Annotated in this window: 52 protein-coding genes; 32 read left to right on the forward strand and 20 right to left on the reverse strand. The window is 45.7% G+C overall.

Features of this window, described 5'->3' with window-relative positions; genetic code table 11:
* Positions 1-356: 356 nt before the first annotated feature.
* Positions 357-1,493: a multidrug effflux MFS transporter gene (locus R7Q09_RS18000; protein WP_318071065.1), complete on the reverse strand. Its 1,137-nt coding sequence runs from the start codon at positions 1,491-1,493 to the stop codon at positions 357-359.
* 99 nt (positions 1,494-1,592) lie between these two features.
* Here R7Q09_RS18000 and R7Q09_RS18005 point away from each other — a divergent pair, with 99 nt between their 5' ends.
* A complete protein-coding gene (locus tag R7Q09_RS18005; RefSeq protein WP_064376645.1) occupies positions 1,593-2,366 on the forward strand; it encodes an AraC family transcriptional regulator in 774 nt (257 codons plus the stop codon).
* Between the two features lie 90 nt (positions 2,367-2,456).
* On the opposite strand, the gene R7Q09_RS18010 is transcribed toward R7Q09_RS18005, so the two are convergent.
* Entirely contained in the window at positions 2,457-3,365 is a 909-nt protein-coding gene (locus R7Q09_RS18010; RefSeq protein WP_005373334.1) for a LysR family transcriptional regulator, read from the reverse strand.
* Between the two features lie 135 nt (positions 3,366-3,500).
* Between R7Q09_RS18010 and R7Q09_RS18015 the strand changes: the two genes are divergently transcribed.
* The 9 genes from R7Q09_RS18015 to mnhG all read left to right on the forward strand — a co-directional run bounded on the left by R7Q09_RS18015 (position 3,501) and on the right by mnhG (position 11,567).
* Complete coding sequence (locus R7Q09_RS18015) at positions 3,501-4,220, forward strand: SDR family oxidoreductase (RefSeq protein ID WP_318071066.1); 720 nt, start codon at positions 3,501-3,503, stop codon at positions 4,218-4,220.
* Between the two features lie 393 nt (positions 4,221-4,613).
* Positions 4,614-5,549, forward strand: coding sequence for a universal stress protein (locus tag R7Q09_RS18020; protein WP_318071067.1), 936 nt, complete (start codon positions 4,614-4,616; stop codon positions 5,547-5,549).
* Between the two features lie 109 nt (positions 5,550-5,658).
* A complete protein-coding gene (locus R7Q09_RS18025) occupies positions 5,659-5,850 on the forward strand; it encodes a hypothetical protein (RefSeq protein ID WP_005373328.1) in 192 nt (63 codons plus the stop codon).
* A 164-nt stretch (positions 5,851-6,014) separates the two neighbouring features.
* Entirely contained in the window at positions 6,015-8,684 is a 2,670-nt protein-coding gene (gene mbhE, locus R7Q09_RS18030; protein ID WP_318071068.1) for a hydrogen gas-evolving membrane-bound hydrogenase subunit E, read from the forward strand.
* Entirely contained in the window at positions 8,684-9,037 is a 354-nt protein-coding gene (locus R7Q09_RS18035; RefSeq protein ID WP_017633704.1) for a Na+/H+ antiporter subunit C, read from the forward strand. Before mbhE ends, R7Q09_RS18035 begins: the two co-directional genes overlap by 1 nt.
* Complete coding sequence (locus tag R7Q09_RS18040; RefSeq protein ID WP_005373322.1) at positions 9,034-10,530, forward strand: Na+/H+ antiporter subunit D; 1,497 nt, start codon at positions 9,034-9,036, stop codon at positions 10,528-10,530. Before R7Q09_RS18035 ends, R7Q09_RS18040 begins: the two co-directional genes overlap by 4 nt.
* The gene (locus tag R7Q09_RS18045; RefSeq protein WP_104976188.1) at positions 10,527-11,003 is read left to right on the forward strand and encodes a Na+/H+ antiporter subunit E; all 477 of its coding nucleotides are present in this window, start codon (positions 10,527-10,529) and stop codon (positions 11,001-11,003) included. Before R7Q09_RS18040 ends, R7Q09_RS18045 begins: the two co-directional genes overlap by 4 nt.
* The gene (locus R7Q09_RS18050; RefSeq protein WP_005373317.1) at positions 10,996-11,274 is read left to right on the forward strand and encodes a cation:proton antiporter; all 279 of its coding nucleotides are present in this window, start codon (positions 10,996-10,998) and stop codon (positions 11,272-11,274) included. The genes R7Q09_RS18045 and R7Q09_RS18050 overlap by 8 nt, the downstream gene beginning before the upstream one ends.
* On the forward strand, positions 11,274-11,567 hold the full coding sequence (mnhG, locus tag R7Q09_RS18055; RefSeq protein ID WP_005373314.1) for a monovalent cation/H(+) antiporter subunit G: 294 nt from the start codon (positions 11,274-11,276) through the stop codon (positions 11,565-11,567). Before R7Q09_RS18050 ends, mnhG begins: the two co-directional genes overlap by 1 nt.
* 19 nt (positions 11,568-11,586) lie before the next feature.
* Here the strand turns inward: mnhG and R7Q09_RS18060 are convergent, their stop codons facing one another.
* Complete coding sequence (locus tag R7Q09_RS18060; RefSeq protein ID WP_005373312.1) at positions 11,587-12,294, reverse strand: GntR family transcriptional regulator; 708 nt, start codon at positions 12,292-12,294, stop codon at positions 11,587-11,589.
* A 180-nt stretch (positions 12,295-12,474) separates the two neighbouring features.
* On the opposite strand from R7Q09_RS18060, the gene R7Q09_RS18065 reads away from it, so the two are divergent.
* The gene (locus tag R7Q09_RS18065; RefSeq protein WP_151515680.1) at positions 12,475-13,803 is read left to right on the forward strand and encodes a 6-phospho-alpha-glucosidase; all 1,329 of its coding nucleotides are present in this window, start codon (positions 12,475-12,477) and stop codon (positions 13,801-13,803) included.
* Between the two features lie 55 nt (positions 13,804-13,858).
* The gene (locus R7Q09_RS18070; protein ID WP_258664940.1) at positions 13,859-15,409 is read left to right on the forward strand and encodes an alpha-glucoside-specific PTS transporter subunit IIBC; all 1,551 of its coding nucleotides are present in this window, start codon (positions 13,859-13,861) and stop codon (positions 15,407-15,409) included.
* Between the two features lie 177 nt (positions 15,410-15,586).
* On the opposite strand, the gene R7Q09_RS18075 is transcribed toward R7Q09_RS18070, so the two are convergent.
* The 3 genes from R7Q09_RS18075 to R7Q09_RS18085 form a co-directional block, all read right to left on the reverse strand.
* A complete protein-coding gene (locus R7Q09_RS18075) occupies positions 15,587-17,614 on the reverse strand; it encodes an acetoacetate--CoA ligase (protein ID WP_262595981.1) in 2,028 nt (675 codons plus the stop codon).
* A gap of 86 nt (positions 17,615-17,700) precedes the next feature.
* Positions 17,701-18,627, reverse strand: coding sequence for an electron transfer flavoprotein subunit alpha/FixB family protein (locus R7Q09_RS18080; RefSeq protein ID WP_054574671.1), 927 nt, complete (start codon positions 18,625-18,627; stop codon positions 17,701-17,703).
* Positions 18,624-19,376, reverse strand: coding sequence for an electron transfer flavoprotein subunit beta/FixA family protein (locus R7Q09_RS18085; RefSeq protein ID WP_262595984.1), 753 nt, complete (start codon positions 19,374-19,376; stop codon positions 18,624-18,626). Before R7Q09_RS18085 ends, R7Q09_RS18080 begins: the two co-directional genes overlap by 4 nt.
* A gap of 156 nt (positions 19,377-19,532) precedes the next feature.
* On the opposite strand from R7Q09_RS18085, the gene R7Q09_RS18090 reads away from it, so the two are divergent.
* The 9 genes from R7Q09_RS18090 to R7Q09_RS18130 all read left to right on the forward strand — a co-directional run bounded on the left by R7Q09_RS18090 (position 19,533) and on the right by R7Q09_RS18130 (position 30,274).
* The gene (locus R7Q09_RS18090) at positions 19,533-21,170 is read left to right on the forward strand and encodes an electron transfer flavoprotein-ubiquinone oxidoreductase (RefSeq protein WP_318071070.1); all 1,638 of its coding nucleotides are present in this window, start codon (positions 19,533-19,535) and stop codon (positions 21,168-21,170) included.
* Between the two features lie 242 nt (positions 21,171-21,412).
* Entirely contained in the window at positions 21,413-22,213 is an 801-nt protein-coding gene (locus R7Q09_RS18095) for an ABC transporter ATP-binding protein (RefSeq protein WP_005373297.1), read from the forward strand.
* The gene (locus R7Q09_RS18100; RefSeq protein WP_005382741.1) at positions 22,213-24,165 is read left to right on the forward strand and encodes a long-chain fatty acid--CoA ligase; all 1,953 of its coding nucleotides are present in this window, start codon (positions 22,213-22,215) and stop codon (positions 24,163-24,165) included. Before R7Q09_RS18095 ends, R7Q09_RS18100 begins: the two co-directional genes overlap by 1 nt.
* Complete coding sequence (locus R7Q09_RS18105; protein ID WP_005373295.1) at positions 24,165-25,058, forward strand: branched-chain amino acid ABC transporter permease; 894 nt, start codon at positions 24,165-24,167, stop codon at positions 25,056-25,058. Before R7Q09_RS18100 ends, R7Q09_RS18105 begins: the two co-directional genes overlap by 1 nt.
* Before the next feature lie 11 nt (positions 25,059-25,069).
* Positions 25,070-26,137: a branched-chain amino acid ABC transporter permease gene (locus tag R7Q09_RS18110; RefSeq protein WP_005382737.1), complete on the forward strand. Its 1,068-nt coding sequence runs from the start codon at positions 25,070-25,072 to the stop codon at positions 26,135-26,137.
* Positions 26,138-26,182: 45 nt separating this feature from the next.
* On the forward strand, positions 26,183-27,427 hold the full coding sequence (locus R7Q09_RS18115) for an ABC transporter substrate-binding protein (RefSeq protein ID WP_033906430.1): 1,245 nt from the start codon (positions 26,183-26,185) through the stop codon (positions 27,425-27,427).
* An 80-nt stretch (positions 27,428-27,507) separates the two neighbouring features.
* On the forward strand, positions 27,508-28,329 hold the full coding sequence (locus R7Q09_RS18120) for an ABC transporter ATP-binding protein (protein ID WP_005373283.1): 822 nt from the start codon (positions 27,508-27,510) through the stop codon (positions 28,327-28,329).
* 9 nt (positions 28,330-28,338) lie between these two features.
* A complete protein-coding gene (locus R7Q09_RS18125) occupies positions 28,339-29,541 on the forward strand; it encodes a phenylacetate--CoA ligase family protein (RefSeq protein ID WP_033906431.1) in 1,203 nt (400 codons plus the stop codon).
* A 136-nt stretch (positions 29,542-29,677) separates the two neighbouring features.
* Positions 29,678-30,274 carry a methyltransferase domain-containing protein gene (locus R7Q09_RS18130; protein ID WP_318071071.1) on the forward strand — a complete coding sequence of 199 codons (597 nt, stop codon included), beginning with the start codon at positions 29,678-29,680 and terminating at the stop codon, positions 30,272-30,274.
* Positions 30,275-30,562: 288 nt separating this feature from the next.
* On the opposite strand, the gene R7Q09_RS18135 is transcribed toward R7Q09_RS18130, so the two are convergent.
* From R7Q09_RS18135 to budA, 3 genes are read right to left on the reverse strand one after another with little or no spacing between them, the layout of a single operon-like run.
* Positions 30,563-31,321 (reverse strand): SDR family NAD(P)-dependent oxidoreductase, encoded by a 759-nt coding sequence (locus R7Q09_RS18135; RefSeq protein ID WP_258663506.1) that lies wholly within the window; start codon positions 31,319-31,321, stop codon positions 30,563-30,565.
* Positions 31,318-33,021, reverse strand: coding sequence for an acetolactate synthase AlsS (alsS, locus tag R7Q09_RS18140; RefSeq protein WP_158173444.1), 1,704 nt, complete (start codon positions 33,019-33,021; stop codon positions 31,318-31,320). Before alsS ends, R7Q09_RS18135 begins: the two co-directional genes overlap by 4 nt.
* 29 nt (positions 33,022-33,050) lie before the next feature.
* Positions 33,051-33,836, reverse strand: a complete 786-nt coding sequence (gene budA / locus R7Q09_RS18145; RefSeq protein ID WP_053304714.1) for an acetolactate decarboxylase — start codon at positions 33,834-33,836, stop codon at positions 33,051-33,053.
* A 97-nt stretch (positions 33,837-33,933) separates the two neighbouring features.
* Here budA and R7Q09_RS18150 point away from each other — a divergent pair, with 97 nt between their 5' ends.
* On the forward strand, positions 33,934-34,815 hold the full coding sequence (locus R7Q09_RS18150) for a LysR family transcriptional regulator (protein WP_054702326.1): 882 nt from the start codon (positions 33,934-33,936) through the stop codon (positions 34,813-34,815).
* Between the two features lie 178 nt (positions 34,816-34,993).
* Positions 34,994-35,749, forward strand: coding sequence for a PhzF family phenazine biosynthesis protein (locus R7Q09_RS18155; protein ID WP_318071072.1), 756 nt, complete (start codon positions 34,994-34,996; stop codon positions 35,747-35,749).
* A 70-nt stretch (positions 35,750-35,819) separates the two neighbouring features.
* On the opposite strand, the gene R7Q09_RS18160 is transcribed toward R7Q09_RS18155, so the two are convergent.
* The 3 genes from R7Q09_RS18160 to R7Q09_RS18170 are packed head-to-tail and all read right to left on the reverse strand — an operon-like array spanning position 35,820 to position 38,369.
* Positions 35,820-35,948 (reverse strand): DUF2474 domain-containing protein, encoded by a 129-nt coding sequence (locus tag R7Q09_RS18160; protein WP_074190543.1) that lies wholly within the window; start codon positions 35,946-35,948, stop codon positions 35,820-35,822.
* A gap of 20 nt (positions 35,949-35,968) precedes the next feature.
* On the reverse strand, positions 35,969-36,976 hold the full coding sequence (cydB, locus tag R7Q09_RS18165) for a cytochrome d ubiquinol oxidase subunit II (RefSeq protein WP_005382693.1): 1,008 nt from the start codon (positions 36,974-36,976) through the stop codon (positions 35,969-35,971).
* A gap of 28 nt (positions 36,977-37,004) precedes the next feature.
* Positions 37,005-38,369 carry a cytochrome ubiquinol oxidase subunit I gene (locus R7Q09_RS18170; protein ID WP_005382691.1) on the reverse strand — a complete coding sequence of 455 codons (1,365 nt, stop codon included), beginning with the start codon at positions 38,367-38,369 and terminating at the stop codon, positions 37,005-37,007.
* 136 nt (positions 38,370-38,505) lie between these two features.
* Here R7Q09_RS18170 and R7Q09_RS18175 point away from each other — a divergent pair, with 136 nt between their 5' ends.
* Entirely contained in the window at positions 38,506-39,939 is a 1,434-nt protein-coding gene (locus tag R7Q09_RS18175) for a PLP-dependent aminotransferase family protein (RefSeq protein ID WP_081008266.1), read from the forward strand.
* A 9-nt stretch (positions 39,940-39,948) separates the two neighbouring features.
* Here the strand turns inward: R7Q09_RS18175 and R7Q09_RS18180 are convergent, their stop codons facing one another.
* Positions 39,949-40,497: a sugar O-acetyltransferase gene (locus R7Q09_RS18180; protein WP_025767897.1), complete on the reverse strand. Its 549-nt coding sequence runs from the start codon at positions 40,495-40,497 to the stop codon at positions 39,949-39,951.
* A gap of 333 nt (positions 40,498-40,830) precedes the next feature.
* Here R7Q09_RS18180 and R7Q09_RS18185 point away from each other — a divergent pair, with 333 nt between their 5' ends.
* Complete coding sequence (locus R7Q09_RS18185) at positions 40,831-41,697, forward strand: mechanosensitive ion channel family protein (RefSeq protein WP_318071073.1); 867 nt, start codon at positions 40,831-40,833, stop codon at positions 41,695-41,697.
* A 98-nt stretch (positions 41,698-41,795) separates the two neighbouring features.
* On the opposite strand, the gene R7Q09_RS18190 is transcribed toward R7Q09_RS18185, so the two are convergent.
* The 7 genes from R7Q09_RS18190 to R7Q09_RS18220 form a co-directional block, all read right to left on the reverse strand.
* Positions 41,796-42,116: a DUF1840 domain-containing protein gene (locus R7Q09_RS18190; RefSeq protein WP_005373256.1), complete on the reverse strand. Its 321-nt coding sequence runs from the start codon at positions 42,114-42,116 to the stop codon at positions 41,796-41,798.
* 173 nt (positions 42,117-42,289) lie between these two features.
* Complete coding sequence (locus R7Q09_RS18195; RefSeq protein WP_062731026.1) at positions 42,290-43,192, reverse strand: hydroxymethylglutaryl-CoA lyase; 903 nt, start codon at positions 43,190-43,192, stop codon at positions 42,290-42,292.
* Positions 43,173-45,221 (reverse strand): acetyl/propionyl/methylcrotonyl-CoA carboxylase subunit alpha, encoded by a 2,049-nt coding sequence (locus R7Q09_RS18200; RefSeq protein ID WP_053304723.1) that lies wholly within the window; start codon positions 45,219-45,221, stop codon positions 43,173-43,175. Before R7Q09_RS18200 ends, R7Q09_RS18195 begins: the two co-directional genes overlap by 20 nt.
* The gene (locus tag R7Q09_RS18205; protein ID WP_262592124.1) at positions 45,214-45,996 is read right to left on the reverse strand and encodes an enoyl-CoA hydratase/isomerase family protein; all 783 of its coding nucleotides are present in this window, start codon (positions 45,994-45,996) and stop codon (positions 45,214-45,216) included. The genes R7Q09_RS18200 and R7Q09_RS18205 overlap by 8 nt, the downstream gene beginning before the upstream one ends.
* Before the next feature lie 104 nt (positions 45,997-46,100).
* A complete protein-coding gene (locus tag R7Q09_RS18210; protein ID WP_262592125.1) occupies positions 46,101-47,708 on the reverse strand; it encodes a carboxyl transferase domain-containing protein in 1,608 nt (535 codons plus the stop codon).
* A 114-nt stretch (positions 47,709-47,822) separates the two neighbouring features.
* On the reverse strand, positions 47,823-48,992 hold the full coding sequence (locus R7Q09_RS18215; RefSeq protein ID WP_213967560.1) for an isovaleryl-CoA dehydrogenase: 1,170 nt from the start codon (positions 48,990-48,992) through the stop codon (positions 47,823-47,825).
* 45 nt (positions 48,993-49,037) lie between these two features.
* Positions 49,038-49,424, reverse strand: coding sequence for a MerR family transcriptional regulator (locus R7Q09_RS18220; protein WP_005373242.1), 387 nt, complete (start codon positions 49,422-49,424; stop codon positions 49,038-49,040).
* A 209-nt stretch (positions 49,425-49,633) separates the two neighbouring features.
* Here R7Q09_RS18220 and R7Q09_RS18225 point away from each other — a divergent pair, with 209 nt between their 5' ends.
* The 7 genes from R7Q09_RS18225 to R7Q09_RS18255 all read left to right on the forward strand — a co-directional run bounded on the left by R7Q09_RS18225 (position 49,634) and on the right by R7Q09_RS18255 (position 57,277).
* Entirely contained in the window at positions 49,634-50,812 is a 1,179-nt protein-coding gene (locus tag R7Q09_RS18225; protein ID WP_005382666.1) for a thiolase family protein, read from the forward strand.
* 70 nt (positions 50,813-50,882) lie between these two features.
* Positions 50,883-52,376 carry a CoA-acylating methylmalonate-semialdehyde dehydrogenase gene (locus R7Q09_RS18230; protein WP_005382664.1) on the forward strand — a complete coding sequence of 498 codons (1,494 nt, stop codon included), beginning with the start codon at positions 50,883-50,885 and terminating at the stop codon, positions 52,374-52,376.
* Positions 52,377-52,471: 95 nt separating this feature from the next.
* Positions 52,472-53,626: an acyl-CoA dehydrogenase family protein gene (locus R7Q09_RS18235; RefSeq protein WP_136977192.1), complete on the forward strand. Its 1,155-nt coding sequence runs from the start codon at positions 52,472-52,474 to the stop codon at positions 53,624-53,626.
* 49 nt (positions 53,627-53,675) lie between these two features.
* Positions 53,676-54,452, forward strand: coding sequence for an enoyl-CoA hydratase (locus R7Q09_RS18240; RefSeq protein ID WP_064354701.1), 777 nt, complete (start codon positions 53,676-53,678; stop codon positions 54,450-54,452).
* 10 nt (positions 54,453-54,462) lie between these two features.
* Positions 54,463-55,593 (forward strand): enoyl-CoA hydratase/isomerase family protein, encoded by a 1,131-nt coding sequence (locus R7Q09_RS18245; RefSeq protein WP_318071074.1) that lies wholly within the window; start codon positions 54,463-54,465, stop codon positions 55,591-55,593.
* A gap of 19 nt (positions 55,594-55,612) precedes the next feature.
* Positions 55,613-56,509 carry a 3-hydroxyisobutyrate dehydrogenase gene (gene mmsB / locus R7Q09_RS18250; protein WP_151515662.1) on the forward strand — a complete coding sequence of 299 codons (897 nt, stop codon included), beginning with the start codon at positions 55,613-55,615 and terminating at the stop codon, positions 56,507-56,509.
* Positions 56,510-56,518: 9 nt separating this feature from the next.
* Complete coding sequence (locus R7Q09_RS18255) at positions 56,519-57,277, forward strand: SDR family oxidoreductase (protein ID WP_151515661.1); 759 nt, start codon at positions 56,519-56,521, stop codon at positions 57,275-57,277.
* Positions 57,278-57,671 lie beyond the last annotated feature (394 nt).

Raw genomic sequence — 57,671 nt, forward strand, 5'->3', positions numbered from 1 at the left:
TTGCTCGTTCAATCATTGATATGAGATCAGATCGCAACTACCTAGAAAGGTTCAATTCGATTTGAGCAACAACGCCACCAATTGTTATACGCGATACTAGTTTTCGTGTTTCTTGCGATTATTTCAGTGAATATGTTGAAGCTGGAATGGTTGTTCAGGTTCAGTTTGTAGGTAAACGCGGGCGCATTGAAAATTACGACAAGCAACGTTGTGAAGAGTACGGTGAGCCAACATGGCAATAAGATCTATGGATAATTAAAGCGCCGACAGGCGCTTTTTATTTACGTTTTAGTTAACCGTTAGAAAAGATGTAGACCAATCTTCGGAAGATTAGGCAAGCAATGCGTAGTATCTGGTCACAAGTTGGTATGAACTTGCCTTTTAGAAAACGCTAATAAAATCGCTAAACAGCTACATGATAATAGAACGACACCTAAGTTTTGTACTGTTCCAGCCATCGCTAATCCCGTCCCGATCATGATGTAGTACATGAGCCCAAATAAAGCGCCTGCGCTGCCAACCTGTTGTTTATAATTAACGAGTGCATCACTGAGTATGTTGGGTATCGCAATCCCGTAAGACATGACGACTAACACCATTGGAGCAACAAACCAGATTGATTGGTTCAGAATCAACACACCGACTGATCCAACGCTAATCAATATTGCTGAGAACCAAAGTAGCTGGCTTTTTTGAACATTTTTGGACACTAGGGATTTGTTTAAATAACTCCCAAGCAGAGTGCCTAACCCCAGTACCATGCCACTGTATCCAAATTGTTCGGAGTTATACCCAAGTGCTGAGAAAGTAAATGCGCCAAGCTGGTAATAAGAAAATAGAGCAATGTTATACAAAGCAACCAATAATCCTGAGCGCCAAATTCGCGCGTCTCTTACCATTTCCCAGCTAAGTTGATGCAACCGTACTGGTGTCTGTTCCTTCTGTGTTTCAGGAAGCTTAATAACGTTATAAGCGAGCAATACTAACGCGATTAAAAACAAGGCAAAAAACACGTAACGGTATCCACCAAGCGCTGTAAGCTGCCCGCCTAATAGCATGCCAACTACCGGGCTGATTGATATACCCATCCCCATTAAGCTAAAGACTTTACTCAGTTCTTGACCGTCAAACGCGTCACGAAGCATGGTCTGTGTGACAACGGATCCTACCGCGATACCAAATGCGCTTAGGGCTCGCGCGGCCATGACAACAGCAAAGCTTTCGGTTTGAGTTGCGAGTAAAGATGCGCAGCCATAGATAAAGAGCCCAATAAGCATGGTGGGCCTTCTTCCCAGTTTATCTGCGAGAACTCCCCAAACTACAACGCCAATGGCAAAAGCTAGGAAGTAAATCGACAATGTTTGGGCTGCTTGTGCGTGGTTTACATCAAATGATAGAGCGATTGAGCTCAACGCTGGGCTATAGATGGTTTCTACAATTTGCGGAAACATCAACATAACCAGCATGAGCCATAAAGAGGGCTTAGTATTCATATTGTTACCCATCGTTAATGAAGTTGGCGGGCAGTATAAATGAAGCTATGATTGATCTAATAACAACATAAAAACCAAATACATCAACATTCGGACAAAATGGCGCTTATTAACGAAAAAACACAATTTGATGCAGACAAAATTTCTAATTGTGTAGTGGGAATTGCTGCGGATATTGGCAAGCACGACTCAGGTATGCATCAGCACAAAAAAGGGCAGTTATTGTACGCACCTCAAGGTTGTATGAGTTTTGCTCTGGAAGACTCGATTTGTATTTTGCCACCGACAAAGGCGGTTTGGATCCCACCTAATACGCCGCATCGCGCACTAATGACGAATGTGGTGGCGTATCGATCTTTGTATTTTGATTGTGAGGAGTTTGCCTGTCCGAGTAAGATCACGATGATAGAAGTGAATAATTTACTCCAAGCTCTTATTGATAAAATGTCATTTTGGGAGTGGGATAAGCCTAGCAGCGAGATGGTAAATACGACGGCGCTTTTTTGGGAGGAGTTTTATGCTGCGAAACGTTATTCGTTTCAGTTGCCTTTGCCATCGCATCGGCGCTTAACAACGTTTCGTCGAGAGTTGGTTGAACCTTCATTTCTAGCTCCTTCGCTTACTACTCTTGCAAGCAAAGTTGGGGCAAGCACCAAGACGGTAACACGATTATTTAAGTCGGAAACGGGTATGAATTATCAAGATTGGCGGCAACAGTGGAGGCTTTTAAAAGCAGTTGAATTGTTATCAACGGGCATGCCAGTCAGCGCAGTTGCCGATTGGCTGGAGTTTTCGTCTGACAGTGCTTTTATTGCTTTTTTCAAAAAGCAAACTGGACAAACACCTCTGACGTTTATGAAAACCAAGCCTTAAGCGTCAAAATGCTCACACTCTTTCTAGAACAACCCCCAGGTTCACAGGCTCAGCCTATAAAGCATACATAGACAGGTACCAACGTGCAGGTTACTTGTCTTTACTCTGCAGTTTGCGAAAGTATTGCGTGGTAAAATCAACAAAGGCTCGGATGCGTTTTGGTTGATGTCGGTCGTGATGATAAAGGAGTGAAAATTCCACACTCGGAATGCTCCAATTGGTAAACACTTCTTTTAGCTTGCCTGTCTGGAGTTCTTGTTGACAATAAAGTGCTGGCACACGGATGATGCCATTTCCCGCCAAGGCTGCTTTTATCATTACTCTGCCACTCTTACATCGTAACTGTCCACGTATCTGGTGTTCCGTTGACTGCTTTGTATTCGTGTTCTCAAATGCCCACCGTGTCACACTACCTGTCAAACAAACGTGTTTTTCTAAGTCCTTTGGATGCGAAGGATAGCCATATGTTTCTAAATAGTTTGGGCTTGCGTATGTCCCCATTTCCACATCGATCAGTTTGCGAGCGATAAAGTTGGAGTCGTCTAACTTTCCCATTCGAAAAGCGATATCGAATTCATCCGCGATTAAATCGACACGATGGCTACTAAAATCTAAGTTAATGCTCACTTGTGGGTGTTGGATTAGAAACTGAGCAACGATATCTGCGACAACGTCTTCTCCTAAATAGCCCCCCACACAGTTGATACGAATGTCACCTCTTAAGTCTTCTACATCATCAACCACTGCCATAACAGCTTGATCAATATTGTGAAGGGCAGTTTCACACTGTTTATACAGAACCTTGCCTGCTTCGGTGAGGTTCAGTGTTCGAGTGGTCCTTTGTAGCAAAGTGACACCAATCTGTTGCTCCAGATTTGTTATTTGACGTGAAACGTGTGAGCGAGAAACGCCAAGTTGCTCTGCTGCTTTCGTGAAGTTTCCTAGTTGAGCGATTAGGACGAAAGAGCGAATATCCGCAAGGTTGATGTGTGTTTGCATGATGATTTCTTCATAATTCAAAAAAGTATTGTTGCAGTATAACAACAGTGTTTCAACTAGGTCGGTATATATCAACAAACAAAGTTTTCTTAAACTTACCGCCACTGATGTAAACCGTTCGATTAAGGATTCAAAATGAAAAAGTTAATTGTTATTACAGGCGCTAGTTCAGGCATTGGTGAAGCGATTGCACGTCACTTCAGTGAACAGGGCCATGCTCTTCTTTTGTTAGCAAGACGTGTAGAACGTTTGGAAGCATTAAACTTACCAAATACGCTTTTTGAAAAGGTAGATGTGACCGACAAAGCTTCTTTTGAGGCTGCAATTGAGAAAGCTGAAGCGTTGTATGGTCCGGTAGATGCACTTGTAAATAACGCAGGCGTTATGCTTCTAGGTCAGATAGATACTCAGGAAGCATCGGAGTGGAAGCGCATGTTTGATGTGAACGTAATTGGTTTGCTCAATGGCATGCAGTCCGTCCTAGCACCTATGAAAGCACGTAACAGTGGTACGATCATTAACATCAGCTCTATCGCGGGCAAGAAAACATTCCCTGATCATGCTGCTTATTGCGGTACCAAATTTGCGGTTCATGCTATTTCTGAAAACGTACGTGAAGAAGTTGCGTCATCGAATGTTCGCGTTACGACGATTGCACCTGGTGCAGTGGAAACGGAATTACTTTCACATACAACGTCTCAAGATATTAAAGATGGTTATGACGCCTGGAAGGTGGATATGGGCGGCGTGTTGGCAGCAGACGACATTGCACGAGCAGTGCTGTTTGCTTATCAGCAACCGCAAGGTGTATGTGTTCGTGAAATTGCTTTGGCACCGACAAAACAACAACCTTAACATTGAGTTACGGCGATTTTAGGTCACTAAAGCCGTAAAACTTTGCATATCGATTCGTGATTGAGATGGCATCTTTAAACTAAGTTGCGTGAAAATTTAGGTCATCCATTTAAATCCGGACACTAAGTGTGTTATTGCTTATACCCAAGTTACTCAAGGTGAGAAAAAACTTTGAGTAATTTGGGTTTTTATTTGGTCTCAATTTTAGGTAGCGGAATTTATTTAGGTCGAAGGCGATAGTTGTGAAGAAAGGAGAGTGTGACGTAAAACAAAATGAAGCAATATCCGTCTCTTAATGAGAATTGATTTCATCAACGTCACAAGCCGTTACAATTATCCGTTAGGTATTATACTTTGTGGATGGTTAATATTTAACCAAACAAGGAGGTGTGTATGAAACGATTCGCAAACATACTTTTTGCAACACAAGGATTGCCAGGCCATAGTGACGCCCTCGAACAAGCGATGAGGATTGCATCTAGCAACAAAGTGCCTGTCTCAGGGCTAATAGCGTGTCCTGATTTCCCAACAGACATGATCCAGTATCAGCAAAGTTATGAGCAATCGCTGCAAGACTCCCTCAAACAAAGTATTCACGAATACAGACAGAAGCTGGGACTCTCTGAAGAGGATCTCGCATTTCCTCTTACTGTGAAAAGCAGTGAAAAGCCCGCTGTCTGTATTATTAAAGAAGCATTAGCTGATAACAAAGATCTCATCATCAAAGAAGCTGAACCGCTCGGTGAAGGTGCTGAGGGTTTCAAAGCTATTGATATGACTCTGTTACGAAAATGCCCTTGTCCGCTTTGGTTGCACCGACCAATTGATAAGCCAAGAGATAAGCGCCGTGTTGCTGTGGCTATCGACCCATTAACGGCAAGCGATGAACAGCACTCATTAGCCGTGCGTTTACTCGAATTATCGCGTTCGATTGCCGACACCTGCGATAGTCGTTTACACGTGATTTCTTGCTGGGAGTATTACTTAGAAAACTACCTAAATGGTAACGCTTGGATTCAAGTCGATGATGCTGAGTTGAAACATGAACTCGACAAAGCAAAAGCCGATCATAAACAAGCTCTGCAAAAGCTGTTGGAGGAGTCTGGGATTACAGGTGAAATTGTGATTCACCACCTGCATGGAAAACCCGACGAAAAGATTCCAGATTACGTAGAGAGTATTGAGGTAGACGTGCTGGTAATGGGAACCTTAGCGAGAACTGGTATATCTGGCTATGTCATTGGTAATACGGCTGAAAATATTTTGCAATCGATTAACTGTAGTTTGGTCGCTCTTAAGCCCGATGGTTTTGTCTCACCGATTCAGTAATTGGGGTGTAACAAAGTTGGGTTTAAGTGATGTTTTAGGTAAAGGAGGGAGATGGATCTCTAGAACATGGAATTATCAATGTATCAATAAGTTATCAGAGGAGAGTGACATGAAAAACCTATGCCCGAAATGCCACACAGAAATGATAGAACGTTCGAATGTTTATGTTTGTCCGAGAAATGATATCGGTGACTGCACCTACGATGCATTCGAGTTAGCTGATGACGATAATCCATATACATTCAGCCAAGAACACGTAAGTAGTGACCTACGTTCTTATGCCGTAGCAGACAGCAAATAGCGGTTTGTATCGGCGTTCCTCTAAGTAGCACTCAGTGATTACTGTTTGCTACTTTTCCCTTGGTTTCATGATCGTTTTTGAAGCGCTTGGGCTAAAACAATACAGTGGAGTTTGTCATTTACGCCGGATAGGGCGTATCTTCTTATAATAACGAATGGGCTGCGATGTTGAATAACATAACGGGTAAAGAAAACCTGCCGAAAAACCTAGATAATCAGTTGGTCTTACTGATTTTCCCTGCGCTGCCAGTTTTAATCTTCTCTTTTCTCTTCTATATCTATACTCCTGTAGGCGTGAGCTGGAATGCGGAATGGATACCAAGCCTCGATATCAACCTTAGCTTTAGATTAGATGGTCTTTCATTTCTTTTTGCGGGACTGATCAGTGGGATTGGCGCACTGATTCAAATCTACGCTTTGGCTTATTTACGAGAAAGTGATAGCCGGTTTTCCTTTCATTTGTATCTAACCCTATTCATGCTTGCCATGCTAGGGATTGTGATGAGCGATAACATTCTGTTGTTATTTGTTTTCTGGGAACTCACCACCATCACTTCTTACTTACTGATCGGGTTTAATCACGAAAATAAAACGTCTCGGAAAAACGCCTTGCAGTCGCTGATTGTTACCGGTGCTGGTGGACTAGCGTTGCTAGCTGGTCTTATCTTGCTGGGAGCAATGGCTGGGAGTTATGAGCTAAATACCATTATCGAGCAGGCAGACACTATTGCGCAGCATGAATGGTTTATCCCATCTCTAGTGCTCATACTACTCGGTGCATTTACTAAATCTGCGCAATTCCCGTTTCATTTTTGGCTACCTAACGCGATGGCAGCTCCCACTCCGGTCAGTGCGTATTTACACTCGGCAACAATGGTAAAGGCAGGCATTTACCTATTAGCACGTTTATCGCCAGTTTATGCCCACAGCGAGATCTGGTTTTATGCTTTAGTCATCACTGGGAGTATCACGGCCATTTGGTGCACATTTGTCGCATTAAAACAAACTGACTTGAAGCTGATGCTAGCCTACAGCACGAATGTTGCTTTGGGTAAATTAACATTATTACTAGGTATGGGCACAGATTTGGCCGTTAGTGCAGTATTGATGTTTATTCTCGCTCACTCTTTCTATAAAGCTGCGCTGTTTATGGTGGTGGGTAATATCGACAAAGCGACAGGAACACGAGATATTGATCAATTGTACGGCCTGAAGTCAGTTCTCGTCATCAGCATGGTTGCGGGGAGTTTGGCTGCATTGTCTAAAGCGGGGTTCCCGCCGTTGTTAGGCTTTTTGAGCAAAGAATACATGTATAAGTCCGCAGTAGAGCTCAATAATTGGATCGCCTTTGTACTATTAATCGTGAATATACTGATGGTCGCGTTAACCATTATGCTTATTGCGAGACCATTCTTTGCTCGCCGTGATCTCGTGCCGATTGAAACTAAGCCAGTTGAGACAAAAAAAGCCATGTGGATCTCGCCTTTGCTCCTGGCACTTGGCAGTCTCCTGGTCCCGTTATTCGGTTTAAATTGGTTAGATCGCAATATTATTTTTCCGGGCTCTGCTGACATTCTGCCCACAGCAGCTCTTAAAGAGACATCACTATGGCATGGCGTGAATGTACCGTTAGTGTTAAGCGTTATTACGTTAGCGTTGGGGTATGTGGTGTACCGTGTTTATCCTACTGTGTCTGCATTTTTTCAGCGGTTACATCTATTCGTCCCCAAAGCGGAGAATATTTTTGAACGACTATTAGATGGCATGATGACAGTGGCGAAGTGGCAAACGGCGCGGTTACAGCAAAAGAAATTGAGTCGCTATGTCCTATTATTTTTCACGGTACTTGCCGTTGCGTTACTGAGTCAGGTAGCGCTTATTCCTCTGCCTTTGGTTGGCGAACTTTCAAGTGTCACTTTCTATGAGATTGGTATTGCCTTATTGTTGATTGGTGCTGCGCTCGTATGTACTTTGTCCCACGCAAGACTTCTTGCGATTTCTGCGCTTGGTATGATTGGCTTCATGACCACGCTTGTTTTTATGATTTATAGCGCCCCGGACGTTGCGAAGACTTTACTGTTAGTGGAAACATTAATGGTGGTCTTTCTTGCATTGTTAATGCGTCATATGCCACGTCTAACCACCGTGCCCAAGCATTCAATAAAACGTAAAGTAGCGAATATTTGCATAGCAGGTGTGATAGGTGTTTCGGTTACTTTACTTTTGTTAGGAATCACGTCTCAGCCGATGGACTCTTCGGTGTCAGATTTCTTTGCAGAAAACAGTGTCCCGGGTGGACATGGGCGAAACATTGTTAACGTTATTCTGGTCGACTTTCGCGCATTTGATACATTGGGAGAAGTTGTCGTCGTTGTTATTGCTGGGATTGCGGCAGTGAGTTTGCTTAAGACAAGAGCGAAAAAGCAAAATCGTATCCAATCATTAATTTTTGCAACCACGGCACACATCGTTTCGGCACTCATGCTCGTATTTTCAGTGTATCTGTTGTTACGTGGTCATAACGAACCGGGTGGTGGCTTTATTGGTGCGTTGATTGCCGTTATTGGTTTATCACTTCTCATGTTCGCGGAATCACCGAAATACGTTCGTTCTAGGTTGTATTTCAAACCGTTTCTCATTGCGTTATCTGGCATCGCATTGAGCTTAGTTTCTGGTGCTTTGAGCTTTGCGTTTGATAAACCGTTTTTGACCGGACTGTGGTGGAAAGACGTGATACCACTAGGGACGCCATTGGTTTTTGATGTTGGTGTTTACCTTGCCGTTATAGGTGGCGTGATGGGTATGCTGCTTCGTATTAATGAGGAGCTAGAGTGATGGAAATAGTCTGGAGTGTTGTCGTTGGAGTATTTGTCGCAGCAGGTGTTTATTTAATGCTTGAAAAGCATATCTTGCGCCTTTTGTTCGGCATCATGTTACTCAGTAGTGCGGTTAACCTTGCTATTTTTACCGCTGGAAGGCTGACGCCCGGAGAGCCGCCATTGATTGGCGATAATGCTCTTTTACCACCAGATAGCGCGGCAAATCCTTTACCTCAAGCGCTTATCTTAACTGCGATAGTCATCGGTTTTGGACTACTTATTTTTGCTTTAATGCTGTTCTATCGAGCTTATAAAGACACTGGAACTGCAAACGTCGATGAAATGCAACGTTCTGAGGAGGGTCAATGAGTTCGATTTTGCTTACGTTACCGGTTGTTCTCTCGCTGAGTACGGCGTTGACTATCTTCTTCGTCCGTCGCTCAACAAAAAGTGTTGAGTGGTTGAGCGGTGTAAGTGCGATTTCGAACCTTTTCGTTGCGGGCTTTCTCACAGAAAACATCATAAGTAATGGTATTCAAGCCGTTGCTTTTGGTCAGTGGAGTGCGCCATTTGGTATCGTGTTTGTCGCAGATTACCTCAGCGTTGCTATGGTGATGATAACGGCGGTGATTGGTGCGATATGTGTTTTCTACGCGATGGCGGACCTTCACCGAAAGCCCTCCTATAGCAATTACCATGCGTTAATGCACATGTTGCTTGCTGGCGTTTATGGCGCTTTCCTGACTGGAGATATTTTTAATCTGTACGTTTGGTTTGAGGTCATGCTCATTTCATCATTTGGTTTAATGGTGTTAGATGCAACGAAAACTCAAGTTGATGGTGCAGTAAAGTACGTCATGTTGAACCTGATTTCGACGCTGGTATTTTTGCTTGCTATCGGCTTGTTGTATGGCGCAACGGGCACCTTGAACCTGGCCGATCTCTACACCAAAGTAGGGGAAAATGAATTGAGCATCAACATGATGCTGTCCGCGCTGTTTTTGTTTGCCTTCTCTATTAAAGCGGCACTCTTTCCTTTATTTGCTTGGTTGCCCGCTTCTTATCACACGTTGCCAAGCGGTGTGGTGGCACTGTTTGCCGCGTTGCTTACTAAAGTCGGTGTATACGCGTTGATAAGAGTCTTCACCTTAGTATTTCCGCTCGCCGAGAGTGGCTGGCAACCGACGTTAATTTGGGTCGCAGGGCTAACCATGTTAACGGGCGTTTTAGGAGCGGCTAGCCAATTCGACATTAAGAAAATTCTTTCTTTTCATATTATTAGCCAAATAGGCTATATGATCATGGGGTTGGCTATTTACACTCCCTTAGCTTTAGCCGGTGCCATTTTCTACATTGTTCATCACATCATTGTAAAAGCGAATTTGTTCTTAATAGGTGGATTCATCGAGCGCAAATATGGCTCTAGTCAACTTGAACATTTGGGTGGGGTATATAAAGCTATGCCTTGGTTGGCGTTCTTGTTTCTTGTGCCTGCGTTTTCTCTGGCCGGTTTTCCACCGCTATCGGGTTTCTGGGGAAAGCTATTGGTCATCAAGTCGAGCATACAGGCTGAATATTACTGGTTAGCAGGTACCGCGTTATTGGTGGGGTTGCTTACTGTCTACTCGATGACGAAAATTTGGAGTGAGGCATTTTGGAAAAAGCCATTTAGAGAGAAGCCAGAACAGACTCTGCAGGCCAAAGTACATTGGTTGTACTGCGTTCCAATTATTGTATTGACGACGTTGACGCTAATCATTGGCTTAGTGGCGGAGCCTTTTTATCAATTTTCCGTTCAAGCTGCAGAACAACTGTTAAATCCGACTGAATACATCAGAGTGGTGTTAGGAGGAAATACATGATCTATCTATTCCTCAATTTTTTCTTAGCGTTAGCGTGGATGATGCTTAATGGCAGCTATTCGAGTCTGAATTTTGTTGTCGGATTTACGGTCGGTTTTTTTGCTTTAAGGTTGAGTCAACCATTTGGATTGAAAACGAGCTATTTTCAACGTTTTGCATCTGCATTGAAGTTATTGATGTACTTCGCTTATGAAATGGTTATATCGGTTGCGAAAGTGGTGTGGGACGTCGTGACACCTACTCATTTGAGTCAGCCTGATATCGTTTATGTCCCTCTGGAGGTCGATTCTGATCTAGAAATCACATTACTGGCGAACATGGTTTCTTTAACACCGGGCACGCTTAGTTTGGATGTTACGGCTGATAAAAAGTATCTTATCGTTCATGCCATGTTTGCACCTGAACATGAAGAGGTTATTCGCGGAATTAAAGATGGGTTAGAGCATCGAATTTTGGAGGTGACGCGTGGATAGTTGGCTGCAAATAACGGTCACTTTTGCCTATTCTGGGCTACTACTCAGCTTTGTTATGGCTTTTGCTCGTTTAATTCTAGGACCAACGCTAGCTGATCGAGTTGTGGCGTTAGATCTGATTTCATTTATCACTATCGGATTTATTACGGTTTACACCTTAGACAGCGGTGAGGACGCTCTGTTAGACATCGCCATTACATTAGGTTTGGTCGCATTTCTCGGCACGATCGCATTTGCACGTTTGATCGTTAAAAGAAAGGAGAAAGAATAATGGACGTGTTGATTGGACTATTTTTATGCTTAGGAACATTGTTGACCTTGGTTGCAAGTCTAGGTGTCCTGAGGCTTCCTGATTTGTATACCCGAATGCATGCAGCGACCAAAGCTGGAACTGTCGGAGTGAGCTGCTTGTTATTAGCGGTCGCTTTCTCACTCCCTGAAGTTACCGTGATCTCTCGGGTTATCGGTACGATGTTGTTTATCGTTCTCACTGCGCCAGTCGCCTCCCACCTGCTCGGCAGAGCAATGCGAGAGGTCGGATATAAGATTTGGCGCAATGATTAACCATTAGCGTCGAATAGTACTACGTCCTAGTTGAAATAAACTCGAAGCTGTATTGATGAAGTCGGAAGTAATTGACGGTATATTCAAATGCACGACCATCTTCTAGGTAGCCAGTGGACTCAACTTTTAGAATAGGGGAAGCTTCTGATTCATTCAGGTATGAGGCCGTCTCTGCATCTAACAAATACGGTTTGACAGACTGACTGCTTTTCGCAATTTTCAATCCTTTGCTATTTTCAATGTACTCATATTTAGAACCATTCATTATGGCTATGCTCAAGTCTGGAAATAACACTGCTGGCATATGAGTGACTTCGTAAATTTCAGGCTCATCATTAATACATCTGAGTCTATGTATTTCATATGTATCATCATTGGGCGAGAGATTTAACTGCTTAGCAACCTGTTCATTCGGTTTTTTAAGTTCGAACTTTATGACTTGAGAGCTAGGCGTTTTCCCCTGTTTACTGACTTCCTCGATAAAACCCAGCAAATGTAAGGCATCATGTTGGGCTTTTAGATCGTTTACATAAGTTCCACTACCTCTTGTCCGACTAATTAAATTATTGTCGACCAGAATTTGTAAGCTTTTTCTGATGGTTACGCGGCTTACGGAAAACTCTTCTTGCAAATCACTCTCTTTTGGAAGCATCGATTTCGGTTGTAGTTCCCCATCTTTGATCTTTTTTTCTAATCGTTCCGCAATGTCTATGTATTTGGGTTTCATAATACCTCGCTAAGTCTTGGATCATGATAGCAAGAATGTGATCTGAGATGTAGTTAATACTTTTCCTTAGGATCTTTGTGTGATTTTTATCTCGTATCTTTGTGCTTATACTTTAAATGTATCATAAAAGTATTAATACTTATTTTATACATTTTCAGGATAAACATTTGAGGTAGCGAAATGAAACGTCAAAAATTAACGATTGTTGGTGCTGGCAGTACATACACACTTGGTATGATGAACAGCCTTATTGCCGAAAAAGATAACTTTCCACTCGCAAAAGTCGTGTTTTACGACATAGATGAGAAACGCCAAGAGTCGAATGCATTAGCTACTGAAATTCTATTGCGAGAACACTATCCAGAAGTTGAAGAGTTTGTTTATACAACGGATAAATCTGTCGCATTCGCAGATTCGGACTTTTTCTTTATCCAGATCCGCACTGGTGGGTTGGCCATGCGCGAGCGCGATGAACAAATCCCGCTATCCAACTCTTGTGTTGGGCAAGAGACATGTGGCGCGGGAGGAATGGCATATGGACTTCGCTCTATCGGCGACATGATCCAGCTAGTGAACGAGATCCGACAAACGTGTCCAGATGCGTGGATTCTTAATTACACCAACCCGGCGGCAATTGTCGCTGAAGCTTTAAATCGTGAATTTCCGCATGATAAGCGAATTCTAAATATTTGTGATATGCCAGCAGCGATTATGGTCAGCTATGCGCAATTGTTAGGATGTGAAATTTGGGACTTTGTTCCTGAATATTTTGGGCTTAATCACTATGGCTGGTTTACCAAAATTCGTAACAAACAGGGTGAAGACTTAACGGATAAAATTAAAAATATCATCCTAAAAGAAGGGATCAGTGCGGTTGATGCGGAAATAGCGGATGACCCATCGTGGCAAGCCACATTCAAAAACATGAGAACAATGCTTGCTGATAATCCAGAGTTTTTGCCGAATACGTATCTTCAATACTATTTGTACCCTGAAAAAATGGTGGTGAAAGAGGATATCAATAATACTCGCGCAAGGCAGGTAATTAACGGCCGTGAGAAACGAGTGTTCGAATTGAACGCAAGAATAATTGAAGCGGGCACCACGAAGCACGAAACACTGCATGCCGATATCCATGGTCGATACATGGTGAGAGTCGCGGCTTCGCTAGCCTACAACTTGAGCGATGTGTATCTCGTCATCGTACCGAATAATGGTGCTATTACAAATTTACAAAATGACGCCATGGTAGAAGTTCCAGCTGCGCTAACTAGTGATGGACCGAAAGCTTTTACTGTAGGAAAAATCCCAACCTTCCAAAAAGCCATGATTGAAAGCCAACTTGGTTACGAGAAATTAGTCGTGGATGCTTGGTACGAAGGAAGTCAGCAAAAGCTGATTAATGCACTCACACTTAACCGTACCGTGGTTAATGTGCCAAAAGCTAAAGAAATAACAAAACAATTACTAGAAGAAAATAAAGCCTACCTTCCTCAATTTTTTCAATAACAACTGGACGTTCGGGGCCTACTTGTAGGCTCCGTGAATGAAACAAGAGGTTTATATGAAAGACATTATTCAAAGGTTCGGGGCCGCGATGTTTGTTCCCGTTCTATTATTTCCAGCAGCGGGCATGTTATTAGGTTTCTCTGTTGTGCTGTTAAATCAAGAAGTGTTTCCTTGGGCACTAGAGGGGAGTGCTTGGGTTAAAGTCTCGACGATCATTTTACAGGCATCACTCGCTGTATTTAAAAATATGGCACTTATTTTTGCCGTTGGGTTACCTATCGCTTTAGCTAAAAAAGCATCTGGTCGCGCTGTACTTGCAACACTTGTTTCCTACATTACGTTTAACTACGTTATTGGTGGAATCCTTCAATTTTGGGGACCAGAACTGGGCGTGAACTATACGGAAGGTGAGCGAGGTTTGACTGAAGTTGGTGGCATTCTAACGCTTGATACCAACTTGCTAGGTGCGATTTTAATTGCAAGTCTCTCTGTTTGGGTTCACAACCGGTTCTTTGATAAAAAGCTACCGGATTGGGCGGCTGTATTTGGCGGAACGCCATTGGTTGTGATCATTAGCTTCCCAATTATGGTCGTGATGGCAATTCTAACTTGTTTGACTTGGCCAAGTATTCAGCATGGTATTAACAATCTGCAATCATTTTTGGTTTCTGCTGGATCGTTAGGGGTATGGCTATTTACGTTTTTAGAGCGAATAATGATACCAACGGGGTTGCATCATTTCGTATATGGTCCCGTTTTTTATGGGCCTGTTGCAGTCGATGGCGGAACGGTTTCCTATTGGATTCAAAATATACAGACATTCGCCCAGAGCTCGGAAAGTTTAACGACACAATTTCCTCAGGGTGGTTTGATGTTGACGGGAATGGGTAAAGTGTTTGGTTGTACGGGTATCGCACTAGCACTCTATTCAGTTGCGAAAAAAGAAAATAAAAAGATGGTGATGGGGTTAGTGCTCGGAGCCGCAATCACAGCAATTCTTACAGGGATCACCGAACCAATAGAGTTTACATTCTTATTTATCGCACCTGCGCTGTTTGCTTTGCATGCGTTGTTATCTGCGACAATGGCAACGATCGCCTTTATGTTTGGTGTTTCCGGTAACTTTCAGACTGGCTTGATAGACTTCATTTTCCAAAACTGGTTGCCTTTGGCTGGTAACCATGCAGGAACATACGTGATTCAGATTATTATTGGTCTCATGTTTACTGGTGTCTACTTTGTTACGTTTCGCGCGCTTATTTTAAAATACAACATACTTACTCCGGGACGTGAAGGTGCAGATAGTAAGTTGTATTCCAAAGCTGACTACAAAGAAGCGAAAGCGGTCCATAACAGTAGCGCAAGTCCGTCACAAGCTAGTGCCTTTATTGAAGGTTTGGGTGGAAAAGAAAACATTGAATTGTTAACTAATTGCGCGACGCGTCTGCGTGTTAAAGTTAAAGATGTCTCTCTGGTAAAGGAGAACGCATTTTTCACACAGCACGGAGCGGTGAATATTGTTAGAAATCAAGAGAGCCTTCAAATCATCGTTGGTTTAACGGTGCCACAAGTTCGCGAAGATATGAGCCAACTGATAAAAGCTTAACCCCCAAACTAATGCTCCAGCTCATATGGCTCAAAGGTGAGATAGAATTATCTCACCTTTTTTGTGTACATGAAGCATATTTCGCTCAGTTTCCACGAAAGTGGGGAGGAGTTATCGAGCGAGCTAAAATATAGTTAGGTTATACCCGTCTGTATTGTGGGAAGACTTGTTGGGTCTCTAAGTGACGGTGGCGCCTTCTATGTTGAAAAGCGTTTTAATTTCTTCCAGCACTTCTGGGTTAGCAATAGCACCAATGTTTTTTACAGCTTGTCCGTTTACCAATTGTTTCACTGCTAGCTCAACCAATTTGCCTGAGCGCGTTTTAGGAATATCACTGATAGCAAAAATTTGTCGTGGGACATGGCGCGGTGAACATTTTGTTTTCAATGTTTGGCGAATTGAATCGGTGAGTTGTTGGGTTAACTCGACGTTGTGAGCGAGTTTTACTAGTAACCAGATTTCTTCAGACTGCTGGTTTAACTTGCCGACAGCGATGGAGTCTTCAACCTCGGGTAACGCGTTCACTTGCTGATAGATTTCAGCGGTACCGATGCGTACGCCGCCTGGATTTAAGGTTGCGTCACTACGGCCATAAAAAATAAAGCCGCCATGTTCGGTTTGCATCACATCGTCGCCATGGTGCCAGATATCGGTAAACTTGCTCCAATAAGCGTTGTGATAACGTTCGCCGTTGTCGTGCCAGAAGCCAATAGGGAAGTTAGGTAGCGAGTTATTACAAGTCAGTTCGCCGCGTTTTTGCGTAATAGTATGTCCATCATCCTCTAGAACACGTGCGTCGATTCCCAGCCCTGAGCCTTGGCATTCACCTTTGTAAACTGGTGAAATAGGGTTTCCAAGTACAAAGCATCCGCAAATATCTGTGCCGCCAGCGATAGAAGCGAGATGCAAGTCCTGCTTGATGTGCTGATAGACATAATTAAATTGTTCTGGGTAAAGCACCGAACCAGTTGAGCACAGAGTTTTGAGTGACTTCAGGTTATGTTCTAGTTTTGGAGAGCAGTTTGCCTGCTCCAGTGCCTCTAAGTATTTCGCTGAAGTACCAAACAGCGACACGTTATGTTCTTCAGCTAATCGCCATAAGACGGAGTGATCAGGGTAAACCGGACTACCGTCGTAAATCACTAAGGCTGCACCACTCGCAAGAGCGGAAACATGCCAGTTCCACATCATCCAACCACATGTTGTGTAGTAGAAAACCTTGTCTTGCGATTTGATGTCGCAATGCAGTTGATGTTCTTTGAGGTGATTGAGCAAGGTACCGCCTGCGGAATGAACAATACACTTAGGTTGACCTGTTGTACCAGAAGAATACAAAATGAATAATGGGTCATTAAACAGCGTTGGTTGATATTGAATTGATTGTGGAGAAAAGTGGTGAGTAATATCGGACCAAGAGACAAAGTCAGAAGTGGTAGCTCTCTTAGCGTTTTGTAAATATTCGATTTGGCATACGCTAATAGTAGTCTCTTCGGAGGCACTGCTTAACTTACTACTAAGAGTGGTGTTCTTGTCCGTCATATCGAAAGCTTTGCCTCCGAACTGGTAGCCATCACAGCAAAAAAGAACTTTCGGCTTAACCTGACCAAAACGCTCTACGACGCTATCGATACCAAAATCAGGAGAGGTTGAAGTCCAAATAGCGCCAAGGCTTGTAGTAGCCAACATGGCTATAACGGTTTCAGGAAGGTAGGGCAAATAACCCGCAACGACATCGCCTTTACCGACACCACAATTGAGTAGCCATTGTTGAATGGCAGAAACTTGTTCAAGCAACTGTTTACCGGTGAGTTGTCGGTGTTCACCGCTTTCATTGCTAAAAACAATAAACTCACGCTCTGGTGATTGCTCAGCCTGAGATAGGAGGTTCTCTGCGTAGTTCAGCGTGGCGTCAGCAAACCATACTGTGTCTCTATTTACATGGTGATGATTAGAACCTGTTTGTGTCCATTTGGGACTGCCAAGGCTCTTGATTTGCGAACCTATATCTCCGATTACGTTGCAAAACTGCCAAGTATGTCGCCAAAATTCATCATTGTGCTCAATGGACCACTGGTGTAGAGACGTGTAATTGTTGAGTACGGCACCTTCGGCTTTGTCTTTATTAACCTTTTCAATGAACCGTAATAAGTTGCTATTGCTGACGCGCTCAGCAGATGGTGACCAAATAGGTGCAGAATTTGGCATAGGTCCCTCTAATTTCAATTCTTTTGAATATGACCAAAACAAAATAAAGGGGCGAACATAGCAGTGTTCGCCCCTTATCTGATCGTTTAAAGTTGTTCGGCAAGCTGAGGTAGTACCTCAAATAAATCACCAACCAATCCATAGTCAGCAACTTCAAAGATAGGAGATTCTGGATCTTTGTTGATCGCGACAATCACTTTGGATTCCTTCATTCCTGCAAGATGCTGGATGGCACCGGAAATCCCAACCGCTATATAAAGCTTAGGTGCAACGATTTTACCGGTTTGACCCACTTGTAAGTCGTTGGCAACAAACCCGGCATCAACTGCCGCACGAGAAGCGCCAATGGCAGCACCTAGTTTATCGGCAACTTGTTCGATCAACGCGAAGTTCTCTTTGCTACCGACTCCGCGTCCACCTGACACAACCACCTCTGCCGCGCTTAATTCAGGGCGCTCTGACACGGTTTTATCGGCAGAAACCAATTCAACCATTGGAGCTGAGATAGTGACCTGCTGATGCTTAATATCAGCTTGGTTGTGACAAGTAACCGGCTCAAACGCAGACGCGCGCACGGTGATGACGCGAACCTTGTCGCTGGTGGTCACTTTGGCAAATGCGTTTCCTGCATAAATAGGGCGGATAAAAGTGTTTTCATCGATAACTTGGACAATATCGGAAATTTGCCCAACGCCGAACTTCGCTGCTACTCGCGGTGCAAGGTCTTTCCCTTTTGATGATGAGCTAGCCCAGATTGCGTCAAAGCCTTCAGCAATACTCACTACAATAGGTGCGATACTCTCGGCAAATTGATGCTTAAGTTGTTCATAATCGACACAAATTACGTTTGATATACCATCAACGCGACAAGCTTGCTGAGCGACTTCTTCACACTGGTGGCCCACTACGATCAAAACATTGTCTTGGCTGACTTGTTTTGCTGCATTAACCACTTTGAGTGTGTCCGCATGCAATTGGTTATTGTCATGTTCTGCTATGATTAAGTTCTTCATGAAATCACCTTCGCTTCGTTACGCAGCTTATCGAGAAGCTCTGAGACAGATTCAACCTTGATGCCACCTTTTCTTTGCGCTGGCGGTGTGACTTCTTGAATGGTTTGGCTAAATACCACTTCAACACCCAGACTGTCAGGTGTGATGGTATCTAACGGCTTGCGCTTAGCTTTCATGATATTAGGCAAAGAGGCAAAACGCGGTTCATTCAGGCGTAAGTCAGTACTGATCACCGCAGGTAAGTTCATCGCGACCGTCATCAAGCCGCCGTCCACTTCTCTCACGACCTGAACTTTTGGATCTTCAATCTTCACGTCGGAAGCGAAAGTTGCTTGAGGCCAGTCAAGTAGGGCGGCCAGCATCTGAGCCACTTGGTTGTTGTCCGTATCAATGGATTGTTTACCCGTAATCACAAGCTGTGCTTGTTCTTGCTCAACTAGAGCTTTGAGCAGCTTAGCAACAACTAATGGCTCTATTTTGTCTTCAGTATCGACATGAATAGCGCGATCGGCGCCTAATGCAAGCGCGGTACGTAGTTGCTCCTGACACTGGCTACCGCCGGCACTGACAACGATGACTTCATCTGCAATACCTTGCTCCTTTAGTCGTACGGCTTCTTCAACGGCTATTTCGCAAAATGGATTAATCGTCATCTTGACGTTATTGGTTTCAACATCGCTATGGTCCGCTTTCACGCGAACTTTAACGTAGGGATCAATGACCCTTTTGATTGGCACTAGTATTTTCACGTTAGATTCCTTTTTACAGTGAAGACTATGTGTTTACAGTGAAGACGATGTGATGACGTCTTTAAAATGATGTTAATTTACCTTTACGTTTGCGTCAACTTTAAATATATTGTCGCTTAACAAGTTGGCAACATGCAAAGAAAAAGGAATGCAATCATGGAAAGAGACTGCATGGAATTTGATGTTCTGATTGTAGGCGCTGGTCCCGCAGGTTTGTCTGCGGCATGCCGAATCAAACAATTAGCAGCAGAAAAAAAACAAGACCTCTCTGTTTGCGTGGTAGAAAAAGGTTCTGAAGTTGGAGCGCATATTTTATCGGGTGCGGTGTTTGAAACGCGGAGTTTGGATGAGCTTTTTCCCGACTGGGAAGAGAAAGGCGCTCCGCTCAATACCAAAGTAAACCAAGATAAAACCTACTATCTAGGCAATGAAATCAATGGTCATGAACTGCCTTCTTGGGCGGTGCCTAATACGTTACATAACAAAGGTAATTACATCATAAGTTTGGGCAGTCTATGCCGATGGATGGCGTTGCAGGCTGAGAACTTGGGGGTGGAGGTCTACCCAGGTTTTACCGCCAGTCAAGCGATCATCGATGAAGATAGTCGTGTTTGTGGCGTGATCACGGGCGATATGGGATTAGATAAAAATGGTGAACAAAAAGGAAATTTCGAACCTGGTATTGAACTGCGAGCGAAGTTTACTTTATTTGCTGAAGGCGCACGGGGGCATATTGGTAAGCAGTTGATTAACCGATTTAATCTTGCTGAAGAGAAAACGCCTCAACACTACGCTATCGGTTTTAAAGAGCTGTGGGAAATCCCATCAGAGCAGCATCAGCAAGGTTTAGTAGTGCACGGATTAGGTTGGCCGTTATCAAATGAAGCTACAGGTGGCAGTTATCTCTACCATTTAGAGGGAAACCAAGTTGCCGTCGGGTTGATTGTTGACTTGAATTATAAGAATCCGCACTTGAGTCCATTTGATGAGTTTCAACGTTTTAAACACCACCCGTTGATTGAGCAATACCTCAAAAATGGGAAGCGTATTAGCTATGGCGCGAGAGCGATTACCAAGGGCGGCTTTCATTCGCTTCCCACGCAGCAGTTTGCTGGTGGCTTGTTAATTGGCTGTGATGCAGGAACACTTAACGGCGCTAAAATCAAAGGCACACACACCGCAATAAAATCTGGCATGCTTGCCGCTGAAGCAGTATGTGAAGCCCTTGAGAGTCAGTCAGTTACTGCTGATTATCAAAAGCATTTCAAACATTCTTGGCTGTATGAAGAGCTTTATCAAGCACGTAACTTCTCAAGTGGCATTCACCGCTTTGGATCGTGGCTGGGCGGTGGTTTAGCGCTGCTGGAACATAACGTATTAAAAGGCAAAGCTAAGTGGCATATCCGCTGTGATAAGCCTGATCATCAGTCTCTGTTATTGGCGGAAAGCAGCAATGAAATTGTCTATCCGAAGCCTGATGGCGTGTTAAGTTTCGATCGCCTCTCTTCTGTTTATCTATCCAATATCTTCCATGAGGAAGATCAACCATGCCACTTACGTTTGGCGAACCAGCGGATCCCTATTGAGCAGAACCTTGAATTATATGCAGAGCCAGCACAGCGCTATTGTCCGGCTGGCGTGTATGAAATTGTACAGGGGGAGCAGCAGCCAGAGCTGCAAATAAATGCGGCCAACTGTATCCACTGTAAGACCTGCGACATCAAAGATCCAAGTCAAAATATTACCTGGACTCCGCCAGAAGGTGGTGGTGGTCCGAACTATCCAAATATGTAAGCGTTTGAGAATAATTTTTATTAACAATTTATTTACTTAAAGTTTGCGTTAGTTCAAATCTTTCTCGATGAACTCGATTGCAACTTAATCTTTCAGGCACTATTCTGATTTTAAATTGACGTTTACGTAAACTGAATACAAAGTTGATGCATAGGTGTAAAAGCGGTTACCAGTATCAAAGTTAGGTTTGATCAAATAGTGCTCAATGGAACGCACTTAAAATAACGAAAGGGAGATCAACTATGGTATCGGAATCGCCTCTGTTGCAGGTAAACGATATTTCATTGGCTTTTGGTGGGGTGAAAGCTTTGACTGACGTGAGCTTCCATGTGAATGAAAAGGAAATCTTTTCAATCATTGGTCCAAACGGTGCAGGTAAAACCTCAATGCTCAATTGCATCTCTGGTCGATACACACCAAACAAAGGCTCTGTAATCTTCGCTGGAGATGATGTAACTAAACGGACACCTAGTCAACGAGCTGAGCTAGGGTTGGGAAGAACCTTCCAAAACTTAGCGCTCTTTTCTCATATGTCGGTACTGGACAACATCATGGTTGGCCGACACCACCTACTGAAAAATAACTTCGTCACGGGGCCACTCTATTGGTTCTCCAATGCGCAGAAAGAGGAGATGGCGCACCGCAAATATGTGGAAGACGTGATCGATTTTCTAGAAATCCAGCACATCCGAAAAGCGACTGCAGGCACGCTATCTTACGGCTTACGTAAGCGTGTAGAGCTTGCTCGTGCCATTGCCTTAAAACCTAAGTTATTGCTGCTTGATGAACCAATGGCAGGAATGAACTTGGAAGAAAAGGAAGACATGGCACGTTACATCATGGATCTGAATGAAGAATTAGATATCACGATCATCATGATTGAGCACGACATGGGCGTGGTCATGGACATCTCTAATCGCGTTTTGGTTTTGGACTTCGGGAAACACATTGCTACAGGTGAGCCTGAAGAAGTGATGGCCAACCCACATGTGAAACAAGCGTACTTAGGCGAAGAGCTACCGACATTAGAGGAGAGTGCATAATGGCACAGCAACATAATGATTGGGCAGATATAACCCGCTTAGATACCTTTCCAAAAGTGTTGCAACACAATGCCAAGAACTGGCCCGAACAAGTCGCAATGCGTGAAAAGGAGTTTGGTATTTGGCGAGAGTTCACTTGGAAAGATTATGAAAACCGCGTCAAGTGGATGGCACTGGCACTACAAGATTTAGGTATTGGCGAACAAGATGTCGTTGGTTTGCTAGGTGATAACCGCCCGGAATGGGTATGGGGCGAGTTGGCCGCACATGCGATCAAAGGTTTCTCGCTGGGCATCTATCAAGATTCCATGCACGAAGAAGTGGCGTACCTCATCAACTATGCCAAAGCAAAAGTCGTGATTGCCGAAGATGAAGAGCAATGCGACAAGCTGCTTGAGCTTGGTGATGAAATTCCTAGCGTTGAATACATTATTTACTGCGATCCTCGTGGAATGCGTAAATACGATGATCCAAGATTGATTGATGTTGAACAGGTCTACAAAAAAGGTCAGCTGATTGATAAAGCGGACCCAGACAAATATCTCAATATGGTTGTTGAAACCAAAGGCAGCGATCTTTCAATTCTTTGTACAACGTCGGGTACGACTTCTAAACCAAAATTGGCTCAGCTACACAGTGGCACGTTCTTGGATCACTGTGCGGCTTACTTGCGTGCAGACCCTCGTTCCCCAGGCGACAACTACGTTTCTGTTCTGCCTTTGCCTTGGATTATGGAGCAGGTTTACGTGGTTGGTCAGGCGTTGATTTCTCGTCAAATCGTTAACTTTGTGGAAGAACAAGAAACCATGATGTCCGACTTGCGTGAAATCGGTCCAAACTTTGTGCTGTTAGCGCCACGTGTGTGGGAAAACATTGTGGCAGACGTGTCTGCACGAATGATGGATTCGACACCGTTTAAGCAAAAGATGTACAAACTGGGCATGAGCTTAGCCAACAAAGCGTTAGAGCAGGGCAAACGTTCTAAACTCGCCGAATGGATTCTTTTGCGTGCTTTGCGAGACCGTTTAGGCTTTTCGAACCTAACATCTGCTGCAACGGGCGGGGCGGCGATGGGGCCTGACACTTTCCGTTACCTACAAGCTATTGGTGTGCCACTTAAGCAGCTTTATGGTCAAACCGAAATGTGTGGTGCGTACACCGTCCACCAAGCCGATGACGTGGACTATGATTCGGTCGGCGTTGCGTTTGATAATGCAGAAGTGAAAGTCATCAACCCAGACAGCAATGGCGTTGGTGAAATCATCGCGAAAAGTACAGGCATGTTTACTGGCTACTTAAACAACCAAGCAGCATATGATGAAGATGTTCAAGATGGTTGGATGCACACAGGCGATGCGGGTTATTTTAAAGATTCCGGTCACTTGGTGGTGATTGATCGTCTGAAAGATATGTCGGAAACCAGCCACGGCGACCGCTACTCTCCGCAGTTCATTGAAAACAAACTCAAGTTCTCGCCGTTTATTGCAGAAGCCGTGGTGGTAGGTAAAGGTCGACCTTGGCTGTCTGCCATCATCTGTATTCGCTATGCGATCGTCGCGAAGTGGGCAGAGCAACGCGGCTTGGCATTTACCAACTACACCAACTTATCTGCTCAACCAGAAGTGTACCAAGCGATTCGTGAAGAAGTTCAAAAAGTGAACGAGTCCCTACCGGATGCACAGAAGATCAGCAAATTCATTCTACTTTACAAAGAGCTGGATGCCGACGATGGCGAGCTAACTCGCACACGTAAAGTACGCCGTGGTGTGGTTGCAGAGAAATACGGAGACATCATCGAAACCATCTACAGCGACGATCCAAAAGTCGATGTCGATACAGTGATCACTTATCAAGATGGCACTAAAACACGCATTCAAACGTCGCTAGTTATTGAAACGCTTATTGAGCATGAGCCAACACTAGTGGATAGCGAACAACGGAGGATCGCATAGTGAATACGGATTTATTACTGCAACTCGTCATTAATGGCGTGATCGTTGGCATGTTGTATGGCGTTGTCGCCATGTGCTTTGTATTGATTTACAAATCGACCCAGGTGGTCAACTTTGCTCAGGGTGAGTTCCTGTTGATTGGCGCATGGGTATGTTGGGCGGCATTGGTACACCTACAGTTACCGTTTTTTATAGGCTTTTTACTCACGCTCGCGTTCATGATGATTTTTGGTATCGCCGTGCAAACCATTGTGCTCAGACCGTTGATTGGTGAACCGATTATCTCTGTGATCATGGTGACCATTGGTCTATCGATGTTTTTCCAAGCGCTGATGAAGTGGATATTCGGTGTCTCTGCTGTGTCGTACCCGCAAGTGTTCGAAACCAACGTGGTGAATATCGGAGGTTTGAATGTTGAGTTTGCTTACATTCTGAGCTTGATCTTCTCAATGCTCATCATGGGCGCGTTCTACTGGTTCTTCAAATTCAGCAAAATGGGTCTGGCAATGCGCGCAACGGCATTCAACCAGCAAGTAGCCCAGAGTCTTGGCATTTCCATCAAGAAAGTGTTCGCCATCAGTTGGGCCATTTCGGCAATGGTATCTGCAACAGCAGGGATTGTTATCGGTATCGTTAACGGCGTATCTGACGCGCTATCCATTATTGGTATCAAAGTTTTCCCAGCCGTTATTTTAGGTGGCTTAGATTCGGTAGTCGGCGCAATTGTCGGTGGTATCACCATCGGGGTGCTAGAAAACTTGGCTGAGTTTTTTGATAGCCAATACCTGCAAGTGGGTAACTTATACAACATCGCACCATTCTATGTGCTGTTAATCATTCTTGCCTTCAAGCCATATGGCCTGTTTGGTACCAAAGATATTGAGCGTATTTAAGGAGAAATAACATGGCTCAACTTAGCATGCGCCCATGTGGGGATTTTCGAACCACATACAAAAGCGATACGCCAATTTTTGAAACCAAAACCATCAGAAGCCTTGCGATTGCAGGTGTCATCGCCATGCTGGCAGCACCGCTGGTCTTGGATATTTACTTCCTAAACCTGTTTATTCAGATTGCATACCTCGGTATCGCGGCATTGGGCTTAAACATTTTGGTTGGTTTTACCGGACAAATCTCGCTAGGTCACGGTGCGTTCTTTGGCTTTGGCGCCTTTGCATCGGCTTGGCTAAATAACCAGTTTAACATTCCAGTCGTGTTTGCGATTCCGCTTGCGGGTTACTTAACCATGATTGTGGGGATGCTGTTTGGTCTGCCAGCGGCTCGAATTAAAGGTTTATATCTAGCTATCGCAACGTTGGCGGCGCAGTTTATTCTAGAGGACTTCTTTGCTCGCGCAGATTGGTTCAGTGGCGGCTCATACGGTGCTAGCGCGAACCCAATTAATTTGTTTGGCTTTGAGTTTACGACTGACGAAAGCTTCTTCTACATCGCTCTGTTTGCGCTGATCTTCATGTATATGTGGGCATCAAACTTAATCCGTTCTCGTGACGGTCGCGCGTTTGTCTCAGTACGAGATCACTATCTGTCAGCAGAGATCATGGGCATCAACCTAACCAAGTATCGTCTGCTCTCATTTGGAGTGTGTGCATTCTATGCAGGCATCGGGGGCGCACTCTACGGACATTATCTAGGGTTTGTATCAGCAGAAGGCTTCACCATCATGATGTCTATCCAGTTTTTGGCCATGATCATCATTGGTGGCTTAGGCTCAGTCAAAGGTACGCTGATGGGGACGATATTTATCGTACTGCTGCCTGAAGTTTTAGAGTTTGGCGTAACGGGGCTTTCAGCGTTTGGTGATACGACCGCTTTCACTGATGGTCTGGCTTACTTCAAAGAAATGGCGATTGGTTTAGTCATCATGCTGTTCCTCATTTTCGAACCTCAAGGATTATCGCATCGCTGGCAACAGATTCGAGCATATTGGAAACACTATCCGTTCTCATATTAACGTGGAATTAAGTGGAATATACCTCAATAACAAGGACAACGAGTTATGAACAAAGGACATTTAGCGACAACGTTGGTGCTGTCATCTGCACTGTTTACTACCACAACTTGGGCAAAAGATTCTGTGTTTGTCGGGCAATTAGTCGACTTTTCTGGACCAACTGCCTATGTGAGCAAGCCTTATGGTTCTGGCGTGCGAGACGCATTGCGTTGGATTAACCAAAACGGTGGCATTAACGGTACCGAGCTCGAATTTGAAACAGTAGACATGGCGTACAAAGTACCAGTGGCGATTTCTAACTATAAACGTTGGGTGGCGCGTAAAGACATGGTTGCGCTGCAAGGTTGGGGTACGGCGGATACCGAAGCACTTATTTCGTTTGTCACCAAAGACAAAGTGCCGGTGTTCTCTGCTTCTTACTCTGGTCACTTAACTGACCCAACTGGCAAAAACCCAAAAACCGCGAAACCAGCGCCTTATAATTTCTTTTATGGTGCGTCGTACTCAGATGCGTGCCGTGCGCTAGTTAAGTGGGCGAAAGAAGATTGGGAATCTAAGGGCAATCAAGGTGCGCCGAAATTTACGCACATTGGCGATAACCATCCATTCCCGAATGCGCCAAAAGAAGCGTGTGCAGAGTACGCTAAAGAGCTTGGTTTTGATGTGCAAAACCCAGTCGTTGTGTCACTAAAACCAGGGGACTTCAAAGCGCAATGTTTGTCGCTGAAAGAGTCAGGCACCAACTATGGTTACATTGCTAATATCGGTAGCTCGGTTATCTCACTAGTGAAGTCTTGTAACACGGTTGGGACAGAGTTCCAGTACATGGCTAACATTTGGGGCGGCGACAAGCCAGTGCTTGAAGCAGCAGGCGATGGCCTTAAAGATTACGTTTTCCCGGGTATGACGGCGTTTTGGGGAGATGATAATGAGGGCATGAAGCTGGTTCGTGAGATTTCTAAGCAGTCTGAATCAGAGCCGGGCGAATTCAGAACTCACCATTACATTCGCGGTATTTGTTCTGCGTTCTATATGAAAGAAGCAATGGAGTGGGCGAAAGACAACGGTGGTATCACAGGTGAAAACATCAAGAAGGGCATGTATGTCCATGACAACTGGGTACCACAAGGCTTAGAAGGTGTTTGTGTCCCTGCGAACTGGAAACCGGAAGATCACCGAGGCACAACAACCGTGAACGTCTTTATGGGCAACAACGATGGCGGCGCAGTTGATATTAAGAAAGTATCTCAGGTGACATTGTCACGTCGTGACGATTGGCTAGGTTACTAATCTACGACTTATTAATAACAAAGCTTACTGAAAATAAGGATGGGTGAGAGAACACTCTCACCCTAGCAAGGAGTAGCTTGATGGCTGAATTAGCAACGAATATCGAACCGGCAGAAATACTGCTTTCAGTGAACAACATTGAAGTCGTCTACGACGAAGTAATACTAGTACTTCGCGGTGTGAGTTTAGAAGTTCCAAAAGGGCAGATTGTGACCTTACTGGGCGCCAACGGTGCGGGTAAATCCACAACGTTGAAAGCCATTTCTGGTTTATTGAAAACCGAAGATGGTGAAGTGACGCGCGGCGAAATCAACTTCATGGGCGAGCGTATAGACAACAAAAGCCCGGAAGAGATCGTCCGTTCGGGCATCTTCCAAGTTATGGAAGGGCGCCGAATTGTTGAAGATATGACGGTAATAGAAAATCTTCGCTTAGGCGCTTATACACGCACTGACAACGAAGTTGAACAAGACATCGAAATGGTGTTTGACTATTTCCCGCGACTCAAAGAGCGCACTGGCCTGGCGGGCTATTTGTCTGGCGGTGAGCAACAAATGTTAGCTATTGGCCGAGCGTTAATGGCTCGACCGAAGATGATTTTGTTGGACGAACCGTCTATGGGGCTTTCTCCACTGCTAGTTAAAGAAGTATTCAGCATTATTAACAAGATCAACAAAGAGCAAGGTATTACCATGCTTTTGGTTGAACAGAATGCCAACTTCGCTCTTCAAGCGGCCGATTACGGTTACATCATGGAATCAGGCAAAATCGTACTAGATGGCAGCAAGCACGAATTGCTAAACAATGAAGACGTAAAAGAATTCTACCTTGGCGGCGGCGATGAAGATCGCAAGAGCTTTAAGAATCTGAAATCTTACAAACGTCGTAAGCGTTGGTTGTAAGGAGCAAGGATGAACGAACTATTTGATGCGAAAGAATCGTTGTCTCTACAGGCGCGAGAAGAGTCGCTGTTTCAACGTTTGCCAGCGCTGATTGAAAATTCGAAAGCCAATAGCGAACATTACGCAGCGCATTTTTCTGAGTTAGATCCTACATTGGCAAACAATCGTGAAGGGCTTGCTCAGTTCCCGATTACACGTAAGTTCAATGTACCTAATCAGCAGCAACTTAAACCGCCGTTTGGTGGCTTAAATAGCGTTGCCATTGGTCAAATGGCACGTGTTTTTCAGTCTCCTGGGCCTTTGTATGAGGCTCAAACGGATGAGGCCGATTTCTGGCGTATGGGGCGCGCGTTTCACGCAGCTGGGTTCTGTGCGGGTGATTTAGTGCATAACACGCTCTCTTACCATTTCTCTCCTGGCGGATTTATTATGGATGGTGGCGCAAGGGCTTGTGGCTGTGCGGTATTTCCGGCTGGAGTAGGCAATACCGAAGCGCAAATAGAAGCAATTAAACAGCTTCAACCTAATGGTTACACTGGTACACCTTCGTATTTGCTGACGTTGCTACAAAAGTATCAAGAGAAATACAATGAGCTGCCTAGCTTTGAGAAAGCTCTGGTCTCTGGTGAAGCGGTTACAGCAGACATGGAACAGATGTTTGAGGAAAAAGGCATTGCAGTCTTTCAAGCCTACGCAAGTGCAGAGCTTGGTTTGATTGCTTATCAAGTGTCTGGTGAACAAGGATTAGTGATTGCCGAAGATATTATTGTTGAAATCGTTGATCCTGATGGTGTTCCTGTACAACCGGGAGAAGTCGGTGAAGTCGTTGTAACGTCGCTCGATGAGAAGTTCCCGCTGATTCGCTACGCAACGGGAGATTTATCGGCATACCTAGAGACAAGTTCTGATTCTTCACGCACGAATGCACGAATTAAGGGCTGGATGGGACGAGCAGACTCCGCGGTGAAAGTAAAAGGGCTGTTTGTTTATCCGCATCAGATCCAAGAAGTCTGTCGTCGCCACGATATTAAAGGCTCCTTGAAAATTGAGCGCGATGGCTTCAACGATGCCATTACTTTCTGTTGTCATGATGTGCATGTATCAGCAGAGGACATTCAAGCAACACTCCAGTCTGTCACTAAACTGAAAGGCAATGTCCAGTTTGTACCGAACCAAGCGGAGCAGCCGTTAATCAATGATCTTCGCAGTTAACTCATTGGTGGCATAAGTGCAGTAGAAAGTGGTTGTCATAAAAAACTAACAACGTCAGACAAAAGGCTAGAAAAGGGATACCACATTGCGCTGCGTATCCCTTTATTTTTTACTACCGCAATCAGGGAGCGGGTAAATGAAACAGGCACCAATGATTAACACACAATTCTGGGATGATTTGTTTATCCGAGGCACTATGCCTTGGGATGCCCAATCGACACCTCAAGAACTCAAGGACTATCTCGACAATTTACTTCATGTAGGCCAGTCAGTGTTTATTCCTGGGTGTGGTGCCGCTTATGAACTGAGCACTTTTATTCAATATGGGCATGACGTGATCGCGATGGATTACAGCCAAGAAGCGGTAAAAATGGCGCAATCAACGTTAGGTAACTACAAAGATAAAGTCGTATTGGGTGATGTATTTAATGCCGATTTTTCTCACTCGTTTGATGTCATTTACGAGCGGGCCTTTCTCGCAGCACTACCGAGAGATATGTGGTCAGAATACTTTTCGATGGTGGATAAATTATTGCCAAGCGGAGGTTTTCTAATTGGTTTTTTCGTCATTGATGATAATTACCTATCACGCTTTCCTCCATTTTGTTTGCGAAGTGGGGAGTTGGCATCTTTTCTAGAGCCCACGTTTGAACTTGTGAAGTCCTCAGTGGTGGCAAACAGTGTTGAGGTTTTTAAAGGCAGAGAGCAATGGATGGTGTGGCAGAAACGTTAGTCGTCACTGAGACTTCTTTAGAAAGTATTCGCGGAAACTGTCTGGTTCTTTGTGAATCGCTGATACATAAGTCTTCACTCTATGCCTGATGGAATGCTCACATAGTTTGTCGGTTTGTGTGAAACATTAATTTCTCGTTGCTGGTTTAAGTTGTTGAGATATCTCTAACAGCGGTCGAGTGGTTGAGTTTATTGCCGGCACGGGTTGTGTGCTCAGAGCGTAAAGCGACAGATCAGCATCGATCCGAAAGGTAGTAGAACGTCTCTCACTGATCTGTCTATTTCATGCTTATACTATTTTAGGTTGACCATCTGATGCGGTGGCACCGCCGTCTACAGGTAGGTTTACGCCATTAATGAAAGATGCGTCATCACTTGCCAAGAAAGTCACGACAGACGCAATTTCTTCAGGTTCGGCTGCTCGGCCAAGCGCAATGCGCTCATTGAATTTATCGCGGATGTCCTGCGGCCAGCCGTTTGTCATGTTGGTTTTTACTAAACTTGGGCATACGGCGTTAATTCTTACCCCATCCGCACCATGGTCCAATGCCATCGCTCGGGTAAGGTTCACCACTGCACCTTTACTCGCGCAATAGAATGCGGCACCCCAGTCACCACCCAAACCGGAAACGGACGCGGTATTTACCATACAACCTTTCGTTTTTAAGAGTTCAGGCAAAGCAAACTTCGCGCAATAAACAACACCATCAATGTTTACACCAGAGATCTTCTTCCAGTCTTTCACACTACCTTCAATCACGGAACCAGGGACATGTACGCCAGCATTGTTTACTAAAATATCCAGTTTACCGAAACGGGTAACAACATCAGAAATCAGTGCTGCGACTTTTTCTGGGTCAGAAACATCAATAGAATGCGCAGACACATGCTGTTTATCAAAGCCCTCAACGGCGTTTGCCAATTGCTCTTCATTCCAATCGGCAAGAGCGACGTTTGCGCCTTCTTCATACAAACGTTTTGCGATGGCCAAACCAATACCATTGGCAGAACCAGTGACGAGTGCGACTTTATTTTTTAATCCTCTCATGCGATTTCTCCTTCGAAACTTACAAAAACGGGATCTTGATTTTTCTCTGTGCGCGGCAACATCAGTTTGTCGTTGTCGCTGTAATCTACGGGGATAGCCACCACTGCTGGTCCTTCAACGTCCATGGCTTTATTCAATGTCGGTAGCAATTCGTGTTGACTAGTCACTGCGAAGCCTTTCGCGCCAAATGATTCGGCGTAGGCCTTGAAATCAATTGGTCCAAATTTCACACCAGAGCAGCGCTGATATTTGTTGATCTCTTGCATTTCTACCATGTTGTAGGCGTTATCAACCCACACAATATGGACGATATTGCAGTTCAGTCTAACCGCGGTTTCTAACTCCATGCTCGATTGCATAAAACCGCCGTCTCCCGATATCGATACCACTTTGCTACCAGGTTTTAGTAGGCTGGCACCAATGGCCCATGGTAGTGCAACGCCCATTGTTTGTTGGCCGTTAGACACCAGCATTTGGCGAGCTCGAAAACAACTTAAGTAACGAGCGATCCAGATGTGGAAGCTCCCCATATCAAGACATAGCGTGGTATCTGGTGTGATGATAGATTGCATGGCTTTAATCAGTGCCAGTGGATGAAATCCTTGCTTGTGATAGACATTGGGATAGGTTTTGATCACTTGCCGTTGCAGTGCTACCTCTTCCAGTACTGAAAGTGCCGTTGGGGAAAGGCGGGCATATTCAGAGATATAGCTGCCCATCTTGTCTAATGACTGCGCAATGTTTCCGACGATTTCAACACAAGGCTGATAATTAAGTTGGTATTCTGCCGGTTCAATATCGAGGTGAATCACTGGGTTGCGGTGGCTGTTCCAAAGCTCAGGGTCATACTCTATTGGGCTAAAGCCGATGGTGAGAATTAAATCGGCGTCCCGCAGTAAAACATCGCCAGGTTGGTTATTAAACAAACCGACACGCCCAGCAAAGTGATGATAGTAATTGATGTCTACCGTGCCGGCGGCCTGGTAAGTGCCGACAACGGGTAGCTGCGTATTTTGAAGAAACCGAGCGATAGCAGCAGCGTTTTGACTGCGGCTCGCGTGAAGGCCAAGTAAAACCACACAGCGCTTTGCTTTACTGATTCGACTGACCGCTTCTTCGATTGCTGCGATGTCTGCGCAACCAGGCTGTGTGTAAGGCGAGGGGACAATAATGTCCGTTTGGGTTTGCTCGGATAAAACATCTTGGGGGAGACTCAAAAAGCAAGCCCCAGGACGACCTGACTCTGCGATACGAAATGCGTTCGCCATGATCTCGCTTGCGGCGTCCACATGCTGCACTTCAGCACTGAACTTAGTTATAGAGCGAAAAATACTGACGGTATCCATGCTCTGGTGTGTTTGTTTTTGCTGGTCAGTTCGTTTCACCGCACCACCGATAGCAATCAGCGGATCGCCTTCGGAGTTTGCTGTTGCCACCCCCGTAACTAGATTTCCACAGCCAGGGCCTGACGTAACCATTGTGACGCCTGCTTTGCCGGTTAGTCTTCCCATAACGCCCGCCATAAACGCGCCGTTAGCCTCGTGACGTACCGGAATCATTTGGATGTTAGTGTCTTCAATCGCATCGAACAGTCGATCTATTTTTGCACCAGGAATACCGAAAATGTACTTAATGCCGAGAGACTCTAGCTGTTGAGCGATCAACTGAGCTCCATTTTTATTTGAAGGTTTGGATTGCATTTGTTGTCCTTATTATTTGCCTGACTTTGTTACTTTTCCGCCTTTTCTATGGCGGTATTTATATCTTCCGGAGCCAAATTGGCGTTGAGGAAGTCTGTCGATACTGGGGTATCAATCACTAGCCGCGAGACTTTGCCAATCTGGAGGAACCCTGACGAAATGCTGTAATCCTGAATATGACCACCTCCTTGGCGGTCATCGGTAATAAAGTGTTCGTGATAGCCGGGCACATTGATGCCAGTCGTATATTTAGGACTGCGAAAGCCGGCGACCACTCCTTGCTTATGCGTGAAGCGGAACGTTGGTTGTTCTTTGACCACTTCAAGCATTGGCCGATAAGGGCGTGTTTGTTTAGGTACGGTGCGAGTACGAACTGAATCGAAAACGCCATCAATGCGCACTGCGCAAAATAGGTTATCGCTTGGAACCAGGTCGTCTATGAGGCTATGGACTTCATGACGTGACATGCGCGATGTTAGTGGCAGCTCGATATCAGGCTTAAAAAAAGTCATGACAGCAAAGGGCGTTTTTTGCGCCAGGTCTGCCGGGTTTGCGGAGCCATCCGACTTGAGTTGAAAAACTTCCTTATCAAACGCAATCAACTCACCATCCAATTCATTGAACGTACCTAAACCAAAATCCCCATGTTTTAGCAGTTCTTCTATGGTTGTTGAGCCTTCGTAAACACCAGCGATCAAAGCACTCATTAACGAAGTCTGATAAATCTCACCATCTCCGGTAACGTGATGGTATTCAGAAAATTCTTTCGCTACTTCAAGCGAACAAGCACATAGAGGGTTATAAAATCCACGCATGAGTAAGACCAGTTATGCAATGAAGAGTATATTTAGATTGACTTCTACACGGTGCTAAATCCAATATAAAAAAGATTTATTTTGATATGGAAAATATATGGAATTTCGCTACCTGAAGTATTTTGTCGCGGTCGCCGAGACTCGTCACTTTACCCGAGCAGCTGAACAGTTAGGGATTGCGCAACCTCCTTTGAGTCAACAAATCAAAAAGCTAGAGCACGAGCTTGGCGTGGACTTATTTAAGCGCTTGTCTAGAGGAGTAGAACTGACCCATGCAGGGCAAGTCTTTTATACGGATGCGGTAAATATTCTTGCTGATGTGGAACGCGCAAAAGCAAAAGCCCGACAGATTGCCCGTGGTGAAAATACGCAGGTTAAAATTGGGTTCGCGACGTCAACATCAACCTGCATTAAGGTATTGGAGAGGATTGGGCGTATTCAAGAGAATGGGGTTCATTTACAGACGGCGGAACTATCAATGCCAGAGCTTGCCACTCAGTTAAAAAGCAAACAACTTGATCTCGCAATCATGCGGCTACCCTGTTACGCCAGTGAGCCTTTTGAGCACAAGGTGTTGTTTAACGACCCGTTTGTCGCGGTGATTCCGGCGGGCCACGAACTGGCAAAATATCCCTGTATCCAGATGAAACAGTTGAGAGGCCATAAAATTGTACTGTTTCCACGAGAGACTGGACCTGCATTGTTTGATGGTATGAGCACACTTTTTGCCGACGCAGGAGTAAGGCTCGAACCACAATTCGCAGCACCGCAACTTCGTACGACGATCGCCATGGCGCAGGCTGGGTTAGGCATTGCTATCGTTCCGCGTTCACTGGCTGAACATCTCGATGACTCTGCGACAGTCGCCGAGATTGATGATATCCCCCTAACCAGTCGTGTTGTCGTTGCTTGGGAGGCGTCTAATCTCAATAAACAAGCGTTAAAAGTAGCCATGCACATCGGTCATGTAGAGGCTTAAAGCTTTGTCATATAACCTGTCGATTGTACCCAACGAACAAAACTTACTGAAGATTGCGACTCTGTTGTCGTATATATTACCTACATCAAGTTGACTTGATAGCTGAACTCTCGTTTTTATCGAGATGATAATGACGAGGAACTTGATTTAATGCATGGTTAAACAGTAAGGATGATGGATGATTAAAGCGCAAACATTTGATGTATTTTGTGATGAGTTGGCTCAAGGTAACCCTTGTGGCGTTGTCGAACTAAATCACTGGCTGAGTGATTCTGAGTTACTTCAAATCACTCATCAGGTCGCTCAACCTGTCACATCATTTATGGTTCAGTCTGGCAGTGACTACCACATTCGCTGGTTTAGCCTAGAAGGAGAGATCAACCTATGTGGACACGGAAGTTTGGGCGCAGGCGCTGCAATCATTTCCAACTATCATCAGAATGAGATCATTCTAAAAAGCCAGTATGGCCATATTACCGTTACTGGACTGGATGGAATGTACAGGATCGTGATGCCAAGTTGGCAAGCCAAGCCTCATGCCATCCCCTTGGGTATTTCAGGCTTTTCCAATGACCCCGTAGATGCTTTTACAACGCGTGATTTGGTTGTTGTTCTCGAATCCGAAGATGATGTTGTTCGCTATCAACCTAACTTTGATGAGCTGATTAAAATTGATGAGTTTCATGCGGTCATCGTGACGGCTCAAAGCTCTGATAGTGGCTATGTGCTGCGTTACTTTGCACCTAAAATCGGTATTTCAGAAGATCTTGCCACAGGCTCGGCTCAGTGCTCATTAGCGCCTTATTGGTTTGAAAAGCTGGGCAAAGAAAAATTGACGGCTCGTCAGCTATCTCGTGCTGGTGGTTATTTTGAAGTGGCTCGTGGTTCAGAATCTACGATCGTATTGTCTGCACACGTGAAAAGTCGGACTTGAATGTAAACGCCTCTAGCTCCTAACGCAAGAGCTAGAGGTCCCCATTTTTTATTGACTTAAAAGTGCCGAGCTAAGATTTTAACCCTGCAGCGGTCATCATGACGCGAAATAACATAGACACTAACCCTAATGCAGCGACGCTAACGACCCATATTCCAATCATCCAAGCCCATTGGCGGCACCAATTTTTGATTTTCATACTCACTCCTTATCAACTCGTTAATGGTACGCTTCGCCTTCTTTTACTTTTCCGGAGAAGACGTAGTAACTCCAAAAGGTGTAAGCCAGAATGATCGGGATGATGATCACTGCTCCAACGAGCATAAAGCGCTGACTGCTTGCAGGAGCCGCTGCTTCCCATATTGATATGCTAGGAGGAATGATATTTGGCCAGATACTGATGCCAAGCCCTGCGAACCCGAGAATCACGATCACTAGCGCCATCACGAAAGGGCTGCGCTCTTTACGCTTTTTAACGGAGTCAGCAATCTTCAAACATACCAGTCCAGTAATGACTGGTACGGGCAGTAAGTAGAACAAATTCGGCAGAGAAAACCATCTTTCCGCAATGGTAGGGTAAGCAAGTGGAGTCCAAGCGCTCACAATGACTAATGCGGAGATCATCGCCAGTAGTGTTTTGTTAGTGAAGCGGTGCATCGTGTTTTGCAGTTCACCTTCCGTCTTCATGATGAGCCATGTGCTACCAAGCAGCGCGTACGTTGCGACTAAACCCAAACCACAAAAGATGGGAAAAGGGCTGAGCCAGTCGAGTTGGCTACCTACGAAGACGCGGTTTTCCACCGCAAAGCCTTGAATTACCGCGCCAACAACGATGCCTTGGAAAAACGTGGTTAAAATCGAGCCGACCATAAAAGAGCGATCCCAGAACTTTAAGTGGTTTTCCAATGCTTTAAAGCGAAACTCAAACGCTACGCCACGAAAGATCAAAGCAATCAACATCAACGTTAAAGGGATGGTTAGCGCTTCAATAATCACCGCGTAAGCCATCGGAAAAGCGCCAAATAGAGATGCGCCTCCAAGCACAATCCAAGTTTCGTTGCCATCCCAAACTGGCGCGACACTGTTGACCATGACGTCTTTTTGTTTTTCATCCTTGATGAAGGGCATCAGTATTCCAATACCCAAATCGAAGCCATCCATGATGATGTACATCAAAGTGGCAAAAACGATGATCGCGAACCAAATCACGGATAAATCAAAATGCATATTTTCTACCTTCACTTTGTGACAAATTCTAAATGCGACCTGAAACGGTCGTCATGTCGTGCTCATCGTGTTCGATTGCATCGGGGCCTTTCTTGATTTGGTGGATCATGTAGTAATAACCAAAACCAAATACCAAGCTGTATACAACAAGGAAACACAGCAGGCTGATGCTCATTTGTAGGTCTCCGTGTGCAGAAACCGCATCACGCGTTTTTTGTACGCCATAAACGACCCAAGGTTGCCGACCAACCTCTGTCGTAAACCAGCCAGCGAGTATTGCGATAAGACCAGATGGCCCCATAAACAATGAAAACTTGAGGAACCAACGCGAGGTATAAAGCGTGTTCTTTTTTCGTAACCATATGCTGTAGAAGCTCTGTAAAATCATCAGAAGTCCTAGCCCGACCATGATTCGAAATGACCAAAAGACGATAGGTGAGTTCGGTCGTTCCTCTTTCGGGAAGTCTTTCAGCGCCGGGATTGGCTCAGTTAAACTGTGGCGTAGGATCAAACTTCCTAGAACAGGAATTTCTAAGGCATAGTCTGTGCGTTCTTGTTCCATGTTTGGCATGCCGAACAATATCAATGGGGTTGGTTTGCCATCACTGTTATCCCAATGTCCTTCGATGGCAGCGATTTTGGCGGGCTGGTGTTCCAGAGTGTTTAGCCCGTGCACATCGCCAATCACGGCTTGGAGTGGCGCAAGGAACACTAAGATCCCGAGCGACATCGAAAACATGGTTTTTACCGCAGTCGATTGATTGCCTCTCAATAAATGCCAAGCGGCTGACGCGCCTACAAAGAGTGCCGAACTGACGAAAGCCGCGACGCTCATGTGCGCCAAACGATAAGGAAATGAAGGATTGAAAACGATAGCAAACCAGTCGGTTGGCACCACACGTCCGTCGACAATTTCATAGCCTTGTGGCGTTTGCATCCAACTGTTGGAGGCGAGAATCCAGAACGTCGAAATGATCGTTCCTAACGCCACCATCGAGGTTGCAAAAAAGTGCAGCTTTTCGCCGACGCGACGCCACCCAAACAGCATTACGCCAAGAAATCCGGCTTCGAGAAAGAAAGCCGTTAACACTTCATAAGTCAGTAATGGGCCTGTGATAGAACCAGCGAAGTCGGAGAAACCACTCCAGTTGGTGCCGAATTGATAGGCCATGACAAGACCAGATACAACACCCATTCCAAAGTTAACCGCAAAAATTTTCGACCAGAAGTGATAGAGCTTTTGGTAATCGGGATTACGTGTTTTTAGCCATAAGCCTTCCAGCACGGCGAGATAGGTGGCCAAACCTATGGTGATAGCGGGGAAAATAATATGAAAGGATACCGTAAAGGCGAACTGTATCCGTGCAAGCATAAATGCGTCGAGGCCAAACATTAAACTTCCTTTGATCTTTTAAGTTTTATGAGAGAGCTATTTTAAAAGGAGCGGAATGAGGGAAGTAGGTACAGACAGTGACTATAAACCTATAACAGATTAAATATTGAAGTGTTATTATTTTGAATTCGGCTTTATGGAAGGGGATTTGCGTTTGGCGAAGTATCAAGAGTTAGTGGAACAGCTTAAAAGGCAGATAAAATCGGGGATATGGCATCCGGGTGACAAGCTGCCTTCGCTGCGTCGCCAATCTGAACACTCGGGTTTGAGCTTGATGACGGTGTTGCACGCGTATCAAATTCTGGAATCTCAAGGCTGGGTCACGTCACAGCCGCGATCTGGTTATCGAGTCGCGCCCAATATTAAGAGCTCAAATGAACCCCAAGCGCCAGCCGCGGTTTCGTGGACTGAGCAGGTAGACATCAATGAGTTTATCTTTGATGTTCTGCAGGCGAGTAAAAATCCATCCATGATCAATTTTGGCTTTGCCTATCCAGACCCAAGTTTGTACCCACGATATCACGTGAATCGGGCGATGAGCGCAGCCGCTCGCAATATGCCGATTTCCACCACCTTTGATAACTTACCGCCGGGAAACGAGCAATTACGCACCATCATCGCGAAGCGTTATGCTGCGAAAGGCATTGAAATTTCACCCGATGAAATTGTCATTACGGCAGGCGCGCTGGAGGCGTTAACGCTCAGTTTGCAAGCCTGCACAAGACCGGGAGATTGGGTGGTTGTGGAGTCGCCTGCATTTTATGGTGCATTGCAATCCTTAGAGCGGTTAGGTTTGAAAGCGCTCTCAGTAAGAACAGACCCAGTCACGGGCATTGACCTAGACTCATTGGAACGAGCGCTGCAAACACACGATGTGAAAGCATGTTGGCTGATGTCGAACTTCCAAAATCCTCTGGGTTTTACGCTCACCAACGAGAAAAAACAAAAGCTGATTGAGCTGACACAGCGATATAACGTGCCAGTGATTGAAGATGATGTGTACAGCGAACTGCATGCCGAGAATGACTCGGTTTACCCACTAAGAATGTTTGATGACACGGGCAATACCATGTTGTGCTCCTCGTTTTCAAAATCGTTAATCGCAGGGCTACGTATTGGTTGGGTTGCGGCGGGAAAGCGGGCGCTAGAGGTACAAAAGTTACAGTTAATGAGTACATTAGCGACGAGTGCACCAGTGCAAATGACATTGGTACACTATTTAACAAGCCGCAATTATGAATCTCATTTGAAGCAGTTACGGAAAAAGCTGTTTGAACGTAAAAGTAAGATGACGGTTCTGCTTAGTGAGCTGTTACCTGAAGCAGTCAAAGTGTTAAGCCAAAGCGGTGGGTACTTTATTTGGTTAGAGCTTCCCAAGCATATTGATGCCTTGCAGATATATCGAGAAGCGCTAAAAGGTAATATCAGCATCGCACCGGGAAAGATGTTCAGCCTGACAGAACAATACGATCACTGTATTCGTCTTAACGCTTCTTTTGAGCTCAATGACAAATATGTTCATGCTCTCAATCTGCTCGCTAATATTATTCGCGAGCATTTGGCGAAATAGCGACTTTCTTCAGTTTTTTGGTTTAATGGAGCGCGCCGGATTTCCAACAACTCGATCGCCCGGCGCAACGTCTTTGGTTACGACAGAGCCAGCGCCGACGACGGCCTCATCGCCAATGGTCACGCCCGGCAGTATGATTGCGCCCCCACCAATCCAAACGTTATTGCCAATTGTTACCGGTTTGGCGATCTCATCTCCGGCTAAGCGTCTTTGTGTATCGAGTGAATGAGCGGCTGTGTAAATTTGCACTCTAGGCCCAATCATGACGTTCGCGCCAACCTCAACCTGCCCATTGTCCAGAATAATGGCATCCCAGTTGATGTAGGTGTTTTCTCCGATGGACAAGTGACAACCGTAGGTAAGTTGTAGCGGTGGCTCTATACAGGCGCTGTTTTTTAATTGGACGCCCATTTCCGCCAATAGTTGTCTACGGATATCTGGGTTTGGCTCGTGGTTAAATTGGAAGACAAGCTGCGCAGTTTTGGCGCGCATTAGCTTTAGTTCTTCATCCAGACAATTATAGGTTTCTCCAGAGCGCATCCGAGTCAGTTCTGACATAACAATCATTCCATCAATGTTATTTGCAATAAGGTGCATAATAGGTGAGAGTGATTCGAAGTGAAAATTTGATGCTTAAAAATCAGAAAGTTATCACTGATTTGCCTTGCGTATCCAGTTGGTTGATTGGCTCGTTTAGTTCACAAAGGCGTATTCCCTAAATGGCTTAATCGGTTGAAGCCAAAGTGGGAAACCACTCGAAGCGTTTTACGTAGATTACAATATAGTTAATAAGAAGAACTTAATTGAGCCGCTGCGCTATCGATTGATCCAAAAATTTATGACTTATGCGCTCTGGCTTGCTGGCAACGATGAATCAAGAGTGAGCACTTTATGTTCGAACGGGTCATTTCATTTTTAGAAACAACACTGTTTACCTTTAACGAACAACCTATCACGTTGTGGGCGATATTGATGGTGCCGACATGGGTGATTGTCGCTTTATGGTTGTCCAAAATTTTAATCAAAACCGTTACGTCAAGAATGTCCTCATCGGGGAAAGAGCCAAACGTGATTCATTTGGTTAAACGGATATTATTTGTCATCGCTCTAGCCATTATTTTTATGACCACACTTTCGATGATCAATGTGCCAATCACCGCGTTCGCCTTTCTGTCTGGTGCCATCGCTATCGGCTTCGGTTTTGGTGCGCAAAACATCATTAACAACTTCATAAGTGGCTGGATTTTGATTGGTGAAAAGCCAATCCGAATTGGGGACTTTTTAGAGGTTGAGGGCGCCAAAGGCACTGTCGAGCAAATAAATACACGCTCAACGAGAATCAGGCGAACCGATGGTGTTCATATGCTCATACCCAACAGTCAGTTGATTGAGAACGTGGTGATCAACTGGACGTTATGCGACAGATTAGTTCGTGGCTCTGTCGTCGTCGGTGTCGCGTATGGGAGCGATGTCAAACAGGTTGCTGCCTTAATGGCGGAAGTGACTTCGCAGCAAGCGCAAGTTCTGAGTTCGCCAGCGCCAGATGTGTTTTTTCAAGACTTTGGTGACAATGCTTTGATCTTCGAATCTTATTTTTGGATTAACTCAACGGTTGAGGGCGGTATTCGCTCGGTCGCAAGTGCCATGCGTTTTGAAATCTACGAAGCTTTCGAAAAGCACGGCATTGAAATCGCGTTTCCACAACGAGATGTGCACATTGATGGGGAAATCAAGTTGTCTAGGGAGAGAAACGGATAGGGCGATAAGCGGTATTGGTGTTCTTATCTTGGTGTCGAGTAACCATAGCGAGGCGGTCACAACACGGATTCACCTCGCTAGAAACAAGTTTGAAGGCGTTATTGGTTGTCCCACATGACTTCGCATTCTTCTTTGATTGCTGATTTTAGCAACTCAATCAGTGGAAACGCTCTGCGTCCTAGGCTTACCGCGGGCTCTGCTTGTTCTTCCTCTTCGTCTACATCAGTAGGGAGGTTTTCTTCAGCTGCATTTTTCGCAGATAGAGCAGAAGTTAATCTTGATAGCGCGTCAGGAACATCTTGAGCGGAAATTGATCCCGGCACCGTGCCGCTGTGACCCATCATTTTGAGCATATCTAATGCAATATCACCAAACATTGTGACGTTTGAGTGGCTTCGACAACGAAATGTTATGAGCATTTACCTGATCCTGTTTTATATGTTCGGTTTGAAACTAAATTGTAGCTGAAATCAGATACTAATTAATGTGATGAAGACCGTTGAGCGTTAAGGTTTTTATGAGTAACAACAAAAAACGGGCACGTACGTCTGCATGCCCGTTGAAATACATTACCTGATTGGTTGTTGATGATTTACAAGCTATACGGATCGCCCAGAGCTAATGCGACCCTAGAAGCAGGAGACTTTCCTAACGCACGGCAAATTTGCCAACCCGCTTCATTGATGACGCCAAGGTCAACGCCTGTTTCAATCCCAAGTTGCTCACACAGATAAAGTACATCTTCCGTTGCAACATTGCCACTGGCTCCTTTCGCGTAAGGGCAGCCGCCGAGCCCCGCTACTGCGCTATCAATGGTGTTGATGCCCATTAACAAGGCTTGGTAGATATTGGCTAATGCTTGTCCATAAGTGTCATGAAAATGTACTGCGAGCGCGTCTTTTGGCAGTAGCGTTAACAACGAATCCAGCATGGCGATAACGCGATTAGGCGTTGCTTTACCGACAGTATCACCGAGCGAAATCTCATAACATCCCATATCAAACAACGTATTGGCGACCTTGGTAGTTTGCTCTGGCTTGATTACTCCCTCATATGGACACACCATGGTACAAGACAAGTACCCGCGTACAGGAATGTTGTGCTGGTTCGCCAATTCGATAACGGGTTCAAATCGAGCGAGACTTTCGGTAATGCTGCAGTTGATGTTCTTCTGGCTGAACGTTTCTGAAGCGGAGCCAAACACCGCAATTCGCTTTACACCGCTTTCCAGCGCACGTTCTAACCCTGCGAGATTTGGTGTGAGCGCGCTATAAACCACTTCAGGCTTTTTTGAGATACCAGCAAACACCTGATCGGAATCGGCCATTTGAGGCACCCACCTTGGAGAGACGAAAGATCCCGCCTCAATATGCTTTAAGCCACTGCTGCTTAGTTGGTTAATCAAACGGATTTTATCAACCAGCGTCACTGCCGTTTCATTTTGCAGACCATCACGAGCGCCGACTTCGACGATATTAACCTTCGCTGGTAGCATATTCGCGCTCCTTATCTTCACTGACGTTATCCGATATCAAAGACAAATTCAGCAGTATGGAACCGTGCTGTACTTGGTCCCCGTGCTGATAAAACAATTCGTCGACTGTTGCTGCGACCGGAGCCGTGATGGTGTATTCCATTTTCATTGCTTCGAGTACCAAAAGCGGTTCGCCCGCCGCCACTTCGTCACCTTTAGCCACCATAACTGCTGAAATTATGCCGTTGAGTGGTGCGGTTGGACTTAGTTCATCATCTACATCTTTTGCAGAGCCAAAGTTAGGTTGATGAGCGAACGTGCGCTGCTGACCAAGATAAAATAGTGTTGTTCTTTGTTCATCGCTAAGTGCATTAAAGGTGTAACGCACATTATCAATATCGACGATAAACTGGTTGTCACTTTCAAGCAGGATGACCTGATGCAGCTCCTCACCACATCGGACAGTGAAGTGAGATCCTGTATCTTGCGATGATTGTTGCAAACGTGCCTGATGGTTGGCTTTGGCATCCGTGAAGTTAAATCGGTAAACGTTGTCAACTGACAGTCTAAAACCTCGTTTGGTTGGCGCGGGTAACGTTGAGCTGTCTGATTTTGAAATGAGATCATTCCAACGAGCAACCGCCGCCAATGTAAGCCAGATTGAATCCGACACGTCTTGCTGCTCATTTATGCCTTGTTGGTGTGTTACGAGGAAACCTGTATCGAGCTCAATCTCGGCAAAGGTTGGCTGCGAAATAATGCTGTGCAGATAACCAATGTTTGTCGTTACTCCACGTACGTGATATTGAGTTAACGCCTGCTTAAGCTGCTTTAGCGCGATATCACGAGTTTGCCCCCAGACGATCAGTTTGCTGATCATTGGATCGTAATATTCGCTGATGCTATCGCCTTGAGTAACACCGCTATCAACACGCACACAAGCTAGTCGAACATTGTTGTCCGAGATGGGTTCTTGTAAATAATCAATGCATCCAGTCGACGGCATAAAGTCATTGTCTGTATCTTCTGCGTAAATTCGCAGCTCAATTGAATGACCGTTGTGGGTGATTTCAGATTGCGAAATAGGTAAATGCTCGCCAGCTGCGACTTTGAATTGCCACTCCACCAAATCAACGCCGGTGATCAATTCAGTGACAGGGTGTTCTACTTGCAGACGGGTATTCATCTCCATGAAGTAGAATTGACCTCGGCTATCGAGTAAGAACTCCACCGTGCCAGCGCCAACATAGTCGATCGCTTGAGCGGCCTGAACCGCAGCTTCACCCATTTGTTTACGCAGTTCATCACTAAGACCGGGAGCTGGTGCTTCTTCGACTACTTTTTGGTGACGGCGTTGAATGGAGCAATCGCGATCAGAAAGATAGACACAGTTGCCATATTGGTCAGCAAATACCTGAACTTCAACGTGGCGAGGCTGCAATATACATTTTTCGATTAGAAGCTGCTTATCGCCAAAGCTTGAAAGTGCTTCACGCTGCGCACCGTCGATGGCCAGAGGCATTTCGGCTGCGCTATTGACCACTCGCATGCCTTTACCGCCACCCCCTTGGGTTGCTTTAAGCATCACTGGGTAACCGATTTTTTCAGCTTCCGCTAATAAATGCTCTACGCTGTTGTCTGTGCCGTGATAGCCCGGAACCAATGGTACGTTCGCCTCTGACATGATGGCTTTGGCTTGCGACTTCGAACCCATTGCTTCAATTGCGCTGGTGGAAGGGCCAATAAAAACAATGCCATTTTCGCTGCACGCTTTCGCCAGTTTCGGGTTCTCGGAAAGAAAACCATACCCAGGGTGGATAGCATCGGCTTGCCATTTTTTCGCAGCGCCGATAATCGCATCGATATCGAGATACGATTCACTCGCCGGAGCGGGGCCAATGAATTCAGCGAAATCCGCTTGTTTAACATGTAAGCTGCTGCGATCCGCTTCGGAATAGACGGCAACCGTCTCTATAGCCATGCTTTTTGCGGTTTTAATGATTCGGCAGGCAATTTCACCGCGGTTTGCGATCAGTATTCTTTTAAACATGATTCCTCCAATTGGCGGTGCGCTTTTCAAAAAATGCAGCTAGTCCTTCTTGTCCTTCACTGGACACGCGAGCGGTTGCAATAGCTTGGCTGGTGTATTCAATTAATGAGTGATCGATAGGTTGATTGTCACAACGTAAGCAGAGTGCTTTTGCTGCCTGCATGGCTTGTGGACTGTTGTTAAGCAGGTGATCAATGGTGCGATTGACGGCTTCACGTGGTTGAGAGTCTATCTGATGAAGAATACTCATCGATAGTGCGGTTTCGGCATCAATCGGTTCCGCGGTTAAAAAGTAGCGTCGGCTTTGTCGTTGTCCAATCGCTCGGATTACGTAAGGTCCGATGGTAGCGGGTAATAAACCGAGCTTTACTTCACTCAAACAGAAGCGGCTTTCAGGTGTACCAATAGCGATATCGCAGCAGCAGATAAGCCCAAGTGCGCCGCCAAATGCAGCGCCGTGCACCATAGCAATGGTTGGTTTGCTAAAGGTATCCAGCGTATGCAAAAGTTTTGCTAGTTGCTGTGCATCTTGCAGGTTTTCACTCTCGGTTTTGGTGGCCATTGACTGCATCCAGCCCAGATCTGCTCCCGCAGAAAAGTGTTTTCCCTGTGCAGTTAACACCAGTGCACGGAGAGAATCGTCCTTTTCGAGCTGTTCTAGTGTCTCAATTAGTGAGGCAATCAATGCGTCATTAAACGCGTTGTGTTTTTCTGGCCGATTCAGGCTCAACCAGGCAACGCCATTGCTGTCTTTTTCAAGCAGTAGTCCGGTCATGTGACTTCCTTTGTCTGACATTTCAGTCTGTATTTCAATGCTCGCTAACCATTACTTGTTAAACATCGGTATTCGCGAGGAGTTAAGGTTTGCCTTGCATCCGACTACATACGGAAGATGCCAAATTTGCTGTCTGGTATCGGCGCATTAAGCGCAGCAGACAGAGCAATGCCGACAACATCACGGGTTTTCGCAGGGTCAATAATGCCGTCGTCCCACAGGCGTGCACTGGCGTAGTATGCATGGCTTTGAGTCTGATATTGCTCCGCAATTGGACGTTTGAACGCTTCTTCTTCCTCCGCGCTCCAGCTTTCACCTTTGCGAGTTTTGATATCGCGGGTCACTTGCGCCATCACGCCTGCCGCTTGCTCTCCACCCATTACGGAAATACGTGCGTTTGGCCACATCCACATCATGGTTGGATCATAAGCGCGGCCACACATGCCGTAGTTTCCTGCGCCATACGATCCACCAATAACCACGGTAAACTTCGGCACGTCTGCACACGCAACAGCAGTTACCATTTTCGCACCATGTTTGGCGATGCCTTCGGCTTCGTACTTCTGACCGACCATAAAGCCCGTGATGTTCTGTAAGAAGAGCAGAGGAATTTTGCGTTGTGCGCACAGCTCAATAAAATGCGCGCCTTTTTGTGCTGATTCCGAAAATAGAATGCCGTTGTTAGCGACAATGCCAATCGGCATACCGTGAATATGGGCAAAGCCACAGATCAAGGTTTCGCCGAACAAGGCTTTAAATTCATCGAACTGGGAATCATCAACAATTCGGGCAATGACCTCTTTAACGTCAAACGGCTTTTTGAGATCGGTTCCGACGATGCCGTACAGCTCTTGGGCAGGAAAACGTGGTTCCTGTGGTGCTTTTTGCTTGAGTTGAGCGGGTTTCAAGTGGTTAATTTGAGAAACGGCTTGTCTTGCTAGCTCTAATGCATGGTGGTCGTTTTCTGCGCAATAGTCCGCCACACCAGAGATACGGCAGTGAACGTCTGCGCCACCAAGATCTTCCGCGCTGACTTCTTCACCTGTCGCTGCTTTTACAAGAGGTGGACCTGCCAAAAAAATCGTGCCTTGTTCTTTGACTATGATGGATACGTCGCACATGGCAGGAACATAAGCGCCGCCAGCGGTACATAGCCCCATGACCACCGCAATTTGTGGAATGCCTTTGGCCGACATACGGGCTTGGTTGTAGAAAATACGGCCAAAATGGTCTTTATCTGGGAAGACTTCATCTTGGCGGGGGAGGTTAGCACCGCCAGAGTCGACTAAGTAAACACACGGCAGTTGGCATTTTTCTGCAATTTCTTGTGCTCTTAAGTGCTTTTTCACGGTGAGTGGGTAGTAACTGCCGCCTTTTACCGTCACGTCGTTCGCGACGATCATGCACTCAGTGCCGTCAATCACACCCACACCGGCAACCACTCCAGCACATGGAACGTAATCTGGATACACATCCCAGCCAGCAAACTGACCGATTTCTAGAAAGGATGAACCAGGGTCGAGTAGGGCAAGAATGCGCTCGCGTACCGGAAGTTTGCCTTTCTTCTGCTGATGCTCGCGGGCTTTCTCACCGCCACCACCTTCTATTTGGGCAGTCACGGTATAGAGTTGATCCACGAGCGACGCCATAGAGCGGTAGTTTTCCTGATACTGCTCTGAATGGGTATTAATATTGGTCGTCAAACAAGCCATAAATAGCCGATCTCCATTCGGTAGACGGGTGACACCACCCGCCTTTATCTATGTTGAATAAGATTTAGGTTGAATAAGGAGTTTATTTAGATTCAGAACGCCTAGGTATGTTGATTAGGCGCTTTCGTTAAACAATTCGCGACCAATAAGCATGCGGCGAATTTCTGAAGTGCCCGCACCGATTTCATACAGCTTGGCATCTCGCAACAAACGGCCCGTATCAAACTCGTTGATGTAGCCGTTACCGCCAAGTAGTTGAATCGCATCCAGTGCCATCTTGGTTGCCAGCTCTGCGCTGTAGAGGATCGCGCCAGCAGAATCTTTACGTGTGGTTTCACCGCGATCACAAGCGGCAGCGACGGCGTAAACATACGCTTTAGCGGCATTCATTTGTGTGTACATATCCGCGATTTTTGCTTGAACTAGCTGGAATTCACCGATGGATTTACCGAACTGTTTACGGTCGTGAATGTAAGGCACAACGATATCCATACACGCCTGCATGATGCCAAGTGGGCCGCCTGCAAGCACCACACGTTCGTAGTCGAGGCCGCTCATCAATACTTTCACGCCTTGGTTTTCTTCGCCGAGAATATTTTCCGCAGGGACTTCGCAGTTTTGGAAGACCAGCTCACACGTATTCGAGCCGCGCATACCCAACTTGTCGAGTTTTTGTGCTTGAGTAAATCCAGGGAATCCGCGTTCCACAATAAACGCCGTGATGCCTTTGGAGTGCTGGCTTGGGTCGGTTTTTGCGTAGACAACATAGGTGTGTGCATCAGGGCCGTTGGTGATCCACATTTTGTTGCCATTTAATAGGAAAATAGCGCCTTTACGTTCGGCTTTAAGCTGCATAGAGACCACATCAGAGCCGGCGCCGGGTTCACTCATAGCAAGGGCGCCGATATGTTCACCGGAGATGAGCTTAGGTAGGTATTTCTCTTTTTGCGCTTGTGTGCCGTTACGGTGGATTTGGTTGACGCAAAGGTTGGAGTGAGCGCCGTAACTTAACGCAACCGAAGCGGATGCTCGGCTGATTTCTTCCATAGCGATAACGTGGGCGAGATAGCCCATGCCTGCACCACCAAACTCTTCGCTGGTGGTCACACCTAAAAGACCCATGTCACCTAATTTGGACCAAAGATGGTTTGGAAAGTCGTTAGTTTGGTCGATAGATTGCGCTAGCGGCGCAATTTCTCTTGCAGCAAAACTATTGATTTGCTCGCGAAGCAAATCGGTATTTTCGTCATAAACAAAGTTCAGGGAAGAGTAGGTAGATTTCATTGCGTGTCCTTGCCTTTACGTCACCTACATCCCAGAGTTGAGGTGTTAGGTGACTTTTTCGCCTTTCATGGATCTCAGTGTGTTTTGGCATCGCAACTGCGCAGCATTTAACTCCATCATTACCGCTTGAATGTCGTTTGCTTGCTGTTGCAATGCTGCCTTCTTCTCTTCGATCAACCGAATCATATAGTTCAACTGCTCAGTACTTTGATCGGTATCGTAGAGTTCAAATAACTCTTTGATATCTGCAAGAGAAAAGCCCAATCGCTTACCTCGCAAAATCAGTTTTAGTCGAATTCGATCACGACCATTGTAGATTCGAGTGTTGCCTTTACGTTCTGGAGTTAGGAGACCTAAATCTTCGTAGAAGCGAATGCTTCGAGTAGTAATGTCGAACTCTTTCGCGAGCTCGCTGATCTTAAATGTGTTCATTCCTTAACCTTACGACTTTCGTATAACATTTACATGAATATACAATTCGTTAACGTTAAAGTAAACAAACAACATCCACTCTTGAGCCTTGATATCACTCGCATTTACTCGAAATCAAAGAATCACTCGAACAAACAATAACCTCAAACTTGACGTTAACGTAAATGTTAGTATAGTTATGACGTAAACGTCAACAAAAGGTTAATGGAATGAAAAATGAAACATGGATTGTTGCCGCTAAGCGAACGCCTATCGGCTCTTTTCAAGGTGCATTAGCTTCAACAGATGTCACGGAACTCGGTGCGAGAGCCATTCAAGGGGCGCTAGCCGAAAGCCAACTCGATGTGCACAAAATAGACGAAGTGTTGATGGGGTGCGTTTTACCCGCCGGTGTGGGGCAAGCGCCTGCAAGACAAGCAAGTCTTAAAGCTGAAATGCCACAATCGATTGGTTGTACGACACTGAACAAAGTTTGTGGATCGGGTATGAAAACCGTCATGCTGGCATATGACCTTATTCAATCTGGCAATGCGCATGCTGTCATCGCTGGTGGCATGGAAAACATGTCGTCTTCTCCTTATCTATTAAAGAAAGCGCGTGATGGTTTCCGTTTAGGTCACGAGCAAGTGCTTGATCACATGTTTTATGACGGTTTGCAGGATGCCTACCAAGGCGAGCTGATGGGTGTCTTTGCAGAACAGACGGCGCAAAAGTATCAGTTCAGCCGTGAAAGTATGGATGCCTGGGCGCAGCAGTCGGTGACTCGTGCGCAGCAAGCAATCGAGCAAGGTTTGTTCAAAGAAGAGATCGTGCCTGTTAACGTAAAAAGTCGGCGCGGCGAAACCTTGGTTGTAGATGATGAGCAACCGAGCAAACTCGACGTCACTAAAATTCCTACCTTACGCCCTGCGTTTGCCAAAGATGGCGGCGTAACCGCAGCAAACTCTAGTTCCATTTCGGATGGTGCGTCGGCAATGATCTTAGTCGATAGTGAGTTTGGTCGTCAGGAAAACCTTCAGCCTCTAGCCAAAATTGTCGCGTACAGCTCGCATGCAAGACAGCCTGATGAGTTCACCATCGCACCAGTCTTCGCGATTGAATCGCTGCTGGAAAAAACGGGCTGGGACAAATCGGACGTGGACCTTTGGGAAATCAATGAAGCTTTTGCTGTTGTGACTCAATACGCGGTGAAAGCACTCGAACTGGACGAGAGCAAAGTGAACCCTCGCGGAGGGGCTTGTGCGCTGGGGCATCCAATAGGCGCAAGTGGCAATCGAATCCTTGTCACTTTGATTCATGCGCTAAAACAAACTGGTGGTAAGCGTGGCGTTGCATCGCTTTGTATTGGTGGTGGTGAGGCTACCGCTATCGCGATTGAAATCTGCTAAATCACTCTCAACAAAGTTTCACTTACATAACAGTAGTCAGTAACAAGCTGAAAAATACAAGGATGTCATCATGACAGAACAAGTAAAGCAGTATATCGGTGGTGAATTTGCCATCTCCGATTCAAAACAATGGCTAGATGTAACCAACCCGGCAACCAACGAAGTGATTGCACAAGTACCTTGTGCCACGGAGTCGGAAATGAATGCGGCGATTGCCAGCGCAACAGAAACGTTCAAACGCTGGAAAGAAGTTGCAGCGCCGGAGCGTGCTAGATTGATGTTGCGTTACCAACATCTGCTAAAAGAGCAACACGATGAGTTGGCGATACTGCTTTCAAGTGAGACAGGCAAAACCCTCGCGGATGCAAAGGGTGACATTTGGCGTGGGATTGAAGTCGTAGAACAAGCGGCGAACATTTGTAGCTCAATGATGGGCGAAACGGTGGAAAACGTCGCGACCAATATTGATGGTTACTCTTACATTCAACCGCTCGGTGTTTGTGCTGGCATCACACCCTTTAACTTCCCTGCGATGATCCCATTGTGGATGTTCCCGATGGCGATCGCTTGTGGCAACACCTTTATTCTAAAACCTTCGGAACAAGTTCCGCTGACTGCAATGAAATTGGCAGAGCTATTTGAACAAGCTGGTGCACCAAAAGGCGTATTGCAAGTTGTTCACGGGACCAAAGAGCAAGTCGACCGCATTCTGACTGATCCAGTTGTTCGTGCGATCTCTTTTGTTGGCTCTGTGCCCGTTGGTGAGTACATCTACAAAACAGGTACAGACAACCTGAAACGCGTGCAGTCATTTGCAGGTGCTAAGAACCACATGGTCATCATGCCGGATGCAAACAAACAGCAAGTCATCAATAACCTAGTTGGCGCGTCAGTTGGTGCTGCAGGCCAACGCTGTATGGCTATTTCGGTTGCCGTATTTGTCGGCGAAACCAAAGAATGGATTCCAGAGCTTAAAGAGGCGTTAGCTCAGGTTCAGCCTGGCGCGTGGGATGATGAAACCGCCGGTTATGGTCCACTGATTAGCCCTCAAGCGAAGCAGCGAGTGGTGAATCTGATTAATGAAGGCAAAGCGTCAGGCGCGAATTGTGTTCTGGACGGGACAGACTGCCAAGTACCTGGCTTCCCGAACGGTAACTGGGTGGGGCCAACACTGTTTACCAACGTGACCACAGACATGTCGATTTATCAGGAAGAAATTTTCGGGCCTGTACTGTTAACTATGGAAGTGGATGACCTAGATGAAGCGATTGAACTGATCAATGCAAACCGCTTTGGTAATGGTACGTCTATTTTCACGGCGAACGGCGCTGCCGCGAGAAAGTATCAACACAATATCGAAGTAGGTAACGTAGGAATCAACGTACCGATTCCGGTGCCATTGCCGTTCTTTTCGTTTACTGGGTGGAAAGGCAGCTTCTACGGCGACCTGCATGCTTACGGTAAACAAGCGGTTCGCTTCTACACCGAGACGAAAACTGTCACCGCGCGTTGGTTTGAAGATGACATTCCAAGCGGTCCAAACATGACTATTCAACTTAGCTAATTACTGGATTAGCGACACCTCTAGCCAAGCCCTTCATCCTTTTAGAGGGCTTGGCTCGGATACAAATGCAACGAATTAGACCTTAGGACTTCAAGATGGATTTTGAATTAAACGAAGATCAACTCGCGTTTGCCGAAGTAGCAAAGCAGTTTGCAGACCAAATGTTAGCGCCGCACGCGGCCGAGTGGGATGAAAACCATCACTTCCCTAAAGATGTACTGCGTCAGGCGGGTGAGCTGGGCTTTTTGAGTATCTACACGCCACCAGAGCACGGTGGCTTGGGGTTATCTCGTTTGGATGCGGCGATCATTTTCGAGCAGTTGGCTATGGGTTGTACCGCGACTACTGCGTTTATGACCATTCACAACATGGCGACGTGGATGATCACCAGCTTTGCCAAAGCCGAAGTGGCGCAGCAATTTAGCGCGGATCTAATTTCGGGTGAAAAGCTCGCTTCCTACTGTTTAACCGAACCTAATGCCGGCTCTGACGCCGCTTCTCTAACGACTAGCGCAGTGCGTGATGGCGATGAGTTTGTTCTCAATGGCGCAAAAGTGTTTATCTCGGGTGCCGGTGATACAGATGTATTAGTCGTGATGGCGCGTTCCTGTGGTGAAGGAGCGAGTGGCGTTTCTGCATTCGTTGTTCCTGCTGATTGCGAAGGCATTAGCTACGGTAAAAAAGAAGCCAAAATGGGTTGGAACTGCCAGCCAACTCGCATGATTACCTTCGAAAATGTTCGTATTCCGGCTGACTATCTGTTGGGTGAAGAGGGAGAAGGCTTTAAGTTCGCCATGCTTGGTCTGGATGGCGGCCGAATCAATATCGCCACTTGTTCCGTCGGTACTGCGCAACAAGCTCTGAACGAAGCCAAACAATACATGACCGAACGCAAACAGTTCGGCCGTTCACTGGCGCAATTTCAAGCGTTGCAGTTCAAGCTTGCTGATATGGCGACTGAGCTGGTCGCTGCGCGTCAAATGGTGCGACTCGCTGCCGCTAAACTCGATGCCCAGCACGTAGAAAAAAGTGCGTACTGTGCCATGGCAAAACGCTTTGCTACTGATGTGGGCTTTAAAGTCTGCGATCAGGCGCTGCAAATTCACGGTGGCTATGGCTACATCAAAGAATATCCAGTCGAGCGCCATTTCCGAGACGTTCGTGTTCACCAAATCCTTGAAGGTACCAACGAAATCATGCGTCTGATCGTCGCAAGACGATTACTAACGGAAGGCGTTGAGCTGCTTTAGTCAGCGAGACACAGCCTTACCTAAAGAAATTAAAAAGGACTGAAAGATTATGACGGCACAAATCAAATTAGAGCGCGAAGCGCATATTGCCAAGCTCACGATTAGTAATCCGCCAGCGAACACTTGGACGCTTGAGTCTTTGAATCAGCTAAAAGAGTTGGCAATTGAACTTAGTAATGATCGCTCTATTTATGCGTTGGTTTTAACAGGCGAAGGCGAGAAATTCTTTTCTGCTGGAGCAGATCTTAATAACTTTGCATCGGGTGATAAATCACAAGCAGCAAACATGGCGTTCGCATTTGGTGAAGCGTTTGAAGCGCTTTCTGCATTCGATGGGGTTTCTATCTCAGCGATTAATGGCTATGCGATGGGCGGCGGTCTGGAAGTGGCGATGGCGTGTGACATTCGTATCGCAGAAGAACAAGTACAAATGGCACTTCCTGAAGCATCGGTAGGTTTGTTGCCGTGTGCGGGTGGGACGCAAAACCTGACCGCGTTGGTAGGTGAAGGTTGGGCGAAGCGTATGATCCTGTGTGGCGAGCGTGTGACGGCCGAGCGAGCGGAAAAAATTGGGTTAGTCGAAGAGGTGGTGGCGAAAGGTCAAGCACTCGAAGCGGCTATGGAGCTAGCACAGCGTGTTGCAGGTCAATCACCGAAATCTGTGTCTGCGTGCAAAACGCTCATTCAAGGTCGACGCAGCCAAACTCATGCAGCTGGATTGGTTTTGGAGCGTGAACTGTTTTTGCAGCTGTTCAATACACAAGATCAGACTGAGGGTGTGAATGCGTTTTTGCAAAAGCGCAAGCCACAATGGACAAACAGCTAGCGGAGGCCAAATGACAGGTACAGTAAATGTTTCAAAACTTGAGTGCGCTGATGGCTCTGTTATTGGTGTGCTAGAGCTTGATAACCCAGCAGCTCTCAACGCGTTGAGTTACGTGATGATTGAGAAGTTGTACAAACAGCTTAATGAATGGCAAACGGACGACAGCGTCATCGCGGTATTCTTGCATGCCAAGGGTGAAAAGGCGTTTTGTGCTGGTGGTGATATTCAAGCGATCTACCGTGCACTTGAAAACAAAGAGCAAGACTTTGATTCTGCGTTTTCAGCGATGGAAACCTTCTTTGACCTCGAATATCGCTGTGACCATCTTATTCATACTTATCCAAAACCGATCATCGCGTGGGGACATGGTTATTTGATGGGCGGGGGAGTTGGCCTGTTTATGGGTGCCAGCCATCGCGTAGCAGAAACCACCACACGCTTTGCAATGCCAGAGATTAAAATTGGCCTTTACCCAGATGTAGGCGCGACGTACTTCCTGAACCAGTTGCCAAAACATTTGGCACTGTTCTTAAGTTTGACGGCTTGTCAAATTAACGCAACAGATATGAAAGCGTTGGGGTTAAGCCAATGGATTGCACAGCCAGAAAACAAGCAAGTGCTGCTGGATCTGCTTGCATCGGTAAGTTGGAAAGGTGAAGCGAACATCAACGAAAAAATCGCCACTACGCTGCGTTCGGTACACGTGGACGAGCCAACCGAAGGGATGTTGATGCCCTATGCGGAATTGATTGAGCAGTTATGTTCGGGTGACTTAGCGTCAATTGTTGATGCAATCAGCCGTGCTAACGTTGATAGCAAGTGGTTCGTCAATGCGCAAAAAGCACTGAACTATGGCAGTCCGTTGTCGCTCAGTATCACTTATCAGCAGTTAACGCAGTATCAAAACCTCTCTTTGAAAGCGTGTTTTGATATGGAATTTAACCTAACACTACGTTGTGGCTTAGAAGGTGATTTTAGAGAAGGGGTTCGTGCGCTGATTATTGATAAAACCAATCAACCGACTTGGCAACATCGCACGGTTTCTGACGTAACGCCACAAGTTTTGGAGCGCTTCTTCTCGCCAATTGACTCAGCAGAATACCCACTGACCGCATCGTCGGTAGCTATAGCGGCACTTTAGTACAAGGAAGAAATACGATATGGACAAAATTGCATTTATTGGCCTTGGTAACATGGGTGCGCCTATGGCTAAGAATCTACTCAAAGCGGGCTTGAATGTCGAAGTATTTGATTTGAACCCAAGCGCAGTTGAGGAGTTGACCGCGTTGGGCGCTTCAAGTGCCGATTCCGTTCAGCAGGCAGTACAAGGTGTGGAGTTGGTTGTCACTATGCTGCCAGCGAGCCAACACGTTCAAAGCGTTTATCTTGGTCAAGATGGCATCTTAGATAGCGTCGAATCAGGCACCTTGCTGATTGATTCATCCACCATCGATCCTACGACTGCTCGTTTGGTTGGCGAAAAAGCATCGCAACTTGGTATCAGTTTTGTTGATGCCCCAGTATCTGGTGGCGTTGCGGGCGCAGCAGCAGGTACGTTAACTTTCATTGTTGGCGGCTCACAAGAGAACTTTGTTCAAGCCAAAGCGGTGCTTAGCCACATGGGTAAAAACATCTTCCATGCGGGCGATGCTGGAGCTGGTCAGGTGGCGAAGATCTGCAATAACATGATGTTGGGCATTTTGATGAGCGGCACCTGTGAAGCACTCAATTTAGGGATGGAAAACGGACTCGATCCCAAAGTGCTTTCCGACATCATGTTGCAAAGTTCAGGACGTAACTGGGCGCTAGAGCTTTATAACCCTTGTCCAGGTGTGATGGAAAATACGCCTGCAAGCAATGGTTATCAAGGCGGCTTTATGAGCCAGTTAATGGCTAAAGATCTGGGTCTTGCGATGGAAGCGGCAGTTGCCAGTCAAACATCGACGCCAATGGGTAGCTTGGCTCGTAACCTGTTTAATTTTCACAACGGTCAGGGCAACGGGCATAAAGATTTCTCAAGCTTGTTTGAGTTCTACCAAAAGCAAAATCAGGCCTAAGGAGTGCGTATGGATCTAGCAAATAAGGTTATTGCGATCACGGGGGCTGGTCAGGGGCTGGGTAAACAAATGGCACTGTCACTGGCGGAAAATGGCGTTCATCTTGCGCTTATCGACCTCAATTCAGAGCAACTGGCTGAAACGAAAGCGGAATGTGAATCTCTCGGCGTTACCGCTCGCTTTTATGTGACGAACGTGACTGACGAACAGCAGGTGTGCACTGCTTTTGAGCAAATTGAGGTAGATTTCAAGCAGCTCAATGGCGTTATCAATAACGCAGGTATTATGCGTGATGGTATGTTCATTAAAGTCAAAGATGGTCAGGTTAACACGATGTCGCTGGAACAATTTCAGTCTGTTCTAGATGTGAATGTAACAGGCACTTTCCTGTGTGGCCGTGAAGCGAGCAAGGTAATGCTGAACACCGATAGCAAAGGGGTTCTGATCAACATATCCAGCGTTGCGCGTGCCGGGAATATTGGTCAAACCAACTATTCTGCATCTAAAGCGGCGGTAGCCACCATGGCAACGGTGTGGGCGAAAGAGTTAGGGCGTTTCGGAATTCGCTCAGTGGCGATTGCTCCGGGTGTCATCAAAACTGCCATGACAGACCAAATAAAACCTGAAGCGATGGAACGTTTAATCGGAATGATTCCGGTTGGACGTTTAGGTTTGGCGGATGAAATTTCATCGACCATAAAATACGTGTTAACCAACGAATTCGTGACCGGACGAGTGTTCGAAGTCGATGGCGGAATGCGAATGTAACCCCCTCTGCAACATAAAAAAAGGGGAGCGAGTTTGATTGTCCGCTTCCTTCCACTTTCTCCTTTCTTTTATTGCTTCTATCTGAAAAATGTATTGGATGCATGGTCGACTGCTATCTCATCGAACGGTATAAAAATTTATTCTATTTCTAGTGTGAATGGCTAGTTCTATATTGCTTGTCATGTAAATGTATTAACTCACAACTAAGACAATCTTTTGTCTCACTAACGAGATTATTATTCTTGGTGTGTAAAAAATACTCTCATTGGTTATATTGTGACCGAAAACTATTTCGGCATCTAAAGATGGTGATTTATTATTCAGCGCAAAATACATGGGAATATGAGGCTGACTGAATAACCTTCAGTTGTCTTAATAATAAATAATCAGAATT

The organism is Vibrio sp. 2130-1, from assembly GCF_033339515.1.

Coding starts and splice junctions, on each gene's coding strand:
- mnhG (WP_005373314.1), top strand. CDS start 11,274: ATGGACGTGTTGATTGGACTATTTTTATGCTTAGGAACATTGTTGACC.
- cydB (WP_005382693.1), bottom strand. CDS start 36,976: ATGCATTTTGATTTATCCGTGATTTGGTTCGCGATCATCGTTTTTGCC.
- mbhE (WP_318071068.1), top strand. CDS start 6,015: ATGTTGAATAACATAACGGGTAAAGAAAACCTGCCGAAAAACCTAGAT.
- R7Q09_RS18005 (WP_064376645.1), top strand. CDS start 1,593: ATGGCGCTTATTAACGAAAAAACACAATTTGATGCAGACAAAATTTCT.
- R7Q09_RS18035 (WP_017633704.1), top strand. CDS start 8,684: ATGGAAATAGTCTGGAGTGTTGTCGTTGGAGTATTTGTCGCAGCAGGT.
- R7Q09_RS18215 (WP_213967560.1), bottom strand. CDS start 48,992: ATGAAATCTACCTACTCTTCCCTGAACTTTGTTTATGACGAAAATACC.
- R7Q09_RS18100 (WP_005382741.1), top strand. CDS start 22,213: ATGGCACAGCAACATAATGATTGGGCAGATATAACCCGCTTAGATACC.
- R7Q09_RS18040 (WP_005373322.1), top strand. CDS start 9,034: ATGAGTTCGATTTTGCTTACGTTACCGGTTGTTCTCTCGCTGAGTACG.
- R7Q09_RS18180 (WP_025767897.1), bottom strand. CDS start 40,497: ATGTCAGAACTGACTCGGATGCGCTCTGGAGAAACCTATAATTGTCTG.
- R7Q09_RS18075 (WP_262595981.1), bottom strand. CDS start 17,614: ATGCCAAATTCTGCACCTATTTGGTCACCATCTGCTGAGCGCGTCAGC.
- R7Q09_RS18065 (WP_151515680.1), top strand. CDS start 12,475: ATGAAACGTCAAAAATTAACGATTGTTGGTGCTGGCAGTACATACACA.
- R7Q09_RS18090 (WP_318071070.1), top strand. CDS start 19,533: ATGGAAAGAGACTGCATGGAATTTGATGTTCTGATTGTAGGCGCTGGT.
- R7Q09_RS18010 (WP_005373334.1), bottom strand. CDS start 3,365: ATGCAAACACACATCAACCTTGCGGATATTCGCTCTTTCGTCCTAATC.
- R7Q09_RS18170 (WP_005382691.1), bottom strand. CDS start 38,369: ATGTTTGGCCTCGACGCATTTATGCTTGCACGGATACAGTTCGCCTTT.
- R7Q09_RS18015 (WP_318071066.1), top strand. CDS start 3,501: ATGAAAAAGTTAATTGTTATTACAGGCGCTAGTTCAGGCATTGGTGAA.
- R7Q09_RS18110 (WP_005382737.1), top strand. CDS start 25,070: ATGGCTCAACTTAGCATGCGCCCATGTGGGGATTTTCGAACCACATAC.
- R7Q09_RS18025 (WP_005373328.1), top strand. CDS start 5,659: ATGAAAAACCTATGCCCGAAATGCCACACAGAAATGATAGAACGTTCG.
- R7Q09_RS18080 (WP_054574671.1), bottom strand. CDS start 18,627: ATGAAGAACTTAATCATAGCAGAACATGACAATAACCAATTGCATGCG.
- R7Q09_RS18255 (WP_151515661.1), top strand. CDS start 56,519: ATGGATCTAGCAAATAAGGTTATTGCGATCACGGGGGCTGGTCAGGGG.
- mmsB (WP_151515662.1), top strand. CDS start 55,613: ATGGACAAAATTGCATTTATTGGCCTTGGTAACATGGGTGCGCCTATG.
- R7Q09_RS18000 (WP_318071065.1), bottom strand. CDS start 1,493: ATGAATACTAAGCCCTCTTTATGGCTCATGCTGGTTATGTTGATGTTT.
- R7Q09_RS18135 (WP_258663506.1), bottom strand. CDS start 31,321: ATGAGAGGATTAAAAAATAAAGTCGCACTCGTCACTGGTTCTGCCAAT.
- R7Q09_RS18070 (WP_258664940.1), top strand. CDS start 13,859: ATGAAAGACATTATTCAAAGGTTCGGGGCCGCGATGTTTGTTCCCGTT.
- R7Q09_RS18130 (WP_318071071.1), top strand. CDS start 29,678: ATGAAACAGGCACCAATGATTAACACACAATTCTGGGATGATTTGTTT.
- R7Q09_RS18245 (WP_318071074.1), top strand. CDS start 54,463: ATGACAGGTACAGTAAATGTTTCAAAACTTGAGTGCGCTGATGGCTCT.
- R7Q09_RS18020 (WP_318071067.1), top strand. CDS start 4,614: ATGAAACGATTCGCAAACATACTTTTTGCAACACAAGGATTGCCAGGC.
- R7Q09_RS18200 (WP_053304723.1), bottom strand. CDS start 45,221: ATGTTTAAAAGAATACTGATCGCAAACCGCGGTGAAATTGCCTGCCGA.
- R7Q09_RS18115 (WP_033906430.1), top strand. CDS start 26,183: ATGAACAAAGGACATTTAGCGACAACGTTGGTGCTGTCATCTGCACTG.
- alsS (WP_158173444.1), bottom strand. CDS start 33,021: ATGCAATCCAAACCTTCAAATAAAAATGGAGCTCAGTTGATCGCTCAA.
- R7Q09_RS18240 (WP_064354701.1), top strand. CDS start 53,676: ATGACGGCACAAATCAAATTAGAGCGCGAAGCGCATATTGCCAAGCTC.
- R7Q09_RS18190 (WP_005373256.1), bottom strand. CDS start 42,116: ATGCTCATAACATTTCGTTGTCGAAGCCACTCAAACGTCACAATGTTT.
- R7Q09_RS18155 (WP_318071072.1), top strand. CDS start 34,994: ATGATTAAAGCGCAAACATTTGATGTATTTTGTGATGAGTTGGCTCAA.
- R7Q09_RS18225 (WP_005382666.1), top strand. CDS start 49,634: ATGAAAAATGAAACATGGATTGTTGCCGCTAAGCGAACGCCTATCGGC.
- R7Q09_RS18230 (WP_005382664.1), top strand. CDS start 50,883: ATGACAGAACAAGTAAAGCAGTATATCGGTGGTGAATTTGCCATCTCC.
- R7Q09_RS18235 (WP_136977192.1), top strand. CDS start 52,472: ATGGATTTTGAATTAAACGAAGATCAACTCGCGTTTGCCGAAGTAGCA.
- R7Q09_RS18220 (WP_005373242.1), bottom strand. CDS start 49,424: ATGAACACATTTAAGATCAGCGAGCTCGCGAAAGAGTTCGACATTACT.
- R7Q09_RS18060 (WP_005373312.1), bottom strand. CDS start 12,294: ATGAAACCCAAATACATAGACATTGCGGAACGATTAGAAAAAAAGATC.
- R7Q09_RS18185 (WP_318071073.1), top strand. CDS start 40,831: ATGTTCGAACGGGTCATTTCATTTTTAGAAACAACACTGTTTACCTTT.
- R7Q09_RS18175 (WP_081008266.1), top strand. CDS start 38,506: ATGGAAGGGGATTTGCGTTTGGCGAAGTATCAAGAGTTAGTGGAACAG.
- R7Q09_RS18120 (WP_005373283.1), top strand. CDS start 27,508: ATGGCTGAATTAGCAACGAATATCGAACCGGCAGAAATACTGCTTTCA.
- R7Q09_RS18150 (WP_054702326.1), top strand. CDS start 33,934: ATGGAATTTCGCTACCTGAAGTATTTTGTCGCGGTCGCCGAGACTCGT.
- R7Q09_RS18125 (WP_033906431.1), top strand. CDS start 28,339: ATGAACGAACTATTTGATGCGAAAGAATCGTTGTCTCTACAGGCGCGA.
- R7Q09_RS18095 (WP_005373297.1), top strand. CDS start 21,413: ATGGTATCGGAATCGCCTCTGTTGCAGGTAAACGATATTTCATTGGCT.
- R7Q09_RS18210 (WP_262592125.1), bottom strand. CDS start 47,708: ATGGCTTGTTTGACGACCAATATTAATACCCATTCAGAGCAGTATCAG.
- R7Q09_RS18205 (WP_262592124.1), bottom strand. CDS start 45,996: ATGACCGGACTACTGCTTGAAAAAGACAGCAATGGCGTTGCCTGGTTG.
- R7Q09_RS18195 (WP_062731026.1), bottom strand. CDS start 43,192: ATGCTACCAGCGAAGGTTAATATCGTCGAAGTCGGCGCTCGTGATGGT.
- budA (WP_053304714.1), bottom strand. CDS start 33,836: ATGCGTGGATTTTATAACCCTCTATGTGCTTGTTCGCTTGAAGTAGCG.
- R7Q09_RS18045 (WP_104976188.1), top strand. CDS start 10,527: ATGATCTATCTATTCCTCAATTTTTTCTTAGCGTTAGCGTGGATGATG.
- R7Q09_RS18160 (WP_074190543.1), bottom strand. CDS start 35,948: ATGAAAATCAAAAATTGGTGCCGCCAATGGGCTTGGATGATTGGAATA.